The following is a 40,553-nucleotide window of genomic DNA, read 5'->3' on the forward strand; positions in this document are numbered from 1 at the left end:
AGCGCAGCCTGGTGCGCAACCACGACAGGGCCGCCTCCCCCTGCGCCCGCTGGAAGCCGCGCAGTGTCGGCAACCCCGGGGGCGCGGGGCGCCGAGCGTGCGTCAGGAACATCCCGGCGAGGGCGGCCAGCGCCGCGTCCACCGCGGCCGGATCCGCGTCGCGCGCCACAGGGTGGACGGCGAAGATCCGCTCCGGCTCGGGGCCGCCCTGCATCAAGACGCTGGGCAGCATGCACAGCAGGTCGAACCACGGCGTGGAGGTGCACGCCCACGGCCAGTCCACGAACACGACCCCGCCGTCGCCGGTGAGCAGGACGTTGTCGGCGCGAAGATCGCCATGAGCCAGTGTGTCGCCGGCCAGCGCCTCGGCCCAGCCCGACTCCAGGGCGGCGAGCTCGCCCAGATGCGCCGCCGCCCAGGGATCGAGGCCGTGCAGGTCGTCCGTTCCGGCGTCCCGGTCGGCGGCCAGCCGCGCCCATCCGCCGAAGCTCTCCGCAAGACGCTCGACGGCGGACGGCACCTGCAACGGGCTCGGGGTCAGTCGGGCGGTGAGGGCGGTCATCGCGTCCAGGACCCGGCGCAGCTCTCCCGGGTCCCAGGGCTGCGCCGGGGTGCGGCCTGGCACGTCCTCGAAGGCCAGCACGACCCAGCCGTCCTGCTCGAAGGAGTGCAGAAGGCGCGGTGCCGGGATGTCCTCGGGCAGTCCGGCCGCGATCCGTGCCTCGGCCCGGTGGATGTGCGGGGTATCCGGGTTCTGAGCCGGGCTGACCGCCTTCACGAAGGCTCGGCGGCCGTCGGCGAGGGTGAGGCGGGCCGCCACGCCCGGGGAGAAGCCGCCCGTCTGGTTCTCGGCCCGGGCCACGGGCGCGCCCAACCGGGCCTCCACGGCGACGGCCAGATCGCGGGGCAGGGCCGCCCAGGGCAGGCGGGTGCGGGGCGTCAGTGTCATTCCCCGAGCATTGCGGGCTTCGCCCGCGGGGGCCAAGGGGTTTTGTCGTGTGCGGTGCGTCGCTTTGTGCGGGTGCGGGTGCGGGTGCGGGTGCGGGTGCGGGTGCGGTGCGTGGTGCGGGTGAGTTGTGGCTGCGGTTGGGGTTTCTCCCCCGCCCACCTCCAGGCGCCCCGGACGATGGGTGCGGGGTGCGCACAACCTGCAAGGCGGCCACTGAACGCGCCGGGCGCCGGGCGGGAGGGCGGGGGAGACACCTCGACCGCCACCACGCACGACCCGCGCACGGCAACGGTGCCGCACACGCGAAGCGTTGACAGTGCCCCGGGGGCCTCCCTACGCTCCCGTTCACGTGATTGAAACGTATCAATACCGCGCATGCGAATTGAAACGTTTAAACTCCCCGTTCCGAGAGGTGTTCATGAAACGCCGCCCGCCAACACTCCCCCGCCGCCTCACCCTTCTCGCCCTCTCCCTGGGCCTGACGCTCACCGCCGCCGCCACCCCTCAGGCCTACGCCGACCACGGGCCGGCGGCCCGCAACCACGCCCCCGGCGCCCCCACTGGGCTGACGGTGGACGACCGCACCGAGCCGCTCGCCCTCGACGGCGCGCCGCGCTTCGGCTGGCTGCCCCGCGACACCGACTCCGACGAGGTCCAGACCGCCTACCAGGTCGTCGTCCGCGTCCCCGGTGGCCGCACCGTCTGGGACAGCGGCAAGGTCAGCGGTTCCGAGCAGTCCTGGGTGCCGTACGCCGGGCCCGCGCTGGCCCCCGGCACGGTGTACCAGTGGAAGGTGCGGACCTGGGACCGGGCCGGTGCGGCCTCCCCCTTCTCGGCCGGCGCGTCCTTCGGCACGGGCCTGACCGACCAGGACTGGTCCGGCGCCCAGTGGATCCGCCGTCCCGCCACCGGGAACGACGCGAGCAACGAGTGGACGGCCGCCCGCAAGGTCGTCCGGGTGTCCGCCGGCAGCCCCGTGGTCGGCGCCCGGGTGTACGTCGCGGCCTCCGGCGACTGGCAGGTCGACGTCAACGGCGAGACCGTGCAGCGCAGTTCCTCTTACGAGTACGCCGGCGAGGGCTTCTACGACGTCGCCGCGCTGGGGGGCGTCAAGGCCGGACGGGATCTGGCCGTCGGTGTGATCACGCACTACTGGTCCTGCAAGTGCCAGGGCCGGGCCAACGGCCCGGTCGCCCCCGAGGGCCCCTCCGGGCTGCTGGTCAAGGTGGTGGTCGAGCACGCCGACGGCACCCGTGACGTGGCGGTCTCCGACGGCACCTGGAAGGTCCACCGCTACGAGGCCCAGCGGGTCGACACCCTGACCTACCGCAACAGCGACGCCGGCGACCGCGTGGAGTACTACGACGCCACCGCCGAGCAGACCGGCTGGGACACCCCCGGCTACGACGACTCCGACTGGGCCGCCGCCACCGTCATCGGCGCCCACCCTCGGCCGAACCCGGAGAACTGCGCGTCCTACGAGGGAAGTGCTTCCCCCTGCGCCTTCACCCACCTGTCGGCGCTGCAGGCCCACCTCACACAGCAGACCGTCCACCCGGTCTCGCTGCTGCACCTGCCCGACGGCACCGTCCTCGCCGACTTCGGGAAGGTGTACGCGGCGGTGCCCTCGGTGCGGCTGCGCTCCGGCACCGCCGGCCGGCAGCTGACGCTCACCACCAGCTACCGGCGCAGCAACTCCACGCTGACCGCCGCCGTGCGGGCCGGGGACGCCGCCGTGACGCTGGCGAACGCGGCGAACGTCCACACCGGCGACGAGATCGTGGTGGACGCGCCCGCCGCGGGGTACGGGGCCGGGCACCCCGAGTCCCGCACCGCGACCGCCGTGGACGGCGCGAAGGTGACCCTGGACCGCCCCTTGGAGAAGGACCACGCCGCCGCGAGCTGGGTGGAGAACTCCCGGGCCGGAACGGCCGGTCTGGACACCCAGGGCAGCAACATGCGCTTCTACTACACCGAGAAGGACGGTCCGCAGACCGCCCGGGCCTTCACCTACTGGGGCTGGCGCTACCTGCAGATCAGCGACCCGGGCGAGAAGCTGACCACGCGGGACGTCGCCGCCGTCGTGCAGAACACCGACGCGGCCCACCCCGCCACGTTCAGCAGCAGCGACGACACCCTGGACCGGGTCTTCTCCTTGATGCAGCGTTCGGCGCTGCAGTCCGCGCAGAACGTCTTCCTGGACACCCCGACCCGTGAGAAGGGCCAGTTCCTCGGCGACACCGTCGACGAGTCCTTCGCGACGATGGCCGCGTCGGGCGAGCGCGGGCTGACCCGCCAGGCCATCGTGTCCTTCATGAACTCGCAGGCGCGCTACTGGTCCAACGGCGCCATGAACTCCGTCTACCCCAATGGCGACGCGAAGCGGGACATCCCCGACTACACCGAGATGTTCCCCGAGTGGGTGCTGCGCTACTACCGCACGACGGGCGACCGGGAACTGCTCGCGCAGGCCATGCCCGTGATGCGCAACATCGCCGACTACATCTCCTCGGCGGTGGACGACCGCGGTCTGGTCGCCGATCTGCCCGGCGGCAGCGGCGCGTACCTGCACGGCATCATCGACTGGCCGTCCCCGATGCGGTACGGCTATGTCACCGACGGCAACGTGAACCGCACCGTCGTGAACGCCCTCGGCGTCGGCGCGATGCGGTCGGTCGCCGAGGCGGCCGGGGCGCTCGGCGACCACGCCACCCAGGAGGTCTACGGCGACCGCGCGGACCGGCTGGCGGCGGCGATGCGCGAGCACCTGCGCGACGGCGGCACCGGGCTGTGGTCGGACGGGCTCGCCACCGGCGGTGCCCTGATCGAGCACCGCAGCGAGCACGCGCAGAGCTTCCCCGTCGCCTACGGAGTCGCGAAGCCCTCCGAGTACGCGGCGCTGGGAGCTGAGATGTCCCGGCAGGGGATGCGCCAGGGGCCGATGACGCTGCGGACCCTGCTGGGGGCGCTGCGGGTCGTGGACCGGCCGGACACGCTGGTGCAGATCCTCACCGATCCCTCCTCCGACGGGCCCGCGCAGGTCCTGGCCGAGGGCGGCACCTTCCTGTGGGAGCAGTGGACGCCGGGCTGCGCGAGCAGCGACTGCGCGCCCGGTGAGGTCTCGCAGAGCAGCAGCGAGAGCATGTCGCACGGCTGGGGCGGCGCGGGTGTCGTCGGGGTACTGGAGGGCGTCCTCGGCCTCACGGTGACGAGCCCCGGCGCGGCGACGGTGCGGATCGCCCCGGCGGACGCCGGCGTGAGCCACGCCTCGGGCACCCAGTGGACCGAGCGCGGCACCGTCGGCGTCGACTGGCGGCGCGGGCCGCACGGTGTGGACACGACGGTCGACGTGCCGGTCAACGTGACGGCGACGGTCGCACTGCCCGTGGTGGCGGGCGGCCGCTACACCGCGTCCGGCAGCGACGCCGCGTACCTGGGTGTCCAGGACGGCCGCGCGGTCTACCGGGTCGGTTCGGGCCGCACCCACTTCACGGCCCGCGGCTGATCCCCCTTCCCTCCCCGGCGCACGCGACGGCCTCGAGCCCGCGTGCGCCGGGGGGATCCATCTCCGGGGCCTGCGCCTTACCGCCCGCGCCGGCCGGGTGCGGCGGGGGCCGGTGGGGCGAGGGCGGCGGCGAGCACGGCCGGCGCCTCGGCGAGGGACGGGCCGTACCAGGTCAGGTGGCGGCCGCTGACAAGGGCCGCGGGTATGTCCGGGAACGCCTCGGGACCGTCGTCCGCCGTGAACGGGTACGGCTCGTCCGGGAGCACCACGAGGTCCGCCCCGCTGCCGGTGAGCTCGTCGACCGGCACCCGCGGATACCGCTCCTCGTGGTCCCCGTAGACGTTCTCGACGCCCAGCCGGGCCAGCAGGTCACCGGCGAACGTGTCCCGGCCGAGCACCATCCAGGGCCGGCGCCAGACGGGGACGACGGCCTTGCGGGGACGGCCGGCGGGGTGCGGCGACGCGGACGCCCAGGCCTGCTCCGCGGCGTCGAGCCAGGACGGGCGCGGCAGCCCGCAGGCCTCCACCAGCACGCGGTGCAGTTCCCGGAATGCCTGCGGAAGGCTGCGCACCTCGGTGACCAGAACCGTCAGGCCGGCGGCGCGCAGGGCCGCCAGATCGGGCGCGCGGTTCTCCTCCTCGTTGGCGATCACCAGATCGGGGGCGAGCCCGACGATCTGCGCGATGTCCGGGTTCTTGGTGCCCCGCACCCGCGTGACGCGCAGGTCGGCCGGCTGGCTGCACCAGTCGGTCGCTCCCACGAGCACGGCGGGCGACGTGGACGCCACCGCCTCGGTGAGCGAGGGGACGAGGGAGACCACACGCCGTGCGGGGCCGAGGTCGCGAGGGGTCATGTCTCCACCGTATCCACCCCCGCCGCAAGGGGTGGGCCGGACGGCGCGCTCCCTCGGGTGGGGAGGCGCCGGGCGCCGCGCCGCCCGGCGCCTCGCGCCTGTCAGCCGACCGGGGCGAGCCGGTCCACCAGGCCGGGACGGGCGTCGAGCCAGCGGCGGACGCCGTCCTGCTCATGGCCCTGGCCCGCCTTGTGCACGGCTCCCTCCAGCCCGGTCAGTTCCGCCTCGCTCAGCTTGAAGTCCTTCAGCCACGCCGCGACCCGCGGCTCGTCGCCGGCGAAGCCGTCGCGGGCGAGGGTGTGGACGCCGTCGCCCTTGCCCCAGGCCCCGAGCGGGTCCTCGAGCTTCTTCAGGCTGTGCTCGCTGTAGGTCCAGTGCGGGGACCACAGGGTGACGACGACGGGTTCCTTCGCCTTGATGGAGCGGTCGAGCTGCGCGAGCATACTCGCCGTCGAGCCGGTGGTGACCTTGTACTCGCCCTTCAGCCCGTACGCGTCCAGGACGGTCTCGTCGAGCATCCTCATCATCCCGGCGCCGGGCTCGATGCCGATGATCCGGCCGCCGAACTGCTTGCCCTTGCCCTTGAGGTCGGCGAGCGAGTCGACGTCCTTGACGTAGGACGGCACGGTCAGTTCGAGCGAGGTGGGTCCGTACCAGGAGCCGTAGTCGTCCAGCTCGTTCTTGTACTTCTCCCAGTACGACCGGTGTGTGACGGGCAGCCACGAGTCGGTCTCGAAGTCGACCCGCCCCGCGGACATGCCGGTGTAGAGCGCGCCGACGTCGTACTGGGTGACCTTCGGCGCGTAGCCGCGCCGCTCGAGCAGTTCCTTCCACAGGTAGGTGGAGGCGATGCCCTCGTCCCAGGGGATGTAGCCGATGTCGACCCGGCGGCCCTTGCCGACGTTGTCGGCCTGCGGGACGGCGCTCTTCTCGTCGGCGGCGCCGAAGACGTTCACCCCGCCCGCGACCAGCGCGAGGGCGACGATGCCGACGACGGCGACGGAGGTCTGCGGCCGGTACGTCCACAGCCGCCGACCGCGCGGGGAGGCCGCGGCCGCGGCGCGCCGGCCCAGCGGGGAGACGCGCGTGCCGAGGGCTCCGGTGACACGGTCGAGGTACATGGCGAGGATGACCACCGACAGGCCGGCCTCGAAGCCGAGGCCGATGTCGACCTGGCTGATGGCGGTGAAGACGGAGGCGCCCAGGCCGCCGCCGCCGACCATGCCGGACATGACCACCATGGAGAGCGCCAACATGATCACCTGGTTGACGCCCGCCATGACCGTGGGCAGCGCCAGCGGCAGTTGCACCCGCAGCAGGGTGCTGCGGGGGGTGGTGCCGAAGGCCTCCGCAGCCTCGACGAGTTCCGCGTCGACCTGCCGGATGCCGAGTTCGGTCATGCGCACGCCCGGCGGCAGGGAGAAGACGATGGTGGCGATGATGCCGGGGACCTGGCCGACACCGAAGAAGAAGATGCCGGGGATCAGGTAGACGAACGCCGGCATGGTCTGCATGAAGTCCAGCACCGGGCGCAGGGCGGCGGAGACCCTGCGGTCGCGCGCCGCCCAGATGCCGAGCGGCACGGCGAGCACGATGGTGATCACGGTGGCGACGAGCACCAGGGACAGGGTGTCCATGGCCGCCTCCCACTGCCGCACGGAGACGACGAGGGCCAGGCCCGCGAAGGCCAGCACACCCGCGGTCAGACCGCGCAGCCACAGGGCGAGGACGGCGAGGATGCCGGCGAGCAGCAGCGGGGCGGGGGCCTGGAGGACGGCGTCCAGGCCGTCGTACAGGCCGGAGACGACGGCTCTGATCACGTCGAAGAGCGGACCGAAGTGGTCGCGCAGATAGGTGACGGCGCTGTCGGTCCAGTCGCCGAGGGGCAGCCTAGGCACGCGCCGCCTCCTTCACGGCGGCGGGGGCCGGGTCCGCGGAACAGGGTGTGCGCGGGCCGTCGGGGGCGCCGAGCGCGGCCAGCAGCCGGTCCTTGGTGATCACGCCGACCACGCCGCCCGCCTCGCCGCGGACGGCCACGGGATGCGCGGTGCGCGCGCTGAGCGGCAGGACGTCCGCGAGGGCGGTGCCCAAAGTGACGGTCTCGCAGTGGCAGTCGCCGGCGCCGGCGCGCGGCGGCGGCTCCATGACGGTGCCCGCGGTCAGCACGCGGGAGCGGTCGACGTCGTGCACAAAGGAGCTGACGTAGTCGTCGGCGGGGCGCAGCAGGATGTCCTCGGGGGTGCCGATCTGCACGATGCGCCCGTCGCGCATGACGGCTACGCGGTCGCCGAGGCGCATGGCCTCGTTGAGGTCGTGGGTGATGAAGACGATGGTCTTGCGCAGGCTGCCCTGGAGTTCGAGCAGCTGGTCCTGCATGTCGCGTCGGATCAGCGGGTCCAGGGCGCTGAAGGACTCGTCCATGAGGAGCACACCGGCGTCCGTGGCGAGTGCGCGGGCCAGGCCCACACGCTGCTGCATCCCGCCGGAGAGCTCGTCGGGCCGGGAGTCGCCCCAGCCGGACAGGCCGGTGAGTCCCAGGGCCCGCGCGGCCCTCTCCTCGCGTTCCCCGCGGCCGACGCCCTGCACCTCCAGGCCGTACGCGGCGTTCTGCAGCACACTGCGGTGCGGGAAGAGCGCGAAGTGCTGGAAGACCATGCTGATGCCGTGCGAGCGCACACGGCGCAGTTCGCCGGGGCTGAGTGCGGTGAGGTCGCGGCCGTCGAAGAGCACCCGCCCCGCGGTCGGGGGAGTGAGCCCGTTGAGCGTGCGCAGCAGGGTGGACTTGCCCGATCCGGACAGGCCCATGACGACGAAGATCTCGCCCTCGCGGACGTCGAAGCTCGCGTCGATCACCGCCGCGGTCGTACCGCTCTCACGCAGCTCGTCGCGCCCGGCTCCGGCCTTGAGACGGCGCACGCCGTCCTCGGGGTCGGCGCCGAACACCTTGTACAGATGCTCTGCCTGCAGCCTGTACACATACACCTCACGTGTCGAAGGAAGCCCGACCGGCTGCCCCCGCACGCAGGTCGCGGAGCGCTCCTGTCCCGCTCCGGGACGGCGGGTGCCCCGGCCCGGGCGGAGCAAACCCCTCCGTGAGACAGGTCACGGTGTCGCAGGGGTGCGGCATCATCGGCATGTGACTCGACGCCTGATGCTCCTCGACACCGCCAGCCTCTACTTCCGCGCGTACTTCGGCGTGCCCGACTCGGTGCGCGCGCCGGACGGCTCACCGGTCAACGCCGTGCGCGGGCTGCTGGACTTCATCGCCCGGCTGGTCGCCGACCGCTCCCCCGACGACCTGGTGGCCTGCATGGACGCGGACTGGCGCCCGCAGTGGCGGGTGGATCTGATCCCCTCGTACAAGGCGCACCGCGTCGCGGAGGAGGTGCCCGGCGGTTCGGACGTCGAGGAGGTCCCGGACACCCTGTCGCCGCAGGTCCCGGTGATCGAGGCCGTGCTGGACGCGCTGGGCATCGCCCGGGTGGGCGTCGCGGGCTACGAGGCGGACGACGTGATCGGCACCCTGGCGGGCCGGGCGGCGGGCCCGGTGGACATCGTCACGGGCGACCGCGACCTGTTCCAACTGGTGGACGACGCCCGCGGGGTGCGGGTGCTGTACCCGGTCAAGGGCGTGGGGGCGCTCGACGCGGTGGACGAGGCCTGGCTGCGCGCCAAGTACGGTGTGGACGGCCCCGGATACGCGGACCTGGCCCTGCTGCGCGGCGACCCGAGCGACGGCCTGCCGGGCGTGCCCGGCATCGGCGAGAAGACGGCCGCCAAGCTGCTGGACGCGTACGGCGACCTGGCCGGGATCATGGCCGCCGCCCTCGACCCGGCCTCCAAGGTGACCCCGGCGCAGCGCAAGCGGCTGCGGGAGGCCGGGGAGTACCTGGCGGTCGCGCCCAAGGTGGTCCGGGTCGCCTGCGACGTGCCGCTGCCGGACTTCTCCCCGCGGTTGCCGCACGAGCCGCGCAGCCCCGAGGAACTGGCCGCGCTGGCCGAGCGCTGGGGGCTGGGCGGCTCGCTGCAGCGGCTGCTCAGCGCGCTGGGGCCGGAACGGGCCGGGTGACGGCGAGCACGTCGCGGTCGGGCTGGAGGGTGAGGCCGACGGTCGGGTGGACCTCCTCGTCGCCGGTGTCCAGGTGGAAGCGGCTGCCGAGGGTGGCCAGCACGATCACCGCCTCGACCATCGCGAAGCGCGCCCCCAGACAGGCCCGGGTGCCCCCGCCGAAGGGGAACCAGGTGTGGTCGGTGATCGCGTCGGGCGCCCCTTCCAGCCAGCGCTCGGGGCGGAAGGCGTCCGGCTCCGGCCACCAGCGCGGATCGTGGTGGGTGGCCCAGGGGCTGATCCAGACCTGGGTGCCGGCCGCGACGGGCTCCCCGCCCAGGGTGGCGCCCTCCTCGGCGACGGCCAGATTGAGCCAGACCGTGGGCCGCACGCGCAGCGTCTCCTTCACGACGGCCTCGGTCCAGCGCAGCTGCGCGTAGTCGTCGAAGCCGGGGGTGCGTCCGCCGAGCACCCGCTCCAGCTCCTCGGTGAGCGCCGCCCGCGCCTCGGGGTTGCGGGACAGCAGGTACCAGGCCCAGGTCAGGGTGGTTGCGGTGGTCTCGTGGCCGGCGTTGTAGAGGGTGACGGTCTCGTCCCTGATCTCCCTGTCGGTGAGCGGTACCCCGTTGTCGTCGACCGCGGCCAGCAACCGGCTGAGCAGGTCGTCGCGTTCCCCGCCGCCCGCCCGGCGGGCGGCGACGATCCGGGCGACCTCCGCGTCGAGGGTGTCGACGGCGGCCTTGAAGCGGATCCTCCCCGGGGTGCGGACCCAGTCGGGCAGCATCGCGCCGAGGCCGCGGAACTCCGCGCCCATCTGCTGCTGGGCGACGTCCATGCAGCGGCCGATGACCTCCTCGCGGACGGCGGCGTCGGTACCGAACACGGTCCGCACGGCGATGCGCTGGGTGAGGCCGGTCATCTCGCGGCGGACGTTCACGCGTTCGCCGCCGCTCCAGCCGTCGGCCAGCTCCCGCGCGCAGTCGGCCATGGTCCGCGCGTACGCGCGGACCTGCCGGGGCCGCACCGAGGGCTGGACGAGAGACCGCTTGCGGCGCCAGTCGGCGCCCTTGGCCACCACGACGCCCTCGCCCATCAGATAGCGGAAGGACCAGCCGAGGTCGGGCAGGGAGAAGGTGGACTCCCGGGCCGAGAGCAGTTCCCCGATGAGTGCGGGATCATTGAGGAAGCGGGCGGGGGTGCGGCCCATAGCCCAGGTGACCTGTCCCGTGCCGCACTCGCGGAGCGCGGTGAAGAAGGCGAGCGGGTCCTTGGCGAACTGCGGGAGGTTTCCCAGCAGCGGCACCCCTCGGGGTCCTGTGGTGATCGCTGTGGTGGTGTCGGAAACCATGTGCGCCGGCCTCCCCGGAAAGCGTCCCGTCGTGTCGGTCCCATCCAAGGCGGGGAACGGCGGACCGGAACCGGCGTTCGAAGATCCGTGATCTTTCCGAGACCGGGCTGCACAGCGAGCGGCGCATGGGTTAGGCTTACCTAACTTCAAGCGAGGAGTGTGCTCATGGCAGACCGTCCGGTGCGCAGGAATCCGCGACTCAACCGCGCGCGGGTGCGGCACGTGGAACGGCTGACCCCGCACATGATCCGCGTCGTGCTCGGCGGTGACACCCTCGCCGGCTTCCCCGTGGGCGAGCACAGCGACCACTACATCAAGCTGCTCTTCCCGGCCGAAGGCGTGCGTTACCCCGAGCCCTTCGACATCCAGCGGATCCGCGCCGAGTTCCCCCGCGACCAGTGGCCGCGCGTCCGTACGTACACGGTGCGCCGCTGGGACGCCGAGGCCCGCGAGCTGACGGTCGACTTCGTGTACCACGGCGAGGAGGGCCTGGCGGGACCGTGGGCCGCGCGCGTCCAGCCCGGCGAGGAGGTGCTCTTCCTCGGCCCCGGCGGCGCCTACATGCCCGACGCCGCCGCCGACTGGCATCTGCTCGTGGGCGACGAGAGCGCGCTGCCGGCGATCGCCGCCTCGCTGGAACGGCTGCCCGGGGGCGCTCCCGCCCGGGTGTTCGTCGAGGTCTCGGGTCCGCAGGAGGAGCAGGAGCTGCCCACCCCCGGCGACGCCGAGGTCGTCTGGGTGCACCGCGGCTCCGGCCGGGTCGGCGACGCCTTGGTCCGGCTCGTGACCGGGCTGGACTTCCCGCCCGGCGACGTACAGGCCTTCGTCCACGGCGAGGCGGGCTTCGTCAAGCGGCTCCGCCACCTGCTGCGGGTCGAGCTGGGCGTGCCCCGCGAACGGTTGTCGATCTCGGGCTACTGGCGCGCCGGTCACGACGAGGACGGCTGGCAGGCCTCCAAGCGGGAGTGGAACCGCCGCATCGAGGAGGAGCAGGAGGCGCCGCGGCGGGCGCTCGCCTCCTGACGACGTCCCCGCGTCGACTGCGACACCTTCGGGCACTGACCGGCCGGAATGTCCGCGGGCGGGGGGCCCCCTCCGCCCGCCGCCCCGCTGACTGGCCGCGGCCGGAAGTGCCGGACGAGGCGCCGGCCGACCCGGCCGCGCGGCCGCCGCCGACGTCACGACGCCGCCGACGCCACGACGCGGGCGACCGCCCGGCGAGGCCGGCCACCGGCAGGGGACGGCGGCGGGCGCTGCCAGACTGCCTGCATGGCCGCCACCGCACCCGAGCCGTCCCCCCTCCCCGGACTCGCGCCGGACGAGCATCCGGCGCCGGAGCGTCCGCGCGTCCTGTGCGCCGACTGCCACCGGCCCCTCACCGCGCACGACGCCCGGCTGTGGGGCCGAGGCCGCGGTTGCCGGCGCAAGCACGGCCTCGGCGCGGCACCGCGGATCGGCCGCTTCGACGTCGAACAGGACCGGCTGCCGGGGACGTGAGGCCGCGTGGGCCCGAGGCGAACTCCGCGGCCCCGTGAGTGCGGGTCAGCGCACGCGTCGTTGCGCAGCCGCCCGGCTCACCTCAGGTGCCGGCTGAAGAACCGGATCGCCGCGTCCCCCGCGAACGGCGGGACACCGGTGTGCCCGCCCATGCTGGCGTGCAAGGTCTTCTCCTCGGAGCCGAGGGCGTCGAACAGGTCGAGGGCCGCCTGCCGGTCGTTCCCTTCGTCGTCCCACTGCAGCAGGACATGCACAGGGACGGTGACCTGGCGGGCCTCCGCGAAGAGGGCGCGCGGCACGAGACTCCCGGCGAACAGACCGGCGGCCGCGATGCGCGGCTCGACCACCGCCAGCCGGATGCCGATGGAGATCACTCCTCCCGAGTAGCCGACCGGACCGCCGATCTCGGGCAGTTCCAGGAGGGCGTCCAGGGCGGCCCGCCATTCCGGGACCGCCCGCTCGACGAGCGGGAGGACGAGGGCGTCGATGATCTCGTCACCGACCGGCTCGCCGGCCGCCATCACCCGGCGCAGGTCGGCGCGGGCTTGCTCGGCGGCGGGCCACCGGGGCCGGTCGCCGCTTCCCGGGAGCTCGATGGTCGCCGTGGCGAAGCCCTCCGCCGCGGCGTGCCGGGCCCGGTCCACCAGCCGCGGGTGCATCGTGCGCAGCCCGAGGGGAGGGTGGCCGAGCAGGATCAGCGGCGCCGGCGCGGACGCGGAAGCGGTTTCCGGCGTCCACAGGATGCCCGGGATCTCCCCCAGGGTGAATGCGCGTTCGAGGATGCCGTCGTCGAGGCGTTGCTCAGAAGTGACGTGCATGGTCGTGCCTTTCGGGAGTGCGCGTGAGCGGCGCTCCCGGACGACCTGTCATCGTCCGACCGTGACCCCGGAGGGGAGCACCCATGTCGATACGTTCACGGGTACCACCTCCTCGATCTCTCGCACGGCCTCCGGAAAGGTAGCAGCGACCGGCTCGCCCGCCCAACTCGTTTTCGGCGGAGCCCCCGTGCCCGGCGGCCGCGCGAAGCCGTTCGGCCGACAGTGCAGGCGACAGTCAACCGCTGGTCGGGCGCGTCCGCGGCAGGCCCGATGCGTCGCCACCCCGGGGAGCGCATAAGGTGCAGCCGCAAAGTCCGCGTACGGGTTCGTGGGCGCCGTGGTCCCGGCCCTCGCCGCGTACGCCGCCGTCACCATCGCCGAGGGGCAACCGCGCCGCCCCGGTCGTCATGCCCTCCCCGTCCATCCCGCTGCTTGTGCCCGCCGGCCTCCCACTCGAAGCCCGCCAGGCATGGCGGAGGGCGCGACCGGGTGCACCGCACCTACCGCCGGCGTGGACCAGCAGCCCTGGAATCGCTTCGGCAATGCCCCGTACCCCCGTACGGCAGCGGTCGATGAATTCCTTCGCGGTCACTCCGTCGGCCGCGAGGGTGGCGCGGGTCAGCGTGCGGGCCGAATAGCCGAGGCTGCGGGCGTAGTCCTCGACCCGGCGAGTTCGCGCGAAGTCGCGGTCCACGGCGGCCCTGAACTGTCGGTAGGGCTCACCGCGGCCTGCGACCTGGCTCCCGGGGGACTGAATGTGCGCGATGCGCAGAATCAGCGCGGCGAGCAACTGGCGCAGGATCAGCACGTGGGCTTCAAGCGGTGCGTTTCCGCGGTCGCGCCACTCCCCCTCCAGATGCGCTGCCGCGGTTCTGAGTGCGACGCGGTCCTCGCCGACCGGCGTGAGGAGGGGGCACAGGTCGGGTTCGTCCAGGCGGGACAGTGTGACCGTGGGCAGGTCGAGGAAGTCCCTCTCGAAGAGGATCAGGGCTCCTTCCGCCAGTTCGACGTCCCCCCACTGTTGGATCTGACCCGGACGCACCCACAGCCACGAGCCCTGGTCAAACCCAGGTGAGCACACCGCCGCGATGCTGCTGTCGCCATTGCTGCGACGGGGTAGCAAGGCGGCGCGCTCCGAGGGTGGCGGGGCTTCGCACACAGGGCCGCCGGACGACCGGTAGGGTCCTACGCTCCTGCCCCGGACCGGTCACCGTCACTTGAGGATCTCCAGGAGCCGGTCCGCCAGGACCGCGGAGGAGTGGGGGTTCTGTCCGGTCACGAGGTTGCGGTCCTCGACCATGTAGGGCTCCCAGATCGGCCCTCGGCTGAATTCGACACCGACCTCCTCCTTGAGCGCCGTCTCCAGCAGCCACGTCGCCCGAGGGGCCAGTCCGACGGCTTCCTCCTCCTCGTTCGTGAAGCCGGTGACCCGGTAGCCCTTGAAGGGCGATTGGCCGTGGATGCGGGTGGCAAGCAACGACGCGGGCGCGTGACACACGATGAAGAGCGGTTTACCCGAGGCGAGTTGCGCCGTGAGCAGGCGGCCGACGTCGGCGTCGTACGCGAGGTCCGACATCGGGCCGTGGCCGCCCGGCAGGTAGACCGCGTCGTAGTCCTCGAGGCGGACATGCGCGAGCGCCAGCGGCCGCCGCATCACCTCCGCGGAACGGATGATCGACTCGAGTTCCAGGGCGCCCTCCTCGCCTCCCGCCATGGAGGGGCGCAGGCTCATCATGTCGACGTTCGGGACGACACCGCCAGGCGTCGCCACGACGACCTCGTGGCCGGCCTCCGTGACCTTCTTGTACGGCACCGCGAATTCCTCGGCCCAGTATCCCGTGGCGTACCTGGTGCCGTCCTTGAGTACCCAGTACGTCGCTCCGCTGACGATGAAGAGCACTTTCGCCATCGGGCACACCTCCTGGTCTCTCCGAGCGCTTCACAACCAAAGCGTAGATACGTGGAGAAACATCTGCATATGGGAGTCATCGGCGGTCAGGCAGCGGCCGCCCGCGACCGGACGCAGAAGGCGCGCGGCTCGTCCTCTGTCACCGCGCATGTCGCCTTCAGGAGCGTATTCGCCGGGCGTAGGCGCGGGCCGCGCGCGCCCGGTCCCCGCAACGTGTCGAGCACCACTGACGGCGCCCGTGCCACAGGAGGTACCGGTTGCAGGGAGCCGAACCGCATGCGGTGAGCCGCTCGGCGTCCGGACCGGTCAGCAGGTCGGCCGCGTCCGCGGCCAGGCCGGCCAGGGCGTGGTCGACCACCTTCGCGTCGGGAGGATCCGCCGCACGGTGCAGTCCGCGGGCGGGATCCCAGTGCAGCAGGGCGGCGGCCGGCGCTCCCCTGAGCGCCTCGTTGATGACGTCGAGCGCCCTGTCGGGGGCGGGCCGGTCGAGGACGTGCGAGGCGACGAGGTCCCGGATGTGTGTGCGCAGGACACGGAACCGTTCCGCGTCATCCTCCCGCAGGACGGCCTCCGCTGACGCGAGGCTGTGCGCGAAGAGCCACCGCGCGACCTCGGTCGGCGTGTCGAGGAGATCCACCGACCGACCGCCGGGCAGTGTCACGACACTGTTCACCAGGTCGAGCGCCGGATACCGCTCCGCTCCCGGCGCGGGCCGCACGTCACATCGGTCATTCACGCTCTCCTCCATGCACATCATGGTACGGCTTGCCTCCATCCGTGATAGCCCCCTACATTTATCACGGATGACAACCCCTTCAATCGTGAGGTTTTCCATGGTGCAGCAGGTCCCGATCACCGTGTTCGGAGGCCCAACCGCCCTCGTCGAGTACGGAGGGATGCGGTTCCTGACCGACCCGACCTTCGACGGCCCCGGCGACTACACACTGCCCGGCGGCCTGGTGCTGACCAAGACCGCGCCTTCCCCGATCACGCCGGACGAGCTGGGTGCCGTCGACGTCGTTCTGCTCTCCCATGACCAGCACGCCGACAACCTGGACACCTCCGGCCGGGCCTTCCTCGCCGGAGCGCCGCTCACCCTCACCACCACCGACGGTGCCGAGCGTCTCGGCGGGTCCGCCCGGGGCCTTGCCGTGTGGGAGTCCGCCGAGCTCTCCCGCCCGGACGGCGGCTCGGTCACGGTGACGGCCGTTCCCGCCCTGCACGGGCCCGAGGGCGCCGAGGCGATCGCAGGTACGGTGATCGGATTCGTCCTCAGCGCCCCCGATCAGCCCACCGTCTACATCAGCGGTGACAACGCCTCACTGGAGCTGGTACGCAAAATCGCCGGGCGTTTCGGCCCAGTCGACACGGCCGTCCTGTTCGCCGGAGCGCCCCGCCTCTCCGTCTTCGACGGTGCGCTGCTCGTGCTGGACGGAACGCAGGCGGCGGAGGCCGCACGGATCCTCGGTGCACGGCGGGTCGTGCCCGCGCACTGCGACAGTTGGGCCCACTTCACCGAGGACCGCCAGGACGTCGTCACGGCCTTCGAGGCCGCAGGCATCGCCGACCGGCTCCAGTTGGGCTGACCCCGGCGCGCACCGGCGTCGCGACGTACCGCGCGCCTGCCCGACGCACGGCCCGGCGGCCTCCACCGTTCACGGCGGCGGGAGAACCTCCGGACCAGCAGCTTCCCGTCCCTACGAGCATCACCACCGAACCGGAGCGGTGGAACCCGGCGCCCACCCGGTGCGACAGCCAGGCCACCCGCCTGCCCGAACACGGACACCGCGCGAATCAGCCGCCGACTCGCACCGACGGCTGATCACGAAAGGTCGAGGCCAGATGGCGCCCGCTGGGGGACGCCCGCTACGCGAACACCGCGTTGACCAGCGTCTGCTTCACCTTCTCGAAGGTCCCGGCCATGGTGGGCAGGTCCATTTCGACGTCCCCGGAGGTCACCGAGCCGGTCAGGGTCTTGGTGCCGTCGGGCGTGCTGTACATCAGCGCACCCCAGCCCCAGAACCCTCCGTTGTGGTGGAGGACCGTGCCGCCGCCCTCCAGCTCCTCCACGAACACCCCGAGGCCGTAACCCATCGTGTCGTCCGGGACGCGCATCTCGGCCAGCAGCTGGGACGAGATGAGCCTGCCGCCGTTCAGCGCGGAGAAGAACGTGTGCAGGTCCCGGGTGGTCGAGATCATGTCGCCAGCGGCGGATACCCAGGAAGGGTTGAAGCGGGTGGTGTCGACCACCTTCCACTGGCCAGCGTCACCGTAGCCGAAGTAGCCGTGGGCGTGCGGCTCGGGGATCTCCTCCTGGGTCTCCGGCAGCACGGTGCCGGTCAGCCCGAGCGGGCCCAGGATCAGCCGGTGCATCTCCTCGGGCAGCGGGCGGCCGGTGACCTCCTCGATCAGCAGCCTGGCAAGTACGTAGTTGGTGTTGGAGTAGCTCCAGGCCGTCCCCGGCTCGAACCGCGCCGGCTTCGCCAGCGCTCCCCGCACCAACTCCTCCGGCCGGTACGTCACGAACTGGTGGTCCGCCCACTCCTTGCCGAAGCCGGCGACCACGCCGGGCTCGACCGTCCCGTCGGCGGAGAACTCACCGGTGCAGTTGAACAGCCCGCTGGTGTGCTGCAGCACCATCCGTACCGTGATCCGCCGGTCGAGACCGAGCTCGGGCAGATGGTCGGCCACCAGGTCCTCAAGGCCGAGCCTGCCCTCGGCCACCAGCCGCAGGACGACGGTCGCGACGAAGGTCTTGGTGACACTGCCGACCCGGAAGTGCCCGTCGGTCGGCGGCTTCGCGGTCGTGCCCAGCTCGCTGACGCCGGCACTTCCGATCCACTCGCCGAGCTCGTCGTTCACGCGCAGCTGCACCCCGGCGAAACCGGCGTCGATGATCTCCTGCATGGCCTTCCGCACATCGGGGCGGTCCTGCGCGACGGCCGCGTTCTGCTCACTCATGGTTTCCTCATCTCGTGTCAGCGGGTGTGAGATGAGGTTGGACCCTGCCCCAAGGTCAAGGTCAAGGCGACGGAGGAACGTTACTCTCGCCTCATGGCAGAGGGGCTCACGATCGGTCAGGCGGCGGCTTTCGTCGGGATCACCGTCAAGACGGTGCGGCATTACCACCGGCTCGGCCTGGTCGCCGAACCTGAACGGGACCATTCCGGCTACCGGCGCTACGGGTCGGCCGACCTGCTGCGGCTTGTCCAGGTCAGGGCCCTGGCCGGGGCGGGCGTGCCACTGGCTGAGATCGGCGAGCTGCTCGACGCCGACCCCGAGCGGTTCGCCACCGCTCTGGACGACGTCCGCCGCCGGCTCACCGAACAGATCGAGGAGCTGACCGCCCGCCGCAACACCCTGCACCGGCTCGCCCACGGCGACCGCGCCCTGCTGCCCGACCGGGCCTGCGCGGTCCTGGAGCGACTCGCCGAGCTGGACTTCAACCCCGACTACGTCACCACCCAGCGGGAGGCCCTGGTGCTGTCGCGGGCGCTGGCTCCCGAGTTCTTCAACCTCTTCCTGGCCAATCTCGAACACCGGCTCGCTGACCCCGCGTTCATCGAACTGACCAAGCGCGGCTGGGAGGCGCGGTCCTGGGATCCCGACGACCCGCGGATCGAGGAGCTGGCCTCCGCCTTGGCCGCCAACCTGCTGGCCGGCCGCGCGCTGCTGACGATGCCGACCGCGCGACGGCACCGGCCCGACGCGGTCTCTCGGTACGGAGTGGTCAACCACCACCGTGAGGACGAGGCGCCGTCCATCGCGCGGTTGAACAAGCTGGTCGAGGGGCACCTGCGCGCAGCGGGCATCGAGGTCCCGCGTCAGTGACGGCCTGCCCTGAGGAGGTTGGCCAAGTCCTCGCCTCGAACTGGTCCCCCTCCTTGGGAACCGGCATCGACCACCGCCGTACGGAACACTGGCCAGTGTGCATCGTGAAACCTGCACGTCAGGTGGGCTGCTGTGCACGGGGTTCGGGGTGCTCGTGCGCTGACCCCAGCCGCATGACACCGGGATTCGGGGTCGGGCCTGTAGTTGCTGTGGTCCGGGACGCCGTTTCGTAAGGCGAACCCGCCCACCGAGTGGCGGCAGGCGTTCGACGAGGCCGGGCGCATCATCCGCCGTCCCCGGTATGGGAATGCTGTGGTTCCCGGAGCGCACGTAGGCGATCGGGCTGCGGTGTCCGAGGCGGGAGTGACAGCGTCGGATGTTCAAGATCAGGGGTCAAGGCCCCGTGGTGCTCACCCCCGATGCCCGCACAACCGCCCCGCACCGTCAGCGGAACGTCGGCGCCCACGCGGCCGTCGCGCGGCAGCTGGCACCCCCGCCGTCGCCGTCGAGTCGTCACCACCGCCCACGCCGCTCGTCGTTCATGGGACGACGACTCGCCCCTGGTGCGCGGCGGCGCGCCGCGCGGGGGCGGCGCGCCGCGGCTGTCAGCCCACCGAGGAGTACGCCACGACGCCTCGCAGCAGTCCGTCGACGGCCTTGCGGGCGTTGCGCCGCACCGGGCTGCCTTCGGGGGCGGCGTCGGCGATCTGGCCGAGGACGTCGATGAGTTGCTTCGTCCAGCGCACGAAGTCGCCCGCCGGCATGTCGGCGTCGCGCAGCACCGCGTCCAGGCCGTGCCCGGAAGCCCAGCGGTGGGCGGCCCAGGCGAAGCCGAGGTCGGGCTCGCGCTGGCCGACGCCTTCGGCCTGGTTGATGCGGTGCTGCTCCTCCAGGGCGTCGAGGCGGCCCCAGATGCGGACCATCTCCCCCAGTGCCTGCTTGGCGTTGCCCGACGGCAGCTGCGGCGGCAGCGCGTCGTCCGCGGAGCGGGACTCGTAGACCAGCGCGGAGGCACAGGCCGCGAGATCCGCCGGGCCGAGGCCGTCCCAGACGCCGTCGCGCAGGCACTCGCTGGCCAGCAGGTCGAGCTCCCCGTAGAGCCTGGCCAGCCGGCGGCCGTCGGCCGTGACCTGGTCGCCCTCGAGGTAGCCGAGGTCGGTGAGCAGCGCGCAGATGCGGTCGAAGGTGCGGGCGATGGTGTTGGTGCGGCCTTCGATGCGGCGCTCGAGCTGCCTGGTGTCGCGCTGCAGCCGCTGGTAGCGCTCCGCCCACCGGGCGTGGTCCTCGCGCTCGTCGCAGCCGTGGCAGGGGTGCGCGCGGATCTCGGTGCGCAGCCGGGCGATCTCGGTGTCGTCCGCGGCGGCCGAACGCTGGCGGCGGTGCCGCTGCGGCGCTATGCCGGCCGTGCCCGCCTTGGAGCGCATGGCGGAGGCCAGGTCGCGCCGGGACTGGGGGCTGCGCGGGTTGAAGGACTTGGGGATCCGCATCCTGTCCAGTGCCTCGACCGGCACCGGGAAGTCGATCTGCGCGAGCCTCTTGACCTGCCGCTCCGCGGTGAGCACCAGCGGACGGGGGCCGTCGTGGTGGAACTGGTCGTGGCGGTTGTGGTGGCCGGGGCTGCGGCCGGCGGGCACGCCCGGGTCCAGGACGAGGGCCAGGCCCGCGAACTTGCCGGCCGGGACGTGGATGATGTCGCCGGGGCGGAGCTTCTCCAGCGCGTCGGCGGCGGCCGCCCGGCGCTGGTTGGCGCCCTGCCGGGACAGCTCGGCCTCGCGGTCCTTCAACTGCCTGCGCAGCGACATGTACTCGTCGAAGTCACCGAGATGGCAGGTCATGGAGGCGCGGTAGCCCTCCAGCCCCTCCTCGTTGCGCTGCACCTGGCGGGAGATGCCGACCACCGAGCGGTCGGCCTGGAACTGCGCGAACGAGGTCTCCAGCAGTTCCCGGGAGCGGTGCCGGCCGAACTGGCCCACGAGGTTGACGGCCATGTTGTACGACGGCTTGAAGGAGGAGCGCAGCGGATAGGTGCGCGTGCCGGCCAGGCCCGCCAGGTGGGCGGGGTCGAAGCCGCGCTGCCACAGCACGACCGCGTGCCCCTCGACATCGATGCCACGGCGTCCGGCGCGGCCGGTGAGCTGCGTGTACTCGCCGGGGGTGACGTCGGCGTGGGTCTCGCCGTTCCATTTGACGAGCTTCTCCAGCACCACGGACCGGGCGGGCATGTTGATGCCGAGGGCCAGCGTCTCGGTGGCGAAGACGGCCTTGACCAGGCCCTTCACGAAGAGTTCCTCGACGACCTCCTTGAAGGTCGGCAGCATGCCGGCGTGGTGCGCGGCGATGCCCCGCTCCAGGCCCTCCAGCCACTCGAAGTAGCCGAGGACGTTCAGATCCTCGTCGGGGATGGACTTGGTGCGCTCCTCGACGATGGCCCGCACCTTGGCCCGCTTCTCGTCGTCGTTGAGCCGCAGCCCCGCGTAGAGGCACTGCTGCACGGCCGACTCGCAGCCGGCGCGGCTGAAGATGAAGGTGATCGCCGGCAGCAGCCCCTCCGCGTCCAGCCGCTCGATGACCTCCACGCGGCTGGGCGTCCAGATCCGGCGCTGCTGGCGCCGCTCCCGCTCGCGGTCGGCCTCGCGCATCCTGCCGCCGCGCCGGTCGCGGCCGTTGGAGGATCGCTGGTTCTCCATCCGGGCCAGCCGCACCAGGTCGGGGTTGACGGCGCGCTGCACGCCGGGGCCCGCGCCCTGTCTCTCCTCGAAGAGGTCGTACATCCGGCGTCCGGCCAGGACGTGCTGCCACAGCGGCACGGGGCGGTGCTCGGAGACGATGACCTCGGTGTCGCCACGGACGGTGTCGAGCCAGTCGCCGAACTCCTCGGCGTTGGAGACGGTCGCCGAGAGCGAGACCAGGGTCACGGACTGCGGGAGGTGGATGATCACCTCTTCCCAGACCGCTCCGCGGAAGCGGTCGGAGAGGTAGTGCACCTCGTCCATGACCACATAGCCGAGGCCGTCAAGGGCCTGGCTGCCCGCGTACAGCATGTTGCGGAGCACCTCGGTGGTCATGACCACGATCGGTGCGTCCCCGTTGACGCTGTTGTCACCGGTCAGCAGACCGACCCGCTCCGCGCCGTAGCGCTTGACGAGGTCGGTGAACTTCTGGTTCGACAGTGCCTTGATGGGGGTGGTGTAGAAGCACTTGCGGCCCTCGCCGAGGGCCAGGTGGACGGCGAACTCGCCCACGATGGTCTTGCCGGAACCGGTGGGCGCCGCCACCAGCACGCCCTTGCCCGCCTCGAGCGCCTGGCAGGCCTCGATCTGGAAGGGGTCCAGCCCGAAGTCGTACAGCTCGCGGAAGCCCGCGAGGGCGGTGGCCTGCTCGGCGGCGCGGAGCCGGGACGCGGCGTAGCGCTCCGCGGGAGACATCTCGTCGTTCATCTTGAAAACGAGACTACCGGGCCGCACTGACAGTCGACGCGATCTTTTTACCGAAGCACAACCCACGGGGCACGGGTCCAGGCGTGTCGCGCGCCACGGCCTCGCTATCGAGGCGTCAGCAGCCGCAGTGCCCGCGGGACGGTCCGCGCGGTCAGCGGGAGGGACCCGAGGGGCTCGCCGTCGGCATAGCCGGTGACGCCGTCGGCGTCGAGGGTGATCGCGGCGGCGCGGTGTACGGCCACCACGGGATGGCCGATGTGGGTGCCGCGATAGACGCGGGGGAAGACGCGCAGCAGCGTGCTGCGGCTGCACGGTCCGACGACACAGACGTCGAAGCGCCCGTCGTCGAGTTCCGCGCCGGCGCAGATCCGCATCCCGCCGCCGTACGAGGTGCCGTTGCCGACGGCGACGAGGGTGGCCTCGATCTCCGTAGCGCTGCCGTCGTCGAGGGTGACGCGGTAGGGAATGGGGCGCAGGGCAGCCAGTTCCACCAGCATCGCCAGGTCGTAGCGGAGCCGCCCGCTGGGGCGGCGCAGCCGGTTGCCGCGGTCGTTGACCCGGGAGTCGAAGCCGGAGGCGAGGACGGTGCCGAACCACCGGTCGCCGACGCGGCCGAGGTCGATCTCGCGGACGGACTCCTGCTTCAGGGCGCGGGCTATCGCCTGTCCCGCGGCCGCGGGGTCGCGCAGCGGCAGCCCGGTCGCCCGCGCGAAGTCGTTGCCCGTCCCGACGGGGACGACGCCGAGCGGGGTGCCGGTGCCGGCCACGGCCTGCAGGGCCAGCGACACCATGCCGTCGCCGCCCACCGCGACCAGCGCCCCGGTGCCGTCGGCGACGGCCTCGCGAGCCCGAGCGAGGGCGTCCGCCGCATCGGCGCCCACCACGGTGCGCACGTCGAGTCCCGCGCCGCGCAGCGCGGCGGCGGCCGGTCCCGCGGCGCCGGCGCCCCGTCCGCGGCCCGCGGTGGGGTTGGCGATGAGGGTGATCTCGCTGGTCACGCGCGGACACTACCGTGCGGTAGCCGGGCCGTCGAGGTCACCGGAAGCGCTTCGTTCTCCTCCGCGAGCGGGGACGATCACCCCGAGGGGTCCTGCGGGTGCGGACGGCCGACGGCCACGCCCGCCGTGCGTGCGTGGCGCGCCCGCCGTGCGTGCGTGGCGCGCCCGCCGCAACCGCGGCTGCGGATCGGGCCCGCTTCCCCATGTCGGCGAAAGGGAGCCCGATCTCCCGTTTCCCTCCACCGGCACCCCTAAGAACAGGGATCAGGTCGCGTCGTCGAAGTCGCCGGACCGGCGCCCGTTCTCCACGGGTCCTGGCTGCTCGGGCACGGAGGCCGTGAGGGGCGCGGTGGGGCCGATCGGTTCCGGGGTGAGGTCCAGCTCGGAGGCCTCGTCGTCGGAGAGGCCGGCGTCGGGATTGCGCCAGCGCCGGCGTCGGTCGTTGATCAGGGAGAAGGCGACCGCGCCGAAGTAGAGGACGACGATGGGGCCCGACAGGGCGATCATGCTGACCGGGTCGGTGGTCGGCGTCGCGACGGCGCCGAAGACGAAGACACCCATGACCACGCCGCGCCACCAGCCCGCCATGCGGCGGCCGCTGACCATGCCGACCATATTGAGCATGACCAGGAGCAGCGGGAGTTCGAAGGCGAGGCCGAAGACGAGCACCATGCGGATGGTGAAGTCCAGCACACCGTCCAGCTTCAGCAGGTTGGACGAGCCCTCGGGGGTGAAGCTGATCAGCACCTTGATGCTGACCGGCATGATCTTGTAGGCGAGGAAGGCGCCGCCCAGGAAGAGCGGGAGCGCCGCGCCCACGAACATGTAGGTGTACTTGCGCTCGTGCCGGTGCAGGCCGGGAGCGATGAACGCCCACAGCTGGTACAGCCAGACCGGGCTCGCGCCGATGACGCCGGCCATGAAGCAGACCTGCATCGTGAGCGCGAACGGCGCCGTCAGCGAGTCGAACGTGACGATGGCGCAGTTGCCGCCGCTGCTGACGACCCCGGGGCCGCACTTGGGCACCGGGGAGGCCAGGAACTCCAGGAGCTGCTGGCTGTAGAAGGCGGCGACGATCGCCACCACGACGATCGCGAGCACGCTCTTGGCGAGCCGGTTGCGCAGTTCGCGCAGGTGCTCCACGAGCGGCATGCGCCCCTCGGGGTCCTTCGACGGCTTACTGCGGGCAGACTTGAGCAACCCAGGTCCTCATCTCACGCGGTGGCCGGCGTCATCGCCGGCGGCCCGTACCTGTGCCGTGGCGTCAGCTCTGCGTCTGACGGGGCTGCTGGTTCTCGGACACCGGGCGGGCGCTGCTGACGTCACCGGGCGCGGCCTGGATGGTCTTCGGCGCGGCCTGCCCGTCGGCGGGCGCGTCGGCCTGCGCCTGCGGGGCGGCCGCGTCGTCCGACTTCATGGCCTTCGCCTCGCTCTTCAGGATGCGCATCGACTTCCCAAGGCCGCGAGCCATGTCCGGAAGGCGCTTGGCCCCGAACAGCAGCAGAACGACGACAAGAATGAGGATGATCTCAGGGGCGCCGAGCCTGCCGAACATAAGCTTTACCTTCTCACCGAGGCGGCATGGGTACGTGAGCTGCGGTCTCCGTGTCCGGGGAGGACTCGGCGTCCGCACTGCCAGCGATCGTAACGTGCGGGGGTAAACGCCTGGCAATCCCCCGGCGACCTGCTGTTGCCGCCCCTGCCGCACTCTGCCGGGGCAACCCCAGCAGCGTACCTGTCCGGCCGCGGAAGGACGAGGGTGCTTCGGATCGCGCTTGGGCGGCGTTTCCGGACGACCGCCGACGCGACCCCTCCGGCACCGCGGCGCGGAGAGAGGGGACGGCACCGGAGGCACGGTGCCGAAGGACGGCACCGGAGCGACGGCGCCGGGGAAACGGCGGCCCCAGTGACGCCGTCGTCAGCGGGACAGGTCGCCGGCGCCGCGCGCCAGGGGCTCCGCGGCGCGCCGCAGGTCCTCGGCGGCCTGCTCGAGCCGGTTGCCGCTGACCCGCACCTGCCGGGCGAGGCCGGACACTGCGGCGTACACGCGGAGGGCGAGGACACCGAGCACGAGCAGGCCGGCGGTCGAGAGGCCGACGTACAGGTAGAGCCACCACATGGCAGCCGAGACTAGCGGCTCAGCCGGTGTGCAGCCGCATTGTGCGGACACCGCCGTCGGTGAGCAGCTCCACTATGCGCTCACCGGCCGGCTTGCGGACGGAGCAGCCGCAGTCGGGGCAGGTGAAGGAGTAGAAGGTGGTCCGGTGGCTGCCGCCGATGGCCAGCCGCAGGGCCTCGGCGGACAGCTCGAAGCTGGCGCGGCACTCGGGGCAGGAGGCCTTGTAGACCGCCGCGGGCGGGTGGACGGCGGGGTCGCCGACGCGACCGACGGCACCGAGGGTGTCGAGGTCGTCCATGCCGGGCGCTCCCGTCACTCCCCGTAGGCCGCGAGGGCACGGGCGGCCGCGTCCCGGGCGCTGTCGGCGAGGGCGGCCGGGGACACGATGCGGCCGTCGCGGCCCAGCCGCAGCGCCAGACGGCGCAGCGAGCCCGGGTCGGGGGTGCGCAGGCTGATGCGCAGGCCGCCGTCGGGCAGCTCCTCGGCGCGGTCGTGCGGGTAGTACTCGGCGACCCAGCGGCCGCCGGGGCCGACCTCGATCACGACCTCCGGGTCGTCACCGGCCGGCTGCACCAGTCCCTGGGACAGGTCGCGGGGCTCGATCCGGGGCGGGTCGCTGGGCTGGTCCAGCAGCCGGATCTCGGCGACCCGGTCGAGCCGGAAGGTGCGCCGGTCCTCCGACAGGTAGCACCAGCCCTCGAAGTAGGTGTGACCGACCGCGAACAGGCGGATCGGGTCGACCTCGCGCTCGGTGAGCTCGTCGCGGGACGGCGAGTAGTACCGGATCCACAGCCTGCGCCGCTCCGCGATGGCGCGGTCGACGTCGGCGAAGACGCTGCCCTCGGACTCGAAGGTGACCGACAGCCGCGAGGACGCCCCGGCGGCCTCCCCGGCCGCGCCCTCGACCTTCGCGGTCGCGCGCAGCAGCGCCTGCCGGTCGCTCTCGCGCAGACCGGGCAGGTTGGCGACGGCACGGGCGGCGACCAGCAGCGCGGCGGCCTCGTCGGCGGCCAGCCGCAGCGGCTGCGCGACGTCGTCGACGTTGTGCCACCAGATCCGCTCGCCGTCGGTGTCGATGTCGAGCAGGTCGCCGCCCCGGAAACTCGTGCCGCACAGCGGCAGCACGTTCAGGTCGCCGATCAGCTCGGCCTCGGTGACCCCGAACGCGCGCGCCACGTCGCTCACCCGGGCGCCGGGGCGCTCCCGCAGGTAGGTGACCAGGGACAGCATCCGGCGTGTCTGGTCGATCGCGTTGGCCATCTCTCCGTACTCCCCCGCTCAGCCCTTGGCCACGGCGCGCAGCCGCTCCACCACGTCGGCCCGCAGCTCCTCGGGCCCCAGGACGACCACGTCCGGGCCGAACTCCACCAGCCAGGCGTCCAGTCCGTGCCCGTAGGGGATCTCCAGCTCGTCCCAGTCGGCGTCCACCGGCACCGTCTCCACCGCACGGGCCCGCAGCGGGTATCCCGAGTCGCGGCGGAGCCGGATCCTGGCCGTCGCGGTGGCGCCCTCGCCGGCCCAGCTCGCGACGGTGGCGCGGACGTCGACGTGGTCGGGCACCTCGGTGGTGAAGGCGCCGCCGCGGGTGCGGACCCGGCCGGTGATCCGGGAGAGCCGGAAGACGCGCACGGCGGCCCGGTCGCGGTCCCAGCCCGCCAGGTACCAGTGGCCGCGCCAGCACTCCAGCGCCCAGGGCTCGACCTGGCGCGCCTCGGGGCGCACGGCGTTGGCCTTGCGGTAGTCGAAGACGACGGGGCGGCGCTCCCGGGCGGCGACCATCAGCGGCTCGAACGCCGGCTCGGGGGTGGGGATGCGGGGCTCCAGGGCGCTCTGCCCGGCCGACTCGCGTACGGCCTGGTCCCCGTGGCGCTCGTCGAGGTCCCCGTCGGCGCTCTCGTCGTGGAAGGGCACGCCCGCGGCCCGCAGCTTCTGCAGCGCGCCGCTGGCCGCCTCGGCGAAGCGCGCCTGCTGCCAGACCTTGGCGGCCAGACTCAGCGCGGCGGCCTCCTCGGCGTCCAGGGCGATCTCGGGGAGGCGGTTGCGGTCGCGGCGCGCGAGGTAGCCGATCTCGCCGTCGAGGCTCTCCACCGTCTCGATGACCATGCCGAGCTCGCGCAGGTCGTCCTTGTCCCGCTCGAACATGCGGTTGAACGCCTCGTCGGAACCGATCTCGTGGTAGGCCTCGATGGACGCCCGCAGCTCCCGCTTGCTGACCGGGCGCCGGGTGTTCATCAGGCACAGCGCCAGATTCATCAGCCGCTCGGCCTTGGCAATCGCCACTCGACGCAACCTTCTTCCTTCTTCAGCTCTCCGCCGAGACCCTATCGCGACCGGGCGGCACGGCTGTAGCGAAGGCCGGTTCCGCAAGACCGTCCCGTGCCCGCGTGCGAGGCCGCGGACCGCGCCGCGCACGGCAAGGCCCCTGCCGGGCAGGCGGTCGCCTGCCCGGCAGGGGCCTTGCCTCGCGGTCGGGCAGGACGGGACTGTCAGACGGACAGCAGGTCCACCACGAAGATCAGCGTCTCACCCGGCTTGATGAGCGGGCTCGGGCTCTGGTTGCCGTAGGCGAGGTGCGCGGGGATGGTCAGCTCGCGACGGCCGCCCACCTTCATGCCCTGAACGCCCTGGTCCCAGCCCTTGATGACCCGACCGCCGCCCAGCGGGAAGGTGAAGGGCGAGTTGCGGTTCCAGCTGGCGTCGAACTCCTCGCCGGTGCTGAAGGCGACACCGACGTAGTGGACGGTGACGTTCTGGCCCGCCTTCGCCTCGGCGCCGTCGCCCTCCCAGATGTCCCTGATCACCAGGTCGGCCGGGGGCTCGCCGCCGGGGAAGTCGATCTCGGGCTTCTCGATGCTCACGTACGTGCTCCTAAAGAGGTGCGGACAACCTGCCTAGTCTTACATCAATCGCGTCCTACATCGCGGCGAGGATGTCGAGGCTGAACACCAGCGTGGACTTGGCCGGGATGCCCTGCTGCTCCTGGTCGCCGTAGCCGAGGTCCGGCGGCACGACGAGCATCACGCGGCTGCCGACCTTCTTGCCCACCAGGCCCTCCTGCCAGCCCTTGATCAGCTGCTGCAGCGGGAACTGCGCCAGCTGACCGTTCTTGTAGCTGGAGTCGAACTCCTTGCCGCCGTCCCACAGCACGCCCTTGTACTGCAGCAGCAGCGTGTCGGTGGCCTTGACCGGCCGGCCGTCGCCCTCCAGCACGTAGTCGGCCACCAGCTTGGTCGGCGCGGCCGTCTTCGGCACCTCGATCGAGGGCGCCGCGCCGTCGGTGTTGGTGCCGACCTTGGGCAGTGCGGCGTCGTTCTGCGGGACGGCCTTGCCCTTCGAGGAGCTCTTGCCGTTGAAGGTGTCCACCACGTCGACGACGAACACCAGCGTGTCGGTGGCCTTGATGCCGGCGTTGGGCTGGCCCTGCTCGCCGTAGCCCAGGCTCGGGGGGATCGCCAGCTCGACCCGGTCGCCGACCTTCTTGCCCACCAGCGCCTTGTCCCAGCCCTGGATGACCCGGCCGACGCCGATCGGGAAGATGGCCGGAGTGCCCCGGTCCCAGGAGTTGTCGAAGACCTTGGCCGTGTCCCAGATCTGGCCGAGGTAGTTCGCCTGCAGGTAGTCACCCTCGGCGACGGTCGCCCCGTTGCCCTGGATCACGGTCTTGACGGCGAGATCCTTGCTCGGCTGGCCCGGCCCCTTGGCGACCGTCGGCTTCTCCCCGAACTTCGTGCCCGCCGTGATCTCCGGCAGCGGACCGTCCACGATCTTCACCGAAGTGGAGGGGGACGCCGAACCTGACGCGCTGACACCGGTCGCGGGCTTGCCGGACTTGTCGTCACCGCAGCCGGCGAGGGTGAGCAGGCCGGCAGGGACGGCGAAGAGAAGAGAGCGTCGGCGCACGGATATCCCCATCAGGTCGATCTTGCGTTGTCGGGCGTGCGCGCCACTCTACGACGTGGGCGGGGCCCCGTACGAACACGCACGGGGCCCCGCGTCGTCCACTACCGCCGCTACATCCCGGCGATGAGCTTCTCCACCCGGTCGTCCACCGACCGGAAGGGGTCCTTGCACAGCACGGTGCGCTGCGCCTGGTCGTTGAGCTTCAGGTGCACCCAGTCGACGGTGAAGTCGCGCCGCTGCTCCTGGGCACGGCGGATGAAGTCGCCGCGCAACCGCGCCCGTGTCGTCTGCGGCGGCACGGACTTGGCCTCGAAGATCTTCAGGTCGTTGCAGATCCGCTTGGCCTGACCCCGCTTCTCCAGCAGGTAGTACAACCCGCGTCGGCGGTGGATGTCGTGGTAGGCGAGGTCTATCTGCGCGATGCGCGGGTGCGACATCGTGATGTTGTCGCGCGCCCGGTAACGCTCGATCAGGCGGTACTTCATCACCCAGTCGATCTCGGTACCGATCTTGTCCAGGTCACCGCTGGAGATCGACTCCAGGGTCCGGCCCCACAGCTCGAGGACCTGCTCGATGACACCGCTGCGGATGCCCCTGCGGTCGCAGAAGTCCACCGCCTTGGAGTAGTACTCCTCCTGGATCTCCAGGGCCGAGGCCTCCCGGCCCGAGGCGAGGCGGACCTTGCGCTGGCCCGTTATGTCGTGCGACACCTCGCGGATCGCCCGGATCGGGTTCTCCAGCGTCAGGTCCCGCATCACGGTGCCCGCCTCGATCATGCGCAGCACCAGGTCGGTCGCGCCGACCTTCAGCAGCATGGTCGTCTCGGACATGTTCGAGTCGCCGACGATGACGTGCAGCCGCCGGTAGCGCTCGGCGTCCGCGTGCGGCTCGTCCCGGGTGTTGATGATGGGCCGGGAGCGCGTCGTGGCGGAACTGACGCCCTCCCAGATGTGCTCCGCGCGCTGGCTGACGCAGTAGACCGCGCCGCGCGGGGTCTGCAGCACCTTGCCGGCGCCGCACAGCAGCTGCCGGGTCACCAGGAAGGGGATCAGGATGTCCGCGAGGCGGGAGAACTCCCCGTGCCGGGCCACCAGGTAGTTCTCGTGGCACCCGTAGGAGTTGCCGGCGGAGTCGGTGTTGTTCTTGAAGAGGTAGACGTCGCCCGCGATGCCCTCCTCGTGCAGACGCCGCTCGGCGTCCACCAGGAGGCCCTCGAGGATGCGCTCCCCTGCCTTGTCGTGGGTGACGAGTTCCGTCACGTTGTCGCACTCGGGAGTGGCGTACTCGGGGTGCGAACCCACGTCGAGGTAGAGACGGGCGCCGTTGCGGAGGAAGACGTTGCTGCTACGACCCCATGACACGACACGGCGGAAGAGGTACCGCGCCACCTCGTCCGGGGACAGACGCCGCTGTCCCCGGAACGTGCACGTGACGCCGTACTCGTTCTCCAGCCCGAAAATGCGGCGGTCCATGATGAGACCTTACGCCTGATGCGTGGCCCTCAAACCGGGTTCGACCACGGCGATTCGATCATTTTCCGTCCCGGTTGCCGGCTCGGCGGGCGTGAGGTAGCGCCCGCTGGCCAGCAGAACCGCCAGTGCCACCACGCCACCGCCCCCCGCCACGGCGAAGGCCGCCGCCGCCCCGCCGTACTGCGCGGCCGGTCCCGCGACCGCAGTGCCCACCGCCGCACCCACGCCGAAGGTGGTGACGATCCATGAGAACGCCTCGGTCACCGTGCCCACCGGGGCATGGCGGTCGACCACCACGAAAGCGCAGGCCAGCGACGGCGCGAGGAACAACCCGGCCAGCACCGCCAGGCCGGTCATCAGCGCCACGCCCGGCACCAGCACCAGGGGCAGATAGCCCGCGGCCAGCCCCGCGACCAGCAGCCGCAGCCGCCGCTCCGGCACTCCGCCCCACTGGCGCGCCCCGTACGCCACCCCGCCCGCCAGCGCCCCCGCGCCGATCCCCGACAGCACCCAACTGGAGACCATCCCGCCCCCGTGGCCGTCCGCATACGCCACCGCCGCCACCGCGATAGAGCCCAGCGCGAGCCCCACGAAGAAGAACGAGCCGACCAGCGCCCGCAGCCCCGGCGAGCGCAGCGGCCCCAGCCAGTCCGGGGTGCGCGGCTGCGTCCGCCACGCCCGCGAGGGCGGCGAGGAGACCACGCTCAGCGCTCCCGCCACGCCGACAGCCGCGATCCACAGCAGCGCCGCCGCCTCCGAGAACACCGCCACCAGCAGCGTCACCAGCAGCGGCCCGACAGTGAACATGACCTCCTGCGCGGCCGCGTCCAGGGCGTAGGCGGCGTGGATCCGGTCCTCGCGCTTCAGCACGCTCGGCCACAGGGCCCGCAGCCCGCCCTCCAGCGGCGGCGTGAAGAAGCCAGCCACCAGCATCGCGGCGTACGCCAGGGGCAGCGGACGAGGCCCGGACAGCGCGAACAGGGCCATCCCCGCGGCCGAGAGCACCGCGGCCGGCAGCATCACCCGCGGCTGCCCGAGGCGGTCCACCGCCCGGCCGAGCAGCGGCTGGCCCGCGGCGTTGGCCAGCCCGTAAACGGCCGACAGCGCCCCCGCGAGGGCGAAGTCGCCGCCCTGCGCGCGGGTGAGCAGCACGACGCCCAGGGCCGCCGTGGCGTTCGGCAGCCGGCCGACCAGGGTGCCGGTCAGCAACCGCACCGCGTGCCGGGCCCGCAACAGGTCCGCAAAGCCGGTCGCCATGGCCGCCCCCTCCGGTAGTTGTACGTATAACGCCGTCGGTCATACGTACCATGAGCCCAGTCCACCGGTCCAGCCGCGCACCCGAGCACACACGCACGCCCGCACCCGCCCGCCGACCCCCACCGGCACCCGGCACCACCCGCCGACCACCCGAAAGAGGCCCCACGGTGACCGACACAGCGCGCCCGACCTCACGCGACGTCGCCCGCGCCGCCGGCGTCTCCCAGGCCACCGTCTCCCTCGTCCTCGGCGGCAAATGGCGCGGCCGCGTCTCCGAACGCACCGCCGACACCGTCCGCACCGCCGCCCGCGACCTCGGCTACCGGCCCAACCTCGCCGCCCGCAACCTCCGCCTCGGCCGCACCCGCACCGCGCTCCTGGTCGTCCCCACCCTCACCAACGAATACTTCGCCCGCGTCTACACCGGCGCCGCCCGCATCGCCGACGACCACGGCTTCGGCGTCGTCCTCTACCCCTCCCCCGAAGGCGTCGGCCCCGCCCGCGACCCCTTCGGCTCCGCCCGCGCCGCCCTCGACGGAGTCATCGCCTCCTCCATGGCCGCCGACGCCCTCGCCGCCATCGGCGACGGCGGACTCCCCCTCGTCATGCTCGACGCCGACCCCACGGCACCCGGCCCGGCCGCCACCGTCAACCTCGCCATCGCCGACGGCATGCGCCAGATCACCCGGCACGTCCTCGACCTCGGCCACCACCCCGGCGACATCGCCCACCTCGCCGCCGGCATCGACACCTGGACCTTCCGCGAACGCGCCCGGGCCTTGGCCGGCACCCTCGGCACCACCCCGCCCACCGAACGCTCCCCCCTCACCTACGAGGACGCCCGCCAGGCCGCCGAGCGCCTCCTCGCCCGCCCCGGCCCGCCCCCCACCGCCATCGTCTGCGACGACGACGTCCTCGCCGTCGGCGCCTGCAAAGCACTGCGCCGCCACGGACTGCGCGTCCCCCACGACGTCTCCGTGACCGGATACGACGACTCCGCCCTCGCCACCGCCGTGGAGCCGGAACTCACCACCGTCACCCTCCCTGCCGACGCCGTCGGCGCCGAAGGCATGACCGCGCTCCTCGACACCCTCGCCGGCCGCCCCACCACCGGCACCGAACTCCCCGTCCGCCTGGTCGCACGCGGCTCCACCGCACCACCACGACCACCACTCCGGCCCTGAGACGACCGACGCCCCGGCCGCCGAGAAGGCGACCGGGGCGTCAGGACGAGCCGCGGCCCGTCACACGTCCTCGTCGAGCTCCGGAAGATCGTCGTCACCCTCGCCCGAAGCCGGCGCTGAGGGCTTCGCCGGCTTCTCCGCCGACGACGGCGCCCCCTCGCCCTCCAGCAGCCGCGACAGCTGCCGGCCCAGGATCCGCTTGAACTTGCGCTGCTGCGGCCGCGTACGGTCCAGCACCGCGACCTCCAGCTGCTCCGCCGTGAGCTGCCGGTCACTGCCGTTGCTGTCCCGGCTCAGCGACTCCACCGCCAGCTTCAGCGCCTCCGCCAGCGTCATACCGTCACGGTGCCGCTGATCCAGGTAGCTGCCGATCTGGTCGGAGTTGCCGCCGACCGCCACCGCACCGTGCTCGTCCACGATCGAACCATCGTGCGGCAGCCGGTAGATCTGGTCCTCCGAGGGGTCCGCGCCCACCTCCGCGACGATCAGCTCCACCTCGTAGGGCTTCTCCCCCACGCTGGAGAAGATCGTGCCGAGTGTCTGCGCGTACACGTTCGCCAGACCGCGCGCGGTCACATCGTCACGGTCATAGGTGTACCCCCGCAGATCGGCGTAGCGCACCCCGCCGATCCGCAGGTTCTCGAACTCGTTGTACTTGCCCACCGCCGCGAAGGCGATCCGGTCGTAGATCTCACTGACCTTGTGCAGGGCACGGGACGGGTTCTCGGCGATGAAGACGATGCCGTCGGTGTACTGCAGCACGACGACGCTGCGCCCGCGCGCGATGCCCTTGCGGGCGAACTCCGCGCGGTCGGCCATGGCCTGCTGGGGTGAGACATAGAACGGCGTCGACACCGGCTATCCGTCCCTTTCTGTCAGTAGCGAGTGCATCTCGGACGACCCGATCAGAGCAGTGCGGCCCGCGGACCGTCCGGCAGCTCCAGCCGCCGCTCGTGGACGGCCCGGACGATCTCCGACGTCTCCGCCTCGGTCAGCTTGCGGAAGCCCTCGTCGGTGATGACCGTGACGATCGGGTAGATCCGCCGCCCCAGATCCGGGCCACCGGTCGCCGAGTCGTCGTCCGCCGCGTCGTACAGCGCCTGGGTCACCAGCGTCGTCGCCTGCGACTCCGTGAGATCCGGCTTGTACAGCTTCTTCATCGAGCCCCGCGCGAACACCGAACCCGAACCCGTCGCCGCGTACCCGTACTCCTCGGAACGACCGCCCGTCACGTCGTAGGAGAAGATCCGCCCCTTCTCCCGGTCCGTGTCGTAACCGGCGAACAGCGGCACCACCGCCAGCCCCTGCAGCGCCATCCCCAGGTTCCCCCGGATCATGGTCGACAGGCGGTTCGCCTTGCCCTCCAGCGAGAGCGTGGCGCCCTCGATCTTCTCGTAGTGCTCCAGCTCCAGCTGGAACAGCTTGACCATCTCCACCGCCAGGCCCGCCGTGCCCGCGATGCCGACCGCCGAGTACTCGTCGGCCGGGAACACCTTCTCGATGTCCCGCTGCGCGATGACGTTGCCCATCGTGGCCCGCCGGTCACCGGCGAGCACCACGCCGCCGGAGAAGGCCGCGGCGACGATCGTCGTGCCGTGCGGGAGCTCGACGGCCCCCTTCACGGCGGGCAGGGTGCGATTGCCCGGGAGCATGTCCGGCGCGTGCGCCCCCAGGAAGTCCACGAACGAGGACGAGCCAGGCGTCAGGAAGGCAGCTGGTAGACGCCCGGTGCTACGAGTGTTGGCTTCCACACGTTTCCTTCCACGTAGGCGGCCGCCCGCCGTATGACGTCGGGCCGATCCTTGAACTGCCCCAGCGCGGCGTTGCAGCTGAAGCACAGTACGCCACGGACCCTACCCGTCCCGTGGTCGTGATCCACATGTTCGGCCGGGGCGTCCAAACAAATGCAGCAGATGCCGAACTGCTCACCAATCATGGTGTCCAGTTCGGCCGTCGTGATGCCGTACTTGCGTGTGAAGTAGGCCGCGCGGTTGCGTTCGGCGCGGCATGTCCTCCAGTAGCTGGCAGTAGCTGGCGAAGCCGTCCGATGACGTGGCATCGCGCTCCCACTCGTCGTGCGTCTTGACCTCACCGCACTGTGGGCAGCGCTTGTGCCCCTGAGGGACGGGTACCTTCACCGGAAGTGCGGGCTCACGGCCCAGAGAGGCCTGATACTGCCGGGAGTATCTGGCAGAGCACTCCCGGCAGTAGGCCTGCAGCCCATCCCAGGCCCTGCGATTTTTGTTGAACGCCTCACGAGAGAGCATCCGCTTGCACCGAGAGCATTTTTTCCTCTCAGGCAAATCGGACACATCGCTCATTGGCCGCCCTTTTGGACAAATGACCGAACGAAATCCTCGGCATTCTCTTCGAGGACGTCATCGATCTCGTCCAGCACGGAGTCCACGTCGTCCGACAGCTTCTCGTGCCGCTCCTTGAGGTCGGAGGCCTCCTGCGCGTCCTGCGCGGTCTCCTCGACCTCCTCGGTCGAACGCGTGGCCTTCTGCTGCCCGCCGCCGGTGTCCTTGGTAGCCATGTGTCCCTCACCCCGCTCGGTGTCCATGTCCTACGAGATCAGACCCTACAAGGAGGGTCTGACATCGGCCCCCGGTATCGCCCAACGTCCGGGGGCCACCCCGATGATTCCCGGTTCGGACGGATTTCAGCCCTGCTCAGCCGCCCGACAGGATCCGCACCAGCTCCTCCGCCGTGCGGCATCGGTCCAGCAGTTCCTTGACGTGGTTGCGCGTGCCCCGCAGCGGCTCCAGCGTCGGGACGCGCTGCAGGGAGTCCCGCCCCGGGAGATCGAAGATCACCGAGTCCCAGGAGGCAGCCGCGACGTCGTCCGCGTACTGCTCCAGGCAGCGGCCGCGGAAGTAGGCGCGGGTGTCCTCAGGGGGCTTGCCCACGGCCCGCAGGACCTCCTCCTCGGTCAGCAGCCGCTGGATGCGGCCGCGGGCCTCCAGGCGGTTGTACAGGCCCTTCTCGGGGCGCACGTCGGCGTACTGGAGGTCGACGAGGTGGAGCCGGGCGGCGTCCCAGTCCAGGGAGTCCCGGCGCCGGTAGCCCTCGAGGAGCTCGCGCTTGGCGATCCAGTCCAGCTCGCCGGCCAGGCTCATGGGGTCGCCCTCGAGCCGGTTGAGCACGTCCTCCCAGCGGGCGAGCACGTCCGTGGTCTGCTCGTCGGCGTCGGTGCCGAAGCGGTCCTCGACGTACTTGCGGGCCAGCTCGCAGTACTCCATCTGGAGCTGGACGGCGGTCAGCGTACGACCGCTGCGCAGCGTGATCAGCCGTCGCAGCGCCGGGTCGTGGCTGACCTGGTGGAGGGTGCGTACGGGCTGGTCGACGGCGAGGTCGACGTTGATGAAGCCGTCCTCGATCATCGACAGGACCAGGGCGGTGGTGCCGAGCTTGAGGTAGGTGGAGATCTCCGACAGGTTCGCGTCGCCGATGATCACGTGCAGCCGGCGGTACTTCTCGGCGTCGGCGTGGGGCTCGTCGCGGGTGTTGATGATGGGCCGTTTGAGGGTCGTCTCGAGCCCGACCTCGACCTCGAAGTAGTCGGCGCGCTGGCTGATCTGGAAGCCGTGCTCGTGCCCGTCCTGGCCGATGCCGACGCGGCCGGCGCCGGTGACCACCTGGCGGCAGACGAAGAAGGGCGTGAGGTGGCGCACGATGTCCGAGAAGGGGGTCTCCCGCTTCATCAGGTAGTTCTCGTGGGTGCCGTAGGACGCGCCCTTGTTGTCGGTGTTGTTCTTGTACAGGTGGATCGGCTGGGCGCCGGGGAGCTGAGCGGCGCGTTCGGCCGCCTCGGCCATGATGCGCTCGCCGGCCTTGTCCCACAGGACGGCGTCGCGGGGGTTGGTGACCTCCGGGGCGCTGTACTCGGGGTGGGCGTGGTCGACGTAGAGCCGGGCTCCGTTGGTGAGGATGACGTTGGCGAGGCCGATGTCCTCGTCGGTGAGCTGGCTGGAGTCCGCGGCCTCTCGGGCGAGGTCGAAGCCGCGGGCGTCCCGTAGTGGGTTCTCCTCCTCGAAGTCCCAGCGGGCGCGGCGCGCCCGGTGCATCGCCGCCGCGTAGGCGTTGACGACCTGGGACGAGGTGAGCATGGCATTGGCGTTGGGGTGGCCCGGGACGGAGATCCCGTACTCCGTCTCGATGCCCATTACTCGCCGTACGGTCATGCGGCCCTCCTTGCCCGGCTGCGGCCCGTGCTGGGCCGGTCGATCAAGTACCGCCTCGCGTGTGGACCTCGTGCGGTACCGCTGAGCCTAGAACGCGATGGCGGTGGTGGGGAGATCATTGCGCGCATTCGTGGGTGGTGCCGGGGTGAAACGCCCCGGCTGCGGGTGCCCCTGCGTGGGCACCCGCAGCCGGAGGGTGGTCGCGCGCTACAGGTACTGGCCCGTGTTGGCGACGGTGTCGATGGAGCGTCCGGTGTCGGCTCCCTGCTTGCCGGTGACCAGGGTGCGGATGAAGACGATCCGCTCGCCCTTCTTGCCCGAGATGCGCGCCCAGTCGTCCGGGTTGGTGGTGTTGGGCAGGTCCTCGTTCTCCTTGAACTCGTCCACGCAGGCGGCGAGCAGGTGGGAGACGCGCAGGCCCCGCTGGTTGTGGTCGAGGAAGGCCTTGATCGCCATCTTCTTGGCCCGGTCCACGATGTTCTGGATCATGGCGCCGGAGTTGAAGTCCTTGAAGTAGAGGACTTCCTTGTCACCGTTGGCGTAGGTGACCTCCAGGAAGCGGTTCTCCTCGGACTCGGAGTACATCCTCTCGACCACGGACTGGATCATCGCGTCGACGGTGGCCGCGGGCGAGCCGCCGTGTTCGGAGAGGTCCTCGCCGTGGAGCGGGAGGGTGGTCACGAGGTACTTGGAGAAGATGTCCTTGGCCGCCTCGGCGTCCGGCCGCTCGATCTTGATCTTCACGTCCAGGCGGCCGGGCCGCAGGATCGCGGGGTCGATCATGTCCTCGCGGTTGGAGGCGCCGATGACGATGACGTTCTCCAGTCCCTCGACGCCGTCGATCTCGGCGAGCAGCTGGGGGACGATGGTGTTCTCCACGTCCGAGCTGACGCCGGAGCCGCGGGTGCGGAAGAGGGATTCCATCTCGTCGAAGAAGACGATGACGGGCGTGCCCTCGCTCGCCTTCTCCCGCGCGCGCTGGAAGACCAGGCGGATCTGCCGCTCGGTCTCCCCGACGTACTTGTTGAGCAGCTCGGGGCCCTTGATGTTCAGGAAGTAGCTCTTGCCCTGAGGCTGCCCGGTGACTTCCGCGACCTTCTTGGCGAGGGAGTTGGCGACGGCCTTGGCGATGAGCGTCTTGCCGCAGCCGGGCGGGCCGTAGAGGAGCACGCCCTTGGGCGGGCGGAGCTCGTACTCCTTGAACAGCTCGGCGTGCAGGTAGGGCAGTTCGACCGCGTCGCGGATCTGCTCGATCTGGTTGCTGAGCCCGCCGATCTGGCGGTAGTCGATGTCGGGGACCTCTTCGAGGACGAGCTCCTCGACCTCGCTCTTGGGGACCCGCTCGTAGACGTATCCGGAGCGCGGTTCGAGCAGCAGGGCGTCGCCGGCGCGGAGGGTGCCGTCCAGCAGCGGCTCGGCGAGCCGCACCACCCGCTCCTCGTCCGTGTGCCCGATGACCAGGGCCCGCTCGCCGTCCTCGAGGATCTCCTTGAGGGTGACGATGTCTCCGATGCGCTCGAACTCCATGGCCTCGACCACGTTGAGCGCCTCGTTGAGCATGACTTCCTGGCCGCGCCTGAGGTCGTCGAGCTCGACGGACGGGCTGACGTTCACCCGCAGCTTGCGGCCGCCGGTGAAGATGTCGGCTGTCCCGTCCTCGTTCGCCTGCAGGAACACGCCGAATCCGGCAGGGGGCTGTGCGAGCCGGTCCACCTCCTCCTTGAGGGCCACGATCTGGTCGCGGGCCTCGCGCAGGGTGTTCGCCAGCCGCTCGTTCTGAGCGGACACGCCTGCCAGGTTGGTCTGCAGCTCGACGATCCGCTCCTCGAGAATCCTCGTGTGCCGCGGAGAGTCGGCGAGCTTACGTCGCAGGACGGCGATCTCCTGCTCAAGAAAGGCGACCTGGCTCATGGGGTCTTCCGATCCACGAGCGGGTCGGCCGCCACGGTTGATGTCGTCGTCGTGGGCCGCCACGGTCCTCACCTCCTCCAAGGGGAGCTGGACGCTTCCAGACCCTACCTGGGCCAGTAGGGGTTGAAACCCCTAGATCACAAAGACGTCCGGGGTGTGTCCGATCTTCACCCTTGCGCACGTCCTCCCGCCAGGGAGATACCCAGCCATCACCATCCGAAAGCGGCCGGTTGTATCGTCGGTTCGGTCAACGCCCGTGATGGGCTGTCCCTTCCCGAACGATGAACGGCAGGCGAGGTAGCGGTGAGCGAGGAAGTCGTCGAGGCGCTCGAGGTCTGGATCGATCAGGACCTGTGCACCGGGGACGGCATCTGTGTGCAGTACGCGCCCGAGGTCTTCGAGCTGGACATCGACGGGCTCGCCTATGTGAAGGGCGACGACGCCGAACTGCGTCAGGAGCCCGGGGCGACGGTCCCGGTCCCGCTGCCGTTGTTGACCGATGTGGTGGATTCGGCCAGGGACTGCCCTGGCGACTGTATTCATGTGCGGAGGGTTTCGGACAGTGTAGAGCTGTACGGCCCCGACGCGGAGTGATCTGTCACATGCCGTGCGCGAGCGGTCCGGGGATCTCGTAGTAGGTGCCGGACCGCCATTCCCAGCTGTAGTCGCGCTGCTGGTCGGGGCAGCACCGGGGCACGTCGTCGGTGGAGTAGCCGAGGACGGTGGCGCGCACGGTGCGGCCGTCGACGCGCAGTCCCTGGAAGGTGCGCTGCTCACCGGGGTCGACGAGCGTCTCGACGATGCGGGGGGCGTTCCCGGCGGACGGGTCGGCCGACAGCACGTACAGGCCGCTGGGCGGGGTGCCGGTCTCGGAGTGGCAGCGGGCGGCGGCGACGGTTTCGGGGCGGCCGTCCCCGTCGAGGTCGGCGGAGGCCTGGTCCACGACGTCCGCGGGTGCGCCGGCGCACTGGAGGGGGAAGCGGACGGCGCGGGGGTCCGGTGCGGGATCGGCCGTGGGCGCGGGCTTGCGCTTCCCGGCGTGGGCGGGCGTGCTCGTGGTGGCGCCGGCGGGTTGGACGAGGGCGGCGCTGCCCACGACGGCGGCGATCAGCGCGGCCGTCGTGATCCAGTGCACGGAGCGGGCTCGGGTGTGCGGGAGGGCCGGCCCTGCGGATGGCTGCACGCGCCTGTTCTCCTGTGGAGTCGGTCGAGCGGGGTGCCCAGCATCGTGCCACAGGTCACAGTCGGGTGTGCTACCGGGGTCGGCGGTGCGGGGCCGGCCGGCCGGGTGCGCGGGTCACGGCGAAGGGGGGGGGGGGAGGGGGGGGTGGG

General features: G+C 71.7%; 37 protein-coding genes. 8 read left to right on the forward strand and 29 right to left on the reverse strand.

Going from position 1 to position 40,553, the window contains the following annotated elements; all coding sequences use genetic code 11:
* A partial coding sequence (locus tag AC3ET4_RS22275; protein ID WP_431952111.1) for an aminoglycoside phosphotransferase family protein occupies positions 1–949 on the reverse strand: 949 nt, incomplete at its 3' end.
* 418 nt (positions 950–1,367) lie between these two features.
* On the opposite strand from AC3ET4_RS22275, the gene AC3ET4_RS22280 reads away from it, so the two are divergent.
* Positions 1,368–4,454, forward strand: a complete 3,087-nt coding sequence (locus AC3ET4_RS22280) for an alpha-L-rhamnosidase-related protein (protein ID WP_431952113.1) — start codon at positions 1,368–1,370, stop codon at positions 4,452–4,454.
* 77 nt (positions 4,455–4,531) lie between these two features.
* Here the strand turns inward: AC3ET4_RS22280 and AC3ET4_RS22285 are convergent, their stop codons facing one another.
* The 3 genes from AC3ET4_RS22285 to AC3ET4_RS22295 form a co-directional block, all read right to left on the reverse strand.
* Positions 4,532–5,308, reverse strand: coding sequence for a helical backbone metal receptor (locus AC3ET4_RS22285; protein WP_431952115.1), 777 nt, complete (start codon positions 5,306–5,308; stop codon positions 4,532–4,534).
* A gap of 101 nt (positions 5,309–5,409) precedes the next feature.
* Positions 5,410–7,206, reverse strand: coding sequence for an ABC transporter permease/substrate binding protein (locus tag AC3ET4_RS22290; protein ID WP_431952117.1), 1,797 nt, complete (start codon positions 7,204–7,206; stop codon positions 5,410–5,412).
* The gene (locus AC3ET4_RS22295; protein ID WP_431952119.1) at positions 7,199–8,284 is read right to left on the reverse strand and encodes a quaternary amine ABC transporter ATP-binding protein; all 1,086 of its coding nucleotides are present in this window, start codon (positions 8,282–8,284) and stop codon (positions 7,199–7,201) included. The genes AC3ET4_RS22290 and AC3ET4_RS22295 overlap by 8 nt, the downstream gene beginning before the upstream one ends.
* Positions 8,285–8,459: 175 nt before the next feature.
* Here AC3ET4_RS22295 and AC3ET4_RS22300 point away from each other — a divergent pair, with 175 nt between their 5' ends.
* The gene (locus tag AC3ET4_RS22300) at positions 8,460–9,377 is read left to right on the forward strand and encodes a 5'-3' exonuclease (protein ID WP_431952183.1); all 918 of its coding nucleotides are present in this window, start codon (positions 8,460–8,462) and stop codon (positions 9,375–9,377) included.
* On the opposite strand, the gene AC3ET4_RS22305 is transcribed toward AC3ET4_RS22300, so the two are convergent.
* Complete coding sequence (locus AC3ET4_RS22305; RefSeq protein WP_431952121.1) at positions 9,346–10,704, reverse strand: cytochrome P450; 1,359 nt, start codon at positions 10,702–10,704, stop codon at positions 9,346–9,348. The two genes, AC3ET4_RS22300 and AC3ET4_RS22305, sit on opposite strands and share 32 nt — an antisense overlap.
* Positions 10,705–10,869: 165 nt before the next feature.
* Here AC3ET4_RS22305 and AC3ET4_RS22310 point away from each other — a divergent pair, with 165 nt between their 5' ends.
* Positions 10,870–11,727: a siderophore-interacting protein gene (locus AC3ET4_RS22310; protein WP_431952123.1), complete on the forward strand. Its 858-nt coding sequence runs from the start codon at positions 10,870–10,872 to the stop codon at positions 11,725–11,727.
* Positions 11,728–11,973: 246 nt separating this feature from the next.
* Positions 11,974–12,201: a DUF6011 domain-containing protein gene (locus tag AC3ET4_RS22315; protein ID WP_431952125.1), complete on the forward strand. Its 228-nt coding sequence runs from the start codon at positions 11,974–11,976 to the stop codon at positions 12,199–12,201.
* Between the two features lie 77 nt (positions 12,202–12,278).
* Here AC3ET4_RS22315 and AC3ET4_RS22320 read toward each other — a convergent pair whose 3' ends face one another.
* From AC3ET4_RS22320 to AC3ET4_RS22335, 4 genes are all read right to left on the reverse strand, one after another.
* Entirely contained in the window at positions 12,279–13,019 is a 741-nt protein-coding gene (locus AC3ET4_RS22320; protein ID WP_431952127.1) for a dienelactone hydrolase family protein, read from the reverse strand.
* A gap of 235 nt (positions 13,020–13,254) precedes the next feature.
* Complete coding sequence (locus AC3ET4_RS22325) at positions 13,255–14,142, reverse strand: helix-turn-helix domain-containing protein (protein WP_431952129.1); 888 nt, start codon at positions 14,140–14,142, stop codon at positions 13,255–13,257.
* Between the two features lie 90 nt (positions 14,143–14,232).
* The gene (locus tag AC3ET4_RS22330; protein WP_431952131.1) at positions 14,233–14,928 is read right to left on the reverse strand and encodes a type 1 glutamine amidotransferase domain-containing protein; all 696 of its coding nucleotides are present in this window, start codon (positions 14,926–14,928) and stop codon (positions 14,233–14,235) included.
* Between the two features lie 157 nt (positions 14,929–15,085).
* Positions 15,086–15,676 (reverse strand): CGNR zinc finger domain-containing protein, encoded by a 591-nt coding sequence (locus AC3ET4_RS22335; RefSeq protein ID WP_431952133.1) that lies wholly within the window; start codon positions 15,674–15,676, stop codon positions 15,086–15,088.
* 85 nt (positions 15,677–15,761) lie between these two features.
* Here AC3ET4_RS22335 and AC3ET4_RS22340 point away from each other — a divergent pair, with 85 nt between their 5' ends.
* Positions 15,762–16,514 carry an MBL fold metallo-hydrolase gene (locus AC3ET4_RS22340; protein ID WP_431952135.1) on the forward strand — a complete coding sequence of 251 codons (753 nt, stop codon included), beginning with the start codon at positions 15,762–15,764 and terminating at the stop codon, positions 16,512–16,514.
* A 280-nt stretch (positions 16,515–16,794) separates the two neighbouring features.
* Here the strand turns inward: AC3ET4_RS22340 and AC3ET4_RS22345 are convergent, their stop codons facing one another.
* On the reverse strand, positions 16,795–17,889 hold the full coding sequence (locus AC3ET4_RS22345) for a serine hydrolase domain-containing protein (protein WP_431952137.1): 1,095 nt from the start codon (positions 17,887–17,889) through the stop codon (positions 16,795–16,797).
* A gap of 93 nt (positions 17,890–17,982) precedes the next feature.
* On the opposite strand from AC3ET4_RS22345, the gene AC3ET4_RS22350 reads away from it, so the two are divergent.
* On the forward strand, positions 17,983–18,759 hold the full coding sequence (locus AC3ET4_RS22350) for a MerR family transcriptional regulator (RefSeq protein ID WP_431952139.1): 777 nt from the start codon (positions 17,983–17,985) through the stop codon (positions 18,757–18,759).
* Between the two features lie 605 nt (positions 18,760–19,364).
* Here AC3ET4_RS22350 and AC3ET4_RS22355 read toward each other — a convergent pair.
* From AC3ET4_RS22355 to AC3ET4_RS22410, 12 genes are all read right to left on the reverse strand, one after another.
* On the reverse strand, positions 19,365–22,196 hold the full coding sequence (locus AC3ET4_RS22355) for a DEAD/DEAH box helicase (RefSeq protein WP_431952141.1): 2,832 nt from the start codon (positions 22,194–22,196) through the stop codon (positions 19,365–19,367).
* 104 nt (positions 22,197–22,300) lie between these two features.
* Positions 22,301–23,194: a diacylglycerol kinase gene (locus AC3ET4_RS22360; RefSeq protein ID WP_431952143.1), complete on the reverse strand. Its 894-nt coding sequence runs from the start codon at positions 23,192–23,194 to the stop codon at positions 22,301–22,303.
* Positions 23,195–23,458: 264 nt separating this feature from the next.
* Complete coding sequence (gene tatC / locus AC3ET4_RS22365) at positions 23,459–24,346, reverse strand: twin-arginine translocase subunit TatC (RefSeq protein ID WP_431952145.1); 888 nt, start codon at positions 24,344–24,346, stop codon at positions 23,459–23,461.
* A gap of 112 nt (positions 24,347–24,458) precedes the next feature.
* A complete protein-coding gene (tatA, locus tag AC3ET4_RS22370) occupies positions 24,459–24,749 on the reverse strand; it encodes a Sec-independent protein translocase subunit TatA (RefSeq protein WP_431952147.1) in 291 nt (96 codons plus the stop codon).
* A 363-nt stretch (positions 24,750–25,112) separates the two neighbouring features.
* Entirely contained in the window at positions 25,113–25,313 is a 201-nt protein-coding gene (locus tag AC3ET4_RS22375; protein WP_431952149.1) for a hypothetical protein, read from the reverse strand.
* Between the two features lie 19 nt (positions 25,314–25,332).
* Positions 25,333–25,611: a hypothetical protein gene (locus AC3ET4_RS22380; protein WP_431952151.1), complete on the reverse strand. Its 279-nt coding sequence runs from the start codon at positions 25,609–25,611 to the stop codon at positions 25,333–25,335.
* Positions 25,612–25,625: 14 nt separating this feature from the next.
* A complete protein-coding gene (locus AC3ET4_RS22385; protein WP_431952153.1) occupies positions 25,626–26,573 on the reverse strand; it encodes a WYL domain-containing transcriptional regulator in 948 nt (315 codons plus the stop codon).
* An 18-nt stretch (positions 26,574–26,591) separates the two neighbouring features.
* Positions 26,592–27,593: a helix-turn-helix transcriptional regulator gene (locus AC3ET4_RS22390; RefSeq protein WP_431952155.1), complete on the reverse strand. Its 1,002-nt coding sequence runs from the start codon at positions 27,591–27,593 to the stop codon at positions 26,592–26,594.
* Between the two features lie 206 nt (positions 27,594–27,799).
* Positions 27,800–28,171: an FKBP-type peptidyl-prolyl cis-trans isomerase gene (locus AC3ET4_RS22395; protein ID WP_431952157.1), complete on the reverse strand. Its 372-nt coding sequence runs from the start codon at positions 28,169–28,171 to the stop codon at positions 27,800–27,802.
* Between the two features lie 55 nt (positions 28,172–28,226).
* Positions 28,227–29,225, reverse strand: a complete 999-nt coding sequence (locus tag AC3ET4_RS22400) for an FKBP-type peptidyl-prolyl cis-trans isomerase (protein ID WP_431952159.1) — start codon at positions 29,223–29,225, stop codon at positions 28,227–28,229.
* Between the two features lie 98 nt (positions 29,226–29,323).
* Entirely contained in the window at positions 29,324–30,685 is a 1,362-nt protein-coding gene (pafA, locus tag AC3ET4_RS22405; protein WP_431952161.1) for a Pup--protein ligase, read from the reverse strand.
* A 9-nt stretch (positions 30,686–30,694) separates the two neighbouring features.
* Positions 30,695–31,942, reverse strand: a complete 1,248-nt coding sequence (locus AC3ET4_RS22410) for an MFS transporter (protein WP_431952163.1) — start codon at positions 31,940–31,942, stop codon at positions 30,695–30,697.
* A gap of 167 nt (positions 31,943–32,109) precedes the next feature.
* Here AC3ET4_RS22410 and AC3ET4_RS22415 point away from each other — a divergent pair, with 167 nt between their 5' ends.
* Positions 32,110–33,126 carry a LacI family DNA-binding transcriptional regulator gene (locus AC3ET4_RS22415; protein ID WP_431952165.1) on the forward strand — a complete coding sequence of 339 codons (1,017 nt, stop codon included), beginning with the start codon at positions 32,110–32,112 and terminating at the stop codon, positions 33,124–33,126.
* 60 nt (positions 33,127–33,186) lie between these two features.
* Here AC3ET4_RS22415 and prcA read toward each other — a convergent pair whose 3' ends face one another.
* The 6 genes from prcA to arc form a co-directional block, all read right to left on the reverse strand.
* Positions 33,187–33,981, reverse strand: coding sequence for a proteasome subunit alpha (prcA, locus tag AC3ET4_RS22420; protein ID WP_431952167.1), 795 nt, complete (start codon positions 33,979–33,981; stop codon positions 33,187–33,189).
* A 50-nt stretch (positions 33,982–34,031) separates the two neighbouring features.
* Entirely contained in the window at positions 34,032–34,877 is an 846-nt protein-coding gene (gene prcB / locus AC3ET4_RS22425; protein ID WP_431952169.1) for a proteasome subunit beta, read from the reverse strand.
* The gene (locus AC3ET4_RS22430) at positions 34,829–35,185 is read right to left on the reverse strand and encodes an endonuclease VII domain-containing protein (RefSeq protein WP_431952171.1); all 357 of its coding nucleotides are present in this window, start codon (positions 35,183–35,185) and stop codon (positions 34,829–34,831) included. The genes prcB and AC3ET4_RS22430 overlap by 49 nt, the downstream gene beginning before the upstream one ends.
* 258 nt (positions 35,186–35,443) lie before the next feature.
* A complete protein-coding gene (locus AC3ET4_RS22435) occupies positions 35,444–35,662 on the reverse strand; it encodes a ubiquitin-like protein Pup (RefSeq protein ID WP_431952173.1) in 219 nt (72 codons plus the stop codon).
* 136 nt (positions 35,663–35,798) lie between these two features.
* Entirely contained in the window at positions 35,799–37,310 is a 1,512-nt protein-coding gene (gene dop, locus AC3ET4_RS22440; RefSeq protein WP_431952175.1) for a depupylase/deamidase Dop, read from the reverse strand.
* A 207-nt stretch (positions 37,311–37,517) separates the two neighbouring features.
* Positions 37,518–39,284: a proteasome ATPase gene (gene arc, locus AC3ET4_RS22445; protein ID WP_431952177.1), complete on the reverse strand. Its 1,767-nt coding sequence runs from the start codon at positions 39,282–39,284 to the stop codon at positions 37,518–37,520.
* Between the two features lie 240 nt (positions 39,285–39,524).
* On the opposite strand from arc, the gene AC3ET4_RS22450 reads away from it, so the two are divergent.
* Positions 39,525–39,815: a ferredoxin gene (locus AC3ET4_RS22450; RefSeq protein WP_431952179.1), complete on the forward strand. Its 291-nt coding sequence runs from the start codon at positions 39,525–39,527 to the stop codon at positions 39,813–39,815.
* A 4-nt stretch (positions 39,816–39,819) separates the two neighbouring features.
* Here AC3ET4_RS22450 and AC3ET4_RS22455 read toward each other — a convergent pair whose 3' ends face one another.
* Positions 39,820–40,404, reverse strand: a complete 585-nt coding sequence (locus AC3ET4_RS22455) for a hypothetical protein (RefSeq protein WP_431952181.1) — start codon at positions 40,402–40,404, stop codon at positions 39,820–39,822.
* Positions 40,405–40,553: the final 149 nt, after the last annotated feature.

It is taken from the genome of Actinacidiphila sp. bgisy167, from assembly GCF_057707665.1.

Coding starts and splice junctions, on each gene's coding strand:
- AC3ET4_RS22435 (WP_431952173.1), bottom strand. CDS start 35,662: ATGGCTACCAAGGACACCGGCGGCGGGCAGCAGAAGGCCACGCGTTCG.
- AC3ET4_RS22350 (WP_431952139.1), top strand. CDS start 17,983: ATGGCAGAGGGGCTCACGATCGGTCAGGCGGCGGCTTTCGTCGGGATC.
- AC3ET4_RS22315 (WP_431952125.1), top strand. CDS start 11,974: ATGGCCGCCACCGCACCCGAGCCGTCCCCCCTCCCCGGACTCGCGCCG.
- tatC (WP_431952145.1), bottom strand. CDS start 24,346: ATGCCGCTCGTGGAGCACCTGCGCGAACTGCGCAACCGGCTCGCCAAG.
- pafA (WP_431952161.1), bottom strand. CDS start 30,685: ATGGACCGCCGCATTTTCGGGCTGGAGAACGAGTACGGCGTCACGTGC.
- AC3ET4_RS22430 (WP_431952171.1), bottom strand. CDS start 35,185: ATGCCACGTCATCGGACGGCTTCGCCAGCTACTGCCAGCTACTGGAGG.
- dop (WP_431952175.1), bottom strand. CDS start 37,310: ATGACCGTACGGCGAGTAATGGGCATCGAGACGGAGTACGGGATCTCC.
- AC3ET4_RS22355 (WP_431952141.1), bottom strand. CDS start 22,196: ATGAACGACGAGATGTCTCCCGCGGAGCGCTACGCCGCGTCCCGGCTC.
- AC3ET4_RS22340 (WP_431952135.1), top strand. CDS start 15,762: ATGGTGCAGCAGGTCCCGATCACCGTGTTCGGAGGCCCAACCGCCCTC.
- AC3ET4_RS22335 (WP_431952133.1), bottom strand. CDS start 15,676: ATGGAGGAGAGCGTGAATGACCGATGTGACGTGCGGCCCGCGCCGGGA.
- AC3ET4_RS22300 (WP_431952183.1), top strand. CDS start 8,460: ATGCTCCTCGACACCGCCAGCCTCTACTTCCGCGCGTACTTCGGCGTG.
- AC3ET4_RS22385 (WP_431952153.1), bottom strand. CDS start 26,573: ATGGCCAACGCGATCGACCAGACACGCCGGATGCTGTCCCTGGTCACC.
- AC3ET4_RS22280 (WP_431952113.1), top strand. CDS start 1,368: ATGAAACGCCGCCCGCCAACACTCCCCCGCCGCCTCACCCTTCTCGCC.
- AC3ET4_RS22345 (WP_431952137.1), bottom strand. CDS start 17,889: ATGAGTGAGCAGAACGCGGCCGTCGCGCAGGACCGCCCCGATGTGCGG.
- AC3ET4_RS22410 (WP_431952163.1), bottom strand. CDS start 31,942: ATGGCGACCGGCTTTGCGGACCTGTTGCGGGCCCGGCACGCGGTGCGG.
- AC3ET4_RS22285 (WP_431952115.1), bottom strand. CDS start 5,308: ATGACCCCTCGCGACCTCGGCCCCGCACGGCGTGTGGTCTCCCTCGTC.
- AC3ET4_RS22380 (WP_431952151.1), bottom strand. CDS start 25,611: ATGGACGACCTCGACACCCTCGGTGCCGTCGGTCGCGTCGGCGACCCC.
- AC3ET4_RS22400 (WP_431952159.1), bottom strand. CDS start 29,225: ATGGGGATATCCGTGCGCCGACGCTCTCTTCTCTTCGCCGTCCCTGCC.
- AC3ET4_RS22320 (WP_431952127.1), bottom strand. CDS start 13,019: ATGCACGTCACTTCTGAGCAACGCCTCGACGACGGCATCCTCGAACGC.
- AC3ET4_RS22375 (WP_431952149.1), bottom strand. CDS start 25,313: ATGTGGTGGCTCTACCTGTACGTCGGCCTCTCGACCGCCGGCCTGCTC.
- tatA (WP_431952147.1), bottom strand. CDS start 24,749: ATGTTCGGCAGGCTCGGCGCCCCTGAGATCATCCTCATTCTTGTCGTC.
- AC3ET4_RS22310 (WP_431952123.1), top strand. CDS start 10,870: ATGGCAGACCGTCCGGTGCGCAGGAATCCGCGACTCAACCGCGCGCGG.
- AC3ET4_RS22330 (WP_431952131.1), bottom strand. CDS start 14,928: ATGGCGAAAGTGCTCTTCATCGTCAGCGGAGCGACGTACTGGGTACTC.
- AC3ET4_RS22305 (WP_431952121.1), bottom strand. CDS start 10,704: ATGGTTTCCGACACCACCACAGCGATCACCACAGGACCCCGAGGGGTG.